At 65.9% G+C, this 56,885-nt stretch carries 48 protein-coding genes; 27 read left to right on the top strand and 21 right to left on the bottom strand.

Annotation, left to right across the window (positions count from 1 at the left end; translation table 11 throughout):
• Positions 1–651: 651 nt before the first annotated feature.
• A complete protein-coding gene (locus tag ACERLL_RS10545; protein WP_373656051.1) occupies positions 652–3,225 on the bottom strand; it encodes a right-handed parallel beta-helix repeat-containing protein in 2,574 nt (857 codons plus the stop codon).
• A gap of 558 nt (positions 3,226–3,783) precedes the next feature.
• Positions 3,784–5,016 (bottom strand): right-handed parallel beta-helix repeat-containing protein, encoded by a 1,233-nt coding sequence (locus ACERLL_RS10540; RefSeq protein WP_373656050.1) that lies wholly within the window; start codon positions 5,014–5,016, stop codon positions 3,784–3,786.
• 582 nt (positions 5,017–5,598) lie between these two features.
• Between ACERLL_RS10540 and ACERLL_RS10535 the strand changes: the two genes are divergently transcribed.
• Both ACERLL_RS10535 and def read left to right on the top strand, forming a co-directional pair.
• The gene (locus tag ACERLL_RS10535) at positions 5,599–6,003 is read left to right on the top strand and encodes an FAD-dependent oxidoreductase (protein ID WP_373656049.1); all 405 of its coding nucleotides are present in this window, start codon (positions 5,599–5,601) and stop codon (positions 6,001–6,003) included.
• 114 nt (positions 6,004–6,117) lie between these two features.
• A complete protein-coding gene (gene def / locus ACERLL_RS10530; RefSeq protein WP_373656048.1) occupies positions 6,118–6,660 on the top strand; it encodes a peptide deformylase in 543 nt (180 codons plus the stop codon).
• Between the two features lie 19 nt (positions 6,661–6,679).
• On the opposite strand, the gene ACERLL_RS10525 is transcribed toward def, so the two are convergent.
• Complete coding sequence (locus tag ACERLL_RS10525; protein ID WP_373656047.1) at positions 6,680–7,603, bottom strand: ankyrin repeat domain-containing protein; 924 nt, start codon at positions 7,601–7,603, stop codon at positions 6,680–6,682.
• Between the two features lie 234 nt (positions 7,604–7,837).
• Here ACERLL_RS10525 and ACERLL_RS10520 point away from each other — a divergent pair, with 234 nt between their 5' ends.
• The 3 genes from ACERLL_RS10520 to ACERLL_RS10510 all read left to right on the top strand — a co-directional run bounded on the left by ACERLL_RS10520 (position 7,838) and on the right by ACERLL_RS10510 (position 12,091).
• The gene (locus tag ACERLL_RS10520; protein WP_373656046.1) at positions 7,838–9,604 is read left to right on the top strand and encodes a VWA-like domain-containing protein; all 1,767 of its coding nucleotides are present in this window, start codon (positions 7,838–7,840) and stop codon (positions 9,602–9,604) included.
• A gap of 112 nt (positions 9,605–9,716) precedes the next feature.
• Positions 9,717–11,393, top strand: coding sequence for a hypothetical protein (locus ACERLL_RS10515; protein WP_373656045.1), 1,677 nt, complete (start codon positions 9,717–9,719; stop codon positions 11,391–11,393).
• Positions 11,390–12,091, top strand: a complete 702-nt coding sequence (locus ACERLL_RS10510; protein ID WP_373656044.1) for an ankyrin repeat domain-containing protein — start codon at positions 11,390–11,392, stop codon at positions 12,089–12,091. Before ACERLL_RS10515 ends, ACERLL_RS10510 begins: the two co-directional genes overlap by 4 nt.
• A gap of 293 nt (positions 12,092–12,384) precedes the next feature.
• On the opposite strand, the gene ACERLL_RS10505 is transcribed toward ACERLL_RS10510, so the two are convergent.
• On the bottom strand, positions 12,385–12,636 hold the full coding sequence (locus tag ACERLL_RS10505; protein WP_373656043.1) for a sulfurtransferase TusA family protein: 252 nt from the start codon (positions 12,634–12,636) through the stop codon (positions 12,385–12,387).
• 287 nt (positions 12,637–12,923) lie between these two features.
• Between ACERLL_RS10505 and ACERLL_RS10500 the strand changes: the two genes are divergently transcribed.
• Positions 12,924–14,096 (top strand): trans-sulfuration enzyme family protein, encoded by a 1,173-nt coding sequence (locus tag ACERLL_RS10500; RefSeq protein WP_373656042.1) that lies wholly within the window; start codon positions 12,924–12,926, stop codon positions 14,094–14,096.
• Between the two features lie 15 nt (positions 14,097–14,111).
• Here the strand turns inward: ACERLL_RS10500 and ACERLL_RS10495 are convergent, their stop codons facing one another.
• From ACERLL_RS10495 to ACERLL_RS10480, 4 genes are all read right to left on the bottom strand, one after another.
• Complete coding sequence (locus ACERLL_RS10495; protein ID WP_373656041.1) at positions 14,112–15,545, bottom strand: glutamate-cysteine ligase family protein; 1,434 nt, start codon at positions 15,543–15,545, stop codon at positions 14,112–14,114.
• A 153-nt stretch (positions 15,546–15,698) separates the two neighbouring features.
• On the bottom strand, positions 15,699–16,544 hold the full coding sequence (locus ACERLL_RS10490) for an ABC transporter substrate-binding protein (RefSeq protein ID WP_373656040.1): 846 nt from the start codon (positions 16,542–16,544) through the stop codon (positions 15,699–15,701).
• Positions 16,545–16,570: 26 nt separating this feature from the next.
• On the bottom strand, positions 16,571–17,329 hold the full coding sequence (locus ACERLL_RS10485) for an ATP-binding cassette domain-containing protein (RefSeq protein ID WP_373656039.1): 759 nt from the start codon (positions 17,327–17,329) through the stop codon (positions 16,571–16,573).
• 13 nt (positions 17,330–17,342) lie between these two features.
• Positions 17,343–18,047, bottom strand: coding sequence for an ABC transporter permease (locus ACERLL_RS10480; protein ID WP_373656038.1), 705 nt, complete (start codon positions 18,045–18,047; stop codon positions 17,343–17,345).
• Positions 18,048–18,308: 261 nt separating this feature from the next.
• Between ACERLL_RS10480 and ACERLL_RS10475 the strand changes: the two genes are divergently transcribed.
• The gene (locus ACERLL_RS10475) at positions 18,309–19,331 is read left to right on the top strand and encodes a substrate-binding domain-containing protein (RefSeq protein ID WP_373656037.1); all 1,023 of its coding nucleotides are present in this window, start codon (positions 18,309–18,311) and stop codon (positions 19,329–19,331) included.
• A gap of 4 nt (positions 19,332–19,335) precedes the next feature.
• Here the strand turns inward: ACERLL_RS10475 and sugE are convergent, their stop codons facing one another.
• Positions 19,336–19,656, bottom strand: coding sequence for a quaternary ammonium compound efflux SMR transporter SugE (gene sugE / locus ACERLL_RS10470; protein ID WP_373656036.1), 321 nt, complete (start codon positions 19,654–19,656; stop codon positions 19,336–19,338).
• 159 nt (positions 19,657–19,815) lie between these two features.
• Between sugE and ACERLL_RS10465 the strand changes: the two genes are divergently transcribed.
• Positions 19,816–20,274 (top strand): hypothetical protein, encoded by a 459-nt coding sequence (locus tag ACERLL_RS10465; RefSeq protein WP_373656035.1) that lies wholly within the window; start codon positions 19,816–19,818, stop codon positions 20,272–20,274.
• A gap of 20 nt (positions 20,275–20,294) precedes the next feature.
• Here the strand turns inward: ACERLL_RS10465 and ACERLL_RS10460 are convergent, their stop codons facing one another.
• On the bottom strand, positions 20,295–21,263 hold the full coding sequence (locus ACERLL_RS10460) for a DMT family transporter (RefSeq protein WP_373656034.1): 969 nt from the start codon (positions 21,261–21,263) through the stop codon (positions 20,295–20,297).
• A 286-nt stretch (positions 21,264–21,549) separates the two neighbouring features.
• Here ACERLL_RS10460 and ACERLL_RS10455 point away from each other — a divergent pair, with 286 nt between their 5' ends.
• Positions 21,550–22,269, top strand: a complete 720-nt coding sequence (locus tag ACERLL_RS10455; protein ID WP_373656033.1) for a type 1 glutamine amidotransferase — start codon at positions 21,550–21,552, stop codon at positions 22,267–22,269.
• A gap of 47 nt (positions 22,270–22,316) precedes the next feature.
• Here the strand turns inward: ACERLL_RS10455 and ACERLL_RS10450 are convergent, their stop codons facing one another.
• Entirely contained in the window at positions 22,317–23,741 is a 1,425-nt protein-coding gene (locus tag ACERLL_RS10450; RefSeq protein WP_373656032.1) for an aminotransferase-like domain-containing protein, read from the bottom strand.
• Between the two features lie 150 nt (positions 23,742–23,891).
• On the opposite strand from ACERLL_RS10450, the gene ACERLL_RS10445 reads away from it, so the two are divergent.
• Positions 23,892–25,241 (top strand): NAD(P)/FAD-dependent oxidoreductase, encoded by a 1,350-nt coding sequence (locus ACERLL_RS10445; protein ID WP_373656031.1) that lies wholly within the window; start codon positions 23,892–23,894, stop codon positions 25,239–25,241.
• 105 nt (positions 25,242–25,346) lie between these two features.
• Here ACERLL_RS10445 and ACERLL_RS10440 read toward each other — a convergent pair whose 3' ends face one another.
• Positions 25,347–25,802, bottom strand: coding sequence for a GFA family protein (locus ACERLL_RS10440; protein WP_373656030.1), 456 nt, complete (start codon positions 25,800–25,802; stop codon positions 25,347–25,349).
• A 178-nt stretch (positions 25,803–25,980) separates the two neighbouring features.
• Between ACERLL_RS10440 and yqeC the strand changes: the two genes are divergently transcribed.
• Entirely contained in the window at positions 25,981–26,739 is a 759-nt protein-coding gene (gene yqeC, locus ACERLL_RS10435) for a selenium cofactor biosynthesis protein YqeC (protein WP_373656029.1), read from the top strand.
• A 137-nt stretch (positions 26,740–26,876) separates the two neighbouring features.
• Here yqeC and folE2 read toward each other — a convergent pair whose 3' ends face one another.
• From folE2 to mobA, 5 genes are all read right to left on the bottom strand, one after another.
• Positions 26,877–27,746: a GTP cyclohydrolase FolE2 gene (gene folE2, locus ACERLL_RS10430; RefSeq protein WP_373656028.1), complete on the bottom strand. Its 870-nt coding sequence runs from the start codon at positions 27,744–27,746 to the stop codon at positions 26,877–26,879.
• Between the two features lie 63 nt (positions 27,747–27,809).
• Entirely contained in the window at positions 27,810–28,715 is a 906-nt protein-coding gene (locus tag ACERLL_RS10425; RefSeq protein ID WP_373656027.1) for a formate dehydrogenase accessory sulfurtransferase FdhD, read from the bottom strand.
• A gap of 67 nt (positions 28,716–28,782) precedes the next feature.
• Positions 28,783–30,738, bottom strand: coding sequence for a molybdopterin biosynthesis protein (locus ACERLL_RS10420; RefSeq protein ID WP_373656026.1), 1,956 nt, complete (start codon positions 30,736–30,738; stop codon positions 28,783–28,785).
• Positions 30,739–30,750: 12 nt separating this feature from the next.
• Positions 30,751–32,007: a molybdopterin molybdotransferase MoeA gene (locus ACERLL_RS10415; RefSeq protein WP_373656025.1), complete on the bottom strand. Its 1,257-nt coding sequence runs from the start codon at positions 32,005–32,007 to the stop codon at positions 30,751–30,753.
• Positions 32,008–32,028: 21 nt separating this feature from the next.
• Positions 32,029–32,658, bottom strand: coding sequence for a molybdenum cofactor guanylyltransferase MobA (mobA, locus tag ACERLL_RS10410; RefSeq protein ID WP_373656024.1), 630 nt, complete (start codon positions 32,656–32,658; stop codon positions 32,029–32,031).
• Positions 32,659–33,199: 541 nt separating this feature from the next.
• Between mobA and ACERLL_RS10405 the strand changes: the two genes are divergently transcribed.
• The 7 genes from ACERLL_RS10405 (at position 33,200) to ACERLL_RS10375 (ending at position 39,909) form a co-directional block, all read left to right on the top strand.
• The gene (locus ACERLL_RS10405) at positions 33,200–33,595 is read left to right on the top strand and encodes a universal stress protein (protein ID WP_373656023.1); all 396 of its coding nucleotides are present in this window, start codon (positions 33,200–33,202) and stop codon (positions 33,593–33,595) included.
• A gap of 626 nt (positions 33,596–34,221) precedes the next feature.
• Positions 34,222–35,502, top strand: a complete 1,281-nt coding sequence (locus ACERLL_RS10400; RefSeq protein ID WP_373656022.1) for an ABC transporter substrate-binding protein — start codon at positions 34,222–34,224, stop codon at positions 35,500–35,502.
• Positions 35,503–35,652: 150 nt separating this feature from the next.
• Positions 35,653–36,516 carry a branched-chain amino acid ABC transporter permease gene (locus ACERLL_RS10395; RefSeq protein ID WP_373656021.1) on the top strand — a complete coding sequence of 288 codons (864 nt, stop codon included), beginning with the start codon at positions 35,653–35,655 and terminating at the stop codon, positions 36,514–36,516.
• Positions 36,516–37,559, top strand: a complete 1,044-nt coding sequence (locus tag ACERLL_RS10390; RefSeq protein ID WP_373656020.1) for a branched-chain amino acid ABC transporter permease — start codon at positions 36,516–36,518, stop codon at positions 37,557–37,559. Before ACERLL_RS10395 ends, ACERLL_RS10390 begins: the two co-directional genes overlap by 1 nt.
• A 39-nt stretch (positions 37,560–37,598) precedes the next feature.
• On the top strand, positions 37,599–38,351 hold the full coding sequence (locus ACERLL_RS10385; protein ID WP_373656019.1) for an ABC transporter ATP-binding protein: 753 nt from the start codon (positions 37,599–37,601) through the stop codon (positions 38,349–38,351).
• Positions 38,351–39,058: an ABC transporter ATP-binding protein gene (locus tag ACERLL_RS10380; RefSeq protein ID WP_373656018.1), complete on the top strand. Its 708-nt coding sequence runs from the start codon at positions 38,351–38,353 to the stop codon at positions 39,056–39,058. The genes ACERLL_RS10385 and ACERLL_RS10380 overlap by 1 nt, the downstream gene beginning before the upstream one ends.
• Before the next feature lie 53 nt (positions 39,059–39,111).
• Positions 39,112–39,909 (top strand): tetratricopeptide repeat protein, encoded by a 798-nt coding sequence (locus ACERLL_RS10375; RefSeq protein ID WP_373656017.1) that lies wholly within the window; start codon positions 39,112–39,114, stop codon positions 39,907–39,909.
• A 48-nt stretch (positions 39,910–39,957) separates the two neighbouring features.
• On the opposite strand, the gene ACERLL_RS10370 is transcribed toward ACERLL_RS10375, so the two are convergent.
• The 4 genes from ACERLL_RS10370 to ACERLL_RS10355 all read right to left on the bottom strand — a co-directional run bounded on the left by ACERLL_RS10370 (position 39,958) and on the right by ACERLL_RS10355 (position 44,830).
• On the bottom strand, positions 39,958–40,365 hold the full coding sequence (locus ACERLL_RS10370; RefSeq protein WP_373656016.1) for an OsmC family protein: 408 nt from the start codon (positions 40,363–40,365) through the stop codon (positions 39,958–39,960).
• A 254-nt stretch (positions 40,366–40,619) separates the two neighbouring features.
• A complete protein-coding gene (locus ACERLL_RS10365; protein ID WP_373656015.1) occupies positions 40,620–42,728 on the bottom strand; it encodes a PAS domain-containing protein in 2,109 nt (702 codons plus the stop codon).
• Between the two features lie 165 nt (positions 42,729–42,893).
• Complete coding sequence (gene narL / locus ACERLL_RS10360) at positions 42,894–43,550, bottom strand: two-component system response regulator NarL (RefSeq protein ID WP_373656014.1); 657 nt, start codon at positions 43,548–43,550, stop codon at positions 42,894–42,896.
• Positions 43,547–44,830: a histidine kinase gene (locus ACERLL_RS10355; protein ID WP_373656013.1), complete on the bottom strand. Its 1,284-nt coding sequence runs from the start codon at positions 44,828–44,830 to the stop codon at positions 43,547–43,549. Before ACERLL_RS10355 ends, narL begins: the two co-directional genes overlap by 4 nt.
• 971 nt (positions 44,831–45,801) lie before the next feature.
• Between ACERLL_RS10355 and ACERLL_RS10350 the strand changes: the two genes are divergently transcribed.
• The 9 genes from ACERLL_RS10350 (at position 45,802) to ACERLL_RS10310 (ending at position 56,876) form a co-directional block, all read left to right on the top strand.
• Positions 45,802–46,092, top strand: a complete 291-nt coding sequence (locus ACERLL_RS10350; RefSeq protein WP_373656012.1) for a hypothetical protein — start codon at positions 45,802–45,804, stop codon at positions 46,090–46,092.
• 268 nt (positions 46,093–46,360) lie between these two features.
• Positions 46,361–47,110, top strand: coding sequence for a TorF family putative porin (locus ACERLL_RS10345; protein WP_373656011.1), 750 nt, complete (start codon positions 46,361–46,363; stop codon positions 47,108–47,110).
• Positions 47,111–47,194: 84 nt separating this feature from the next.
• The gene (locus ACERLL_RS10340; protein WP_373656010.1) at positions 47,195–48,325 is read left to right on the top strand and encodes an aminomethyl transferase family protein; all 1,131 of its coding nucleotides are present in this window, start codon (positions 47,195–47,197) and stop codon (positions 48,323–48,325) included.
• 43 nt (positions 48,326–48,368) lie between these two features.
• Positions 48,369–49,082 carry a ferredoxin reductase gene (locus ACERLL_RS10335; RefSeq protein WP_373656009.1) on the top strand — a complete coding sequence of 238 codons (714 nt, stop codon included), beginning with the start codon at positions 48,369–48,371 and terminating at the stop codon, positions 49,080–49,082.
• Positions 49,083–49,158: 76 nt separating this feature from the next.
• Complete coding sequence (locus ACERLL_RS10330) at positions 49,159–51,366, top strand: oxidoreductase (RefSeq protein WP_373656008.1); 2,208 nt, start codon at positions 49,159–49,161, stop codon at positions 51,364–51,366.
• Between the two features lie 104 nt (positions 51,367–51,470).
• Entirely contained in the window at positions 51,471–53,669 is a 2,199-nt protein-coding gene (locus ACERLL_RS10325; protein ID WP_373656007.1) for a heterodisulfide reductase-related iron-sulfur binding cluster, read from the top strand.
• A gap of 15 nt (positions 53,670–53,684) precedes the next feature.
• Complete coding sequence (locus tag ACERLL_RS10320) at positions 53,685–55,049, top strand: HEAT repeat domain-containing protein (protein ID WP_373656006.1); 1,365 nt, start codon at positions 53,685–53,687, stop codon at positions 55,047–55,049.
• 64 nt (positions 55,050–55,113) lie between these two features.
• Positions 55,114–55,917, top strand: a complete 804-nt coding sequence (locus ACERLL_RS10315) for an electron transfer flavoprotein subunit beta/FixA family protein (protein ID WP_373656005.1) — start codon at positions 55,114–55,116, stop codon at positions 55,915–55,917.
• A complete protein-coding gene (locus tag ACERLL_RS10310; protein WP_373656004.1) occupies positions 55,914–56,876 on the top strand; it encodes an electron transfer flavoprotein subunit alpha/FixB family protein in 963 nt (320 codons plus the stop codon). Before ACERLL_RS10315 ends, ACERLL_RS10310 begins: the two co-directional genes overlap by 4 nt.
• Positions 56,877–56,885 lie beyond the last annotated feature (9 nt).

Here is a 56,885-nt window from a genome sequence, read left to right as displayed (position 1 = left end):
TTCCCCAATACTTATTAGGGTTCCCCCTAGAGTGCGGAAATTTCTAGGAAATCAGTGGTCCGCAACGGGCTGGAGCAGGGAGGCGAAGGGGAGATCGGGCCCGGAATCGGGCCGGAGGACGCGGTCGGACGTATAGGAGGGAGAGGCTGGACGGGAACAGCAAATGCCCGGGCCGGGCCCAGCCTGTTGACGAAGATGGAGGCCCCCGAAGCGTTGCACGGACAGCTGACGGTGTTGAGCCTGTTTCGCGCGCCGCCGTAGTGGCGGCGGTCCAGTGTGGCGCCTTCTGGCCCCCGAGCGGGTGGGACCATAGAGTAGGCCCCTATGCAGGCATCCCTCTGCAGCGGCCCCGGAAGAGCGTACCGTCTACGAGGAAATCCTCGGCGCGGCCCCGTTTCACTAGGGCCCAGCTGCGCCGCAAGTCCCCGGAACTGTCCGCCGAATATCTTTTTTGTCCTTTGCAGCCTTGCGCAATTGTGGCTACCTCCACAGCGAAGAGTGCGGCCGCGGTTCATAGGGGATACGGCAAAAGGAGGCGGGGTTGATTCCGTTGCCTGTAATAGGGGAAAGGGCAATAGAAAAGGCCTGGGTTCTTGAACCCAGGCCTGGGAGGCCGCCGGCCGAAGTACGGTTCGGCCAGGAAGCGATGCCCTACTGGATAGCATAGGCCCCCATGGTGGAGGCATCCGAACGGGCCTCCGTGGAGGTAGGGTGGGCGTACTGCCGGTCGGGCTGATTCTGGGAGGAAACAGCCGCCGGTGCGGAATTCACGTGGAGGTACTGATCCACGTACTGCCCCTCGTTCATTGTCGCGTTCTTGCCGTTCCAGTCCCCCGGATACCAGTAGACGCCAGTGGTGGTCCCGTCCTTCACCAGCCGGGCATTGGTCGCCAGGTTGTTCTCGACCACCATGCTGTCCATCTCGTACACGTCCAGCAGCAGAGAGGACCACAACGTCTCACCCTTTTTCAGGAAGCTGTTGTAGGCCACCGTCAGGTTGGCGTGGTTCACCGGGCAGGGCTTCACGTCGCCGTAGCGCTTGCGCACGGTTACGTCCATGGCCTGCACCGCGCCGCTGGTGTTCTCCGAAACAATGGCGTTGCCGATTACTCGGTTGTTTCCGCAGCCCCAGATGTTGATGAGGTTGGCGGTGGTGCCGTGGGTGTCATGGAGAAAGTTGTTCTCGATGGTCACGTTGACCGACTTCGCCTTGATCAGGTGGCCGTTGCGGGCGCCGTGGAAGTAGGAGCCTCGGATGACGAGGTCCTTGACCTGACCGGCGTACACCAGGTGGCCGTTCTCCGTGGGGTCGTCGGTGTCGTAGAACTCCGAGTTGATGATTTCCAGCCGCTCCGAGTTGGTGGAGGCAAGGATGCCCATGCCGGCGTTGTGGACCTCCACGTTGCGGAGAATCAGCGTTCCCGCGCTGTCGTGGTGCCAGATCGCCTTCTCGGAGGGAACGTTGGAGAGCTCGAGACCTTCCAGCACCACCTTGCCGGTGGAGTAGTTGGTAACGATGCCCTTGCCGTCGCAGCGCTTTGAATGCAGGTGCGGACGGCCATCCAGGGCCTTGATGGAGACGCTCTTGGCGTTACGGATCACGAAGCACTGCTGGTAGGAGCCCGACTGAATGCCCACGGTGCCGCCATCAGGGGCATTGTCCACCGCCTGCTGGATGCTGGCGTACTGGAAGTCGCTTCCCACACAGGTGTCCGCGTTGCAGCCGCCGGTGCCGATATCTCCGGAGGAGTCGCCGCCGGTGCTCGAATCTCCGGAGCCGGAATCCGTGCCGCTGGAGGTCCCGGAGCCATCCCCCGGAGCGGTGTCGCCGGAGAGTCGGAAGGTCCAGGTCTGTGGCGTTTCGTAGGGGTTTTCGTCGTCCTTGGCAATGAGCACGTAGACGCCGGTTTTGGGATCCCGGGCAAGCGTGTCCCATTTGACGTGGGCGTTCACTGGACCGGTGCCCTTCAGGCTGAAATCGGACCAAGTATCGGACTCGGGGTCATAGGTATAAAGACTCATGACTCCGTTCGTATTATTGGCCACCAATACCTTGTCGAGCTCCGGTGCCCACTCGAGGGAAAAGGTCCCCAACCGGTCCACGCCAACCTTGTGTCGGAGCTGGGCCATGGGCTCCGCCGCTCCGGTAGCGAGGTCCACCTTTTGCCATTGTTGTCCGGCGTAGACTATGTGCTGTTTCGCGCCCGGATCATAAACGCTATACACGTCGCTCCACGAGCTGCTATCGCGACCAACGTAGCTGGCAACTGTGGTCCAGTTCCCGGAGTCGGGGTTGTATTTGTAAGCATTGCCAGTGCCGGTGCCTGTGAAGCTCACCACCGTATCCAGATCTGGATCATAAGTGAGATTCCAGGGGGCGATCCCGGCTATGTTGAAAGGAGGCTGACCTAAATCCGTCCAGGCACCATCGGCGTCCCCCATCTCCGGGTCATAGCACCAGAAGCGTTGCTTGAGCAGGCAATAGCCATGGCCAGGCCACCAAGCCATCTGGCCATAGGAATGCTTGGTCACGGGCCGGCCCCGAGGGCTGAGGAGATCCACCTCCCAGCCGCCACGCCGGCTGGCGTCCATCTCCTGCTTTTCCTGCTCCGTTAGGTGGTCCCACTCCCAGACGTTCTCCCAGTTCTCTTCCTCGGTGAGCTGGACCCAGCGGTCGTTGACGATGTCGTAGGCGTCCACATCGTTGCCGGGATGGGTCTTGTGGCCGCCGCCCCAGTAGTAGACGAAGCCGTTGCCGGCGGTGACCCCGGAGTAGGGGCGGTAGTCGGGCTCATCGGGATCCGTCTGGGCGGATTCCTGGCTCCAGGAGGAATCGGCGCTTCCGGAATCCGAGCCGGAATCGCCGCTGTCCTGGTCCCCGCTCCCGGAATCCGAGCCGGAATCGCCGCTGTCCTGGTCCCCGCTCCCGGAGTCCGAGCCGGAATCGCCGTCGTCCTGGTCCCCGCTCCCGGAATCCGAGCCGGAACCGCCGTCGTTCTGGTCTCCGCTCCCGGAATCCGAGCCGGAACCGCCGTCGTTCAGGTCCCCACTCCCGGAGCCATCGTTGTTCTGGTCCCCGGAGCCGGAATCCGTCTGCTGCGTGTCGTCGCCGACCTGCGTCCAGGTATCCGTTTCATCAGGTCCGTAACCGCATGAAGAGACCAGCAGAGCGGCCAGTGCCACGCTCCCCGGGCCTCGCAGGTTGCCCCCACTTTTTCTAAGCATGTGCATCCTTTCTTCGTACACTTTCGTTTCCCATGCCCCGTTCGGGCATGGCCATTCAGGGTTCTGGTCTGTCCGGGACGGCATGCCCGCTCGCGCCTCTTTGGCCGTTGATGGAGAAATCGAATAGCTCGTAAAAGCGCTCTTGAAGGCGATTCCGTCCGATTCCCGCGCAAGGGGTGCAAGGGAGACCGCGAACCGAGCCCGGGGCGTGGCCGGGCAGGCAGGGTGTGTCCGAAGAGTTGGTGCGGTTGTCGGTCATGATTCCTTGCAATCCGGGGAATCAACTGAAAGTGAGCAAATACTCTCATGGGTTTTTGGGGCCGTCTAGGGGTTTTCCCCAATACTTATTAGGATTTCCCCTAACAAGCGGATATTTCTGGGAAACTGAGTGGGTCGCAACGAGTTGGAGAAGGGAGCGAGGGGGACATCGGGCCGATGGAAACGGCCGCATGGATAAGAGGCGGGGCCGGGCTGAGACATGAAAAAGCCCGGGCGGGTACCCGGGCTGAGTAGTGGTTCACGAGCCAGCGCATGGGCCGGGTCGCTTCCCGGAAAGGCTCACTGGGAGATGGGGTAGGCTCCCATGGTGAAGGCTTCCTCCCGGACCGTCGTGGAGCTCGGGTGCGCGTACTGCCCGACGGGCTCGTTCTCGGAGGGAACGGCGGAGGGCGCGGAGTCCACGTGCAGGAAGCGGTCGATGTAGGCCTCCTCCTCCAGGGCCATGTTTTTGCCGTTCCAGTCCCCCGGATACCAGTAGACGCCGGTGGTGGTCCCGTCCTTCATGAGCCGGGCATTGGTCACCAGATTGTTCTCGATGACCATCTCGTCCATGTCGTAGACGTCCAGCAGCAGGGAGGAGTACAGGGTCTGGCCCTTCTTCAGGAAGCTGTTGTAGGCCACGGTCAGCTTGGCCTCGTCCACGGGGCAGGGCTGCACGTTGCCGTAGCGCTTGCGCGCCGTCACGTCCATGGCCTGGACCGCGCCGCTCTGGTTCTCGGATACGATGGCATTGCCGACCACCCGGTTGTTTCCGCACCCCCAGAGGTTGATGAGATTGGCGGTGGTGCGCTTGTCGTCGTGGAGATGGTTGTTCTCGATCACCACGTTGACCGACTTCGCCTTGATCAGGTGACCATTGCGGGCGCCGTGCAGGTAGGAGCCCCGCACTATCAGGTCCTTGACCTGCCCGGCGTAGATGAGGTGCCCGTTCTGGGTGGGCTCATCCATGTCCCAGATCTCGGAGTCGATCACCTCAAGGCGCTCCGACTCCGTGGAGGCGAGGATGCCCATGCCGGCGCCGTGGAGCTTCATGTCGCGCAGGATCAGGGCTCCGGCCTTATCGTGGTGCCAGACCAGCTTGTCGGTGCCGCCGTCGGAGACCTCCAGGCCTTCCAGCACCACCTTGCCGGTGGAATAGTTGACCACGTTGGCCTTCTGCTCGCACTGCTTGGTGTGCAGGTGCGGGCGGCCGTCCAGGGCCTTGATGGTGACGCTCTTGGGGTCCCGGATGACGACGCACTGCTTGTAGGAGCCCGACTGTATACCCACCACCCCACCGTCGGGGGCGTTATCCACGGCCTCCTGGATACTGTCGTACTGGAAGCTGCTGCCCGCGCAGGTATCCCCGGGGCACTCGGGCGAGCCGCTGACATCGAACTCGCCGGCCTTCCAGCCGCCGATGAGGGCTTCATCGGAGGAGCCGGTCTGCTCCGCCAGGGAGGCCGCCTGGGAAGCCGCATTCGGGCTGTCCCCGCAAGCCGTGATCAACAGGGTGGCCAATACCATTGCCATCTGGCCCCCGAGCTTCCCCCCACTTTTCCTAAGCATGTGCTTCCCTTCTTCGCTGTATAACAGTTTCCCGGGAGCGGACCTCCCGGATCCGAAAGCGTTTTTCTTTACGGGACGGCTTGCCCGGTAATCCCTGTGCCGTAGTCAGCTGCCTGTCCTTGAAAGGCCGATTCCGCTTGTGCGAATGGCTTGGAAATACGGGAGCGGCGTCCGGCGACGTTTCGGGGGCGCTGTTCCGGCGCCGGGACGCTGCACGGGATCCGGGGGGACGGGGTGATGGGGGGTACAGGGAATTCCCGAAGGGGGCCGCCAAGCGCTCGGGGTGCTGGGGAAGTCCTGCGCGGCGGTCCGTTGATCGGCCATTGCTACCTTCTTATCGGGGGTTTCCCTGAAAGTGAGCGCATACTCTCATGGGCTGCCCCTATCGTCTAGGGGATTTCCCCAAAATCGATTAGGGAATATCCAACGCCCTCAATTCCCCGAGGAAACCCGCGCAGGCGGCCGGCCGGTGCCGCTTCCCCGGATGCCCGCCCGCTGAAAGGGGCCTTAGGCTGTTCCCAGAGCAGGCATTAACGGGGCGTTCCCATGGCGGAGCGTTTCCGTGTGGTGGTGATCGGCGGTGGGGCGGTGGGTGAGAACGCGGCCGCCCGGGCGGTGGTCAACGGGCTATCGGCGGTCCTGGTGGAGCAGGAGCTGATGGGTGGGCAGTGCACCTACTGGGCGTGTATGCCCAGCAAGGCCCTCCGGGAGATCTCCGCCTGGGCGGACCACAGCGCGGTGCCCTTTGTCACCTTCACGGATCCCCAGGTGGCCGTGGTGGGGCTGAGCGAGGAGGCCGCCCGGAAGCGCGGACGAACCGGGCGCACCGTGGAGCACCCCTTCGGCGCGGTGGCCGGGGAGGTGCCCTTGGGGCGGCTGTGGCACGCCGTTCCCGCCTGCCCGACGGTGAGCGAGAACTGGCTGCGCCTGTTGGAGAACTACGGGCTTTGACCGGTGGCGCAGGGCGGTTCGGCCGCTGCTTGGCCGGGACTACACCCGAAGGAGGAGTGCCCGGCGATGCGCCGGGCGGCTAAGGTGGCGGAAAAGACCCAGGAAGGGATAGGCATGCCAGTGCGCGAAGTGATCCGGATGGGCGACCCCCGCCTGAACCGGAAGGCCGCGCCCGTGGAGGAGCTGGATACGCGGGCGCTTCACGATCTGGTGCAGGACCTCTGGGACACCATGGAGGCCTACCAGGGGATCGGCATCGCCGCACCGCAGATCGGGGTGGAGCAGCGGGTGATCGTGTTCGGCCTGGAGAAAAGCGCCCGGTATCCCGAGGCGGAGCCCGTGCCGCGTACCGTGCTGGTCAATCCGGAATACGAGGTGATCGGCGACGAGTACGAGGAGATCTGGGACGGGTGCCTGAGCGTGCCGGGGCTCCGGGGCGTGATCCCCCGTTACGTGCGGATCCGGTACTGGGGGTATTCCCCCGCCGGCGAGCTCATCGAGCGCACCGCCGAGCATACCCACGCCATGGTGGTCCAGCACGAATGCGACCACCTTGACGGCATCCTCTATCCTCTGCGGATCCGGGACCTCCGGCAATTCGGCTTCGAGCAGGAGCTGTTCGGGCGGTCGACGGATACCCGGCCGGACGCCACCTAGCCCGCCGCTGGGCAGCCGCCTACAGGGACGGGCCGCGCTCCGGGGAGCGGGACGTGCCCGCCCGGGAGCTGGAGCGGGCCGCTTCCCGGGCGGCCGCCCGGCGGACCTGTTCCGCCAGGTCCACGCCCCAGGCCGCCTGGATGAAGTTCAGGCGGTCGAGGACCGTGGTGCCCTGTTGGTCGGCAATGCCGGGGTCCGCTCCGTGCTGGACCAGCAGCTCGGTCACCCGGGGATGGTTGTTCAGGAGCCCCTGCAGGAGGGCGGTGCGCCCCTCTGCGTCGGTGCGGTTCGCGTCGGCCCCGTGATACAGCAGGGATTCCACCACCGGCTCGTTGCCGTTCCGGGCGGCCACCTGCAGGGGGGTGCGGCCGTTCGCGTCGGGTATATCCACATCCGCGCCCCGCTCCAGCAGCACCTCCAGCCACCCCACCAGGCCCGCCGGGTTGTACAGGCCCCGTTCGGCCTTGCGGTGCATGGGAACCGCGATCCAGTGCAGGGGGGTGGAGCCTTCCCGGTCCTTGATCCCGGGGTCGGCGTCGTGCATGGCCAGGGCGATCCCCGCCTGCCAGCTGCGGTTCAGGGCGCACAGGTGCAGGGCCGTGCCCCCGGTGCCCGGGTCCTCGGCATCCGGGTCGGCCCCCTTCTCCAGAAGCGCCTCCGCGATCAGGGCCTGACCCAGGATGGCGGTGCGGTGGAGCAGCGTGCGCCCCCAGGGGTCCCGGATCTCCAGATCCATATCCGCGCCGCCTTCCGCCAGGGCGGAAACGGCGGTGTCCTTGGCCCCCATGGTTATGAGCCGGTGCATGGGGGTAACGCCGTCCTCCCCGGGTACCAGAAGGATACGGGGATCGGCGCCAGCCTTGAAGGCCAGCCGCACGCCGTCCGGGTCCGCGTTGTTTGCCGATGCCACCAGAATCCGGTTGGCGCCCCGCATTTCCAGCATTCCAGCCTCCTGTCGCTGCCGCCTCCCCGCCAAACGACCAGCTAACGTCCTTCGACACCGTCCGGCAAGCAAGAATCGCTCCCCGTCAGGAAAGTCCCCCATCCTGTCAGGGGTGATCCCACTGGAAGACCGGGGCCCGGGCGGGCGGGGATAGGAGGGGGTGAATCCCCCGCCGTATCGCAAATCAAAGTGGGATAGGACGACCGGTAAAGTCCACCTCCCCGGGAGCGAGCCATGACCCAGATGAGCGCGCAGCGCATGGGGCAGCGGAGCCTGCTGTCCGCCGAGAATCACCCCTACCAGGAGGCCATGCACCGGGTGCGGGAGTTCGTGATGGGCAGCACCCGCGACACGAAATCGGGCATGACCCTGCCCCGGTTCGGCCAGTTCTCCCTCATGGCCCAGCGGGTGCCCGTCTATCTGTACGACCATCCCGACATCACGGCGCGTTTCCCCACGGCCTTCACCGACGGGCAGTACATCTTCTTCAACGTGGATTTCTTCCGGAGCATGCTCGCGGACGAGCGCGCCGGCGGGGGGGAGAGCGTCATCCCCGTGCTGCTTCACGAGATGATGCACATGATGCTGAACCACACGAAAGGCCGGCATGGCGGCCAGGCTTCGCCCCACATCGTGAACATGGCCCACGACGTGGTGATCAACGGCATGCTCCTGGACGCCTTCGAGCGCCGGATGACCTTCGGCACCTATTTCCTGGGCAACGGCGACGACATCCCCGGCGGGCTGGGCACTTCCGACCAGGAGCGCAGCAAGTACCGCGGCAAGACGGAGCTGCAGGTCCTGAAGGCGCTACTGGCGGACATGCCGGAGCCGCCATCGGGAAAGGGCGGCCAAACCGGCCGGCGCGCTCCCCGAGGCGGCGGACAGGGCACCGGGGGTGGCGGCTCCGGGGATAGCGAGCGGGAAGAGGCCGAATCGGGGGAAGGCGGAGCGGGCGAGGTCCCGGAGTCCTCGGGCGAAGAGGTCTCCGCCGAGGGCACGGGAAGCGGGGACCCTGAATCCCCGCAGCCCGGGGTGGGCCCGGACGGCTCCGAGGGCGGGGACCTCACCGATCCCCTGGAGCTGCGGCATACCCTGGAAAACGCCGGGCTGAAGGGCGTGGCCGACAAGGCGGGCCTGCCGCGGAATCCCCAGGAAGCGGAGGCGCAGGCCCAGGAGCTGGCCGCCAAGATGGCGCAGGAGGCGGCCAAGGCTCGGAATCTGGCCAAGGAGGCGGAACGCCAGGGCGGCCAGATGGCCGGCGCCCACATCTCCGATTATTTGGGCACCCGGGTGGATGTGCTCCACGAGCCCGTGATCGGCTGGCGGGACAGCCTTCAGGAAACGGTGCTCGGCGGAGAGGGGGGCACGGACTACACGGACGACCTCCCGGGGGACCTCTATTACGTGGAGCCCGGGGATATGGGAATGGCCGAGCCCGTATACGACGGCACGGTGGTCTCTCACTCGCCGGCCCGGGCCAGCCTGGTGGTTGTGGATACCTCCGGTTCCGTGGGCACCGCCATGCTCCGCGATTTCTTCAGCGAGGTGGCCGGCATGAGCCGCGAGATGGGCGAGGGCGGCCTGAACCGGGAGATCATCGTCCTCTCCGCCGATACGGTCATCCGGGGCGAAGCGCAGCGGATCCAGCCGGGGGATTTCGAAACGCTGCTGGAGGAGGGCATGGAGGCCTATGGGCGGGGCGGAACCAGCCTGGCGGACTGCATGAACATGGCGGTGGAGCTGGCCCGGCAGGAGGGCTGGCCCGTGGACGGCCTGGTCTATTTCACGGACTGGTGCGACCGGGTGCCGGAGCTGGGGCGGCTCCATCCCCGGCTTCCGCCCCGGGTCACCTTCATCGTCCCGGAGGGCCACAAGCACGAGCAGGGCATGAAGGCCGCCCGGCCCTATGCCGAGATCTGCGAGATCCGGCCCGGGGTGGAGGTGGACTTCGACCAGCCCACGGGCGACCGGGGGCGCCCGCCCGGCGCGGCGCCCTGATGAATCGCCGTATACCAAACGATCCCGTACGAGCGGACCCGGCGCCGGGTCCCGCCTATGGAAAAGTCCGGGCTACCAACGCGGGGCTCGGATCAAACGCAAGAGGCACGAAATGCCCACGCAGTTGAAGGATCAGGTTCCCTATCCCTTCGTCCATCCGGACGACCTCCTGGACGAGCTGAGCGAGTCCATGCTGCTCAGCGCCTACACCCACGGCCGGGAGCCCGACATCGACGCCCGCGTGGCGAGCGGCTACGAGCACCTGTTCGGAATCCCCTTCGATCCGGCCATCGTCACCTTCAGCCCGGAGCTCGACGACGATCCCATGCCGGGCGTCACCCTCCACGGCCCGCCCGGCCACGGCAAGAGCACCGTGATGAAGATGGCCGCCCGGCGGGCCGCCAAGGCCATGGGGATGTACTTCAAGGACATGGACGAGGAGGTGCACGAAGCGGTCACCAAGGAGGATTTCCTCTTCGCGATCCGGGAGATGGCCGGCCAGGTCTCCGCGGTCTCCTTCGCCGGCATCCCATCCAAGGCGGAGCGCAACCAGGGAGCGGGGTCCTCCGTTTCCTACATGGAGACTCTGCCCGAGCGGGTGTTCGCACTGATGCCCCATGCCGGGGTGGGCGTGCTGGTGCTGGAGGATCTGGGAAACGCGGACCAGCGGCTGATCCCGTCGGTGCTCGGGGTGGTGAACGATCGGCGCTACGGCCAGAACAAGCTCGGGGATCGCGCCTGGGTCGGCATCACCACCAATCTGGGCCGCGCCGACGGCGCCGTGGCCATCAGCCGCATGGGGACGGCGCTCGACAACCGGGTGGAGCATTACTACGTGGAGGACAACCTCGATCACTGGGTGCAGCGTTACCAGCGCTGGCTGGCCCGGAGCCCGGCGGGCCGCATCGGCGACGTGGGCTTCGTGGGCTTCCTGCGCCAGCACGAGGACATCTTCTACTCCATGCCGCCCAAGGACGGCGGTCCGTTCCCCTCCCCCCGAAGCCTGGAGAAGCTCGCCAAGCGTCTGCCGTCCCTGGTCTACCGGGCCACCGGCGGGCGGGTGGAGGGCGCCCTGGACGGGGGCGAGCTCAGCCTCGTCCAGCTCCAGACCAAGGCGAGCGGGCTGATCGGCAGCGACGCCGGCTTCAAGCTGGCGAGCTACCTCCACGCGTATCTCACCCACGCCGCGCCCCTGGCCACCAAGCTGGTTCGGAGCTACGACACCCTGTCCGCGGAGGAGGTGGAAGCCACCCACGCCCGCATCCGGGAGCGCTACGGCACGGGAACGGGGGCCCGGGAGAGCGAGTTCGGCCTGCAGCTCTGCCTGGCCGCCGCCGACCAGGCCGCCACCGCCATCATACGGACCCTGCCGTCCGACGGTGCCGGGGAAAGGAGTCCGGAAGTCGTGGAGGCCATCCGCATCTATACCGGCCGGATCGGCGAGGCCACCCAGGCCATTCACCGGACGCAGCTCTGGGCGGCGCTCCGTCATTTCGTGGATCGCCTGAGCGACCAGCTCCCCGCGCCCTATCTGGACTCCCGGGTCGTCGTTCCCGAGGTGGCACGGGCCATGCGCGACGGCTTCGCGCCCTATTTCCGCGGCGATCAGGACGAGTTCGCTGACGTGATCAGCACCTGCGCCGATTACCGGGCGGGGTACCACGATCAAATTCAGGATGTGCTGAACGAGCTCGAGGCCGAAGCGGAGGCGACCGGGCAGGGCCATGGCGCGGGGGACGGCCGAGGCCGATCCGGCGGGGGTGCGCATTCCACGGGAGGAGGTTCTTGAGCGGCCATACGGAGATCCTGGACGATCGCGCCCACCGGCGGGCTTGGGCCCTTGCCCGCGATCCCTTCCAGCAGGCCCTGATCGAGGGCCGGGAGAGCTGGATGGGCATTCCCGAGGAATTGCCCAACCTTAACGTGGGATCGGCGGACCAGGAGCGCAATGCCCTGCTGAGCCGCCTCCGGGCCGAGGTGGTTGCCCATCATTTCGCCCGCCGGCCGCGGGGCAGGAAGGTCCTGCGTCTGGGCGGGCGTTGGGTGGGGGACGATTTCTTCTATTGTCCGGGCGGGCTTCCGCCCGACGAGGGGGACCCCAACTACGAGAACTTCCGCGGCGAGACTCCGCTGCACTGGGCCGCCCGTCTGGGGGAGCGGGGCCTGCAATACGTCCGGGTGCTTCTGGAGCGCGGCGCGCGTCCCGACACCCGCAATATCCTCGGGCAGACCCCTCTGCACGACGCCCTGATGGGCTCGGAAACGGTCATCGCGGTGCTGCTGGAGAATGGCGCGGATCCCCGGATCCCTGATCACCTGGGCTCCACCCCGCTCATGCGGGCGAGACGGCGGCTCAAGGGCGAGAACGGCGGCCGGGTGATCGAGGTGCTGGAAGGGGCCGCCGCCCGCCTGGAGGCGCGCGACGCGGCTCGTGCGGGGTCCAGTTCCCAGCGCCCGGGACGCTCCGGAAGGGGGCCGGCGCTTTAAGGCTCGTGCCACGCCGTACCGGTTGCGGTGTCCGGAATAGAAAAGGCCGGCCCCAAGGGGCCGGCCTTGGCCTGTACAAGGGGAGTACAGGAAAAGGGCCGGAGGATGGCCACTTTGCGCACGAGCAAACCAACCCAAAGTCCGCATGCCCGCTTGAGCATTAACGGAACCTCTAAGGCGATAAGCTATATTGATGTATTAGCCCGAAAAATACCCCTTTGGGGGTAGCTTCGGCTTTCGCTGGGGGGCGCTCCCGGCTGCCGCGGTTCAGTGCTCGGTAGGAAGAGGCGGGGTCAGCTCGCGGGCTGGGACTGCGGGTCCTGCTTTTTCGCCACGAAGATCCGGATTCCTTCCTCCCCCCGGGTGCTGCCGAGGAATTCGTGTCCCGTCCGTTGCAGCCAGGTCCGGACGTCGTCCAGCACCGTCGGATCGCCGGTAAGCAGCTCCACGGTCTCCCCGGGCGCCAATTCCCGGAGCTTGGCCACCAGGAACTTGATGTGGGTGGGGCAGCTGGTATTCCGGACATCCACGAGATGGGTATTCAAGCCATCCTCCTTGAGGGCGTTCTCCACCGGTCCCATCGGGCGCGGCGGAGTATAAGGCATGCACGGCGGAAAGTTTATTAGCGAACGGGACGTACCTCCTTTGAGCCCGGTCAAGGGAAATGGTTTCGTCGCATTGTCCGGTAGGCCGTTTTCGACAAGCTGATAACGAGGCGGACGACGGGCATAATGGGCCGGGCCCGTCATCGGCCGTCGGCCGCGACGGACGGCATTCCACCCATCCGGAGCCGAGCTCGGGCCGGTACCGGATCCGACCAGGAGCGGGAAGTATGGGCAAACGCCAGGGGCTGGCCACACGCTGCGTGCACGCCGGGGATCGGTCCGACGCCTTCGGAAGCCCGCACACGCCGGTCTATAACACCACCACCTTCCGCTATCCTTCCACGGATGCCCTGCTCGATGTGGTGGAGGGGCGCGCGGAGGGGGCCCTGTACACCCGCTTCGGCGCCAACCCCAGCGTGCGCAGCCTGGAGGCCAAGCTGGCCGCCCTGGAGGACGCGGAGGCCGCCCTGGCGTTCACCGCCGGCATGGGCGCCGAGTCGTCCCTGTTCTTCGCCCATGGCCGGGAGGGGATTGTCTGTATCGGCGACGCTTACGGCGGGACCCTGGAGCTGCTTACGGACCAGCTCCCCCGGCTGGGTATGGACACCCATCTACTCTGGGAAACGGAGCCCGTTGCGCTGCGGGCGCAACTGGAGGAACGGCTGGCGGCTGGAGCGCGTCTGGTGTTCCTGGAGACCCCCACCAATCCCTCTCTGGAAGTCTACGATATTGCCGAGATCAGCGAGGTGGCCCATGCGTACGGGGCCCTGGTGGCGGTGGACAATACCTTCGCCACCCCCGTCAATCAGAATCCCCTGGGGCTGGGAGCCGACCTCGTCATGCACAGCGCCACCAAGTACCTGGGTGGCCACAGCGACCTGACCGCCGGCGCCGTCATGGGCCCCGCGGCGCTTTTGGAGCCCGTCGCCGCCTGGCGCAAGAGCCTCGGCCAGGTCCCCGCCCCGGAGACGGCGACGCTCCTATCCCGCAGCCTTGCCACCCTGCCGCTCCGGGTGGAGCGGCAGAACGCCACGGCCGGTGTCCTGGCCCGTTCCCTGGCGGAGCACCCCCGCGTGGCGCGGGCCCTGTATCCAGGGCTGGCGCAATTCCCCGGCCATTCCCTGGCGGCCCGGCAGATGACCGGCTTTGGCGGCATGGTCACCTTCGAGGTGGCGGATGCGGACGCCGCGGCGGTGGTGGACCGGCTGCGCCTGTTCGCCATCGCGCCGAGCCTGGGCGGGGTGGAAAGCCTGGCGACCCAGCCGGTTACCACCACGCACCACGGGCTGTCGGGGGAATCCCAGCGGCGCCTGGGCATAACACCCGCCATGGTGCGGCTTTCGGTGGGCCTGGAGGATCCGGAGGATCTGCTGGCGGATCTGGAGCAGGCCCTGGAATAGGCACGGGGAACGGCTTCAGGGTGGCCAGTCGTGGACCGGCCGTCCGGACTCCTGGCGCTCCCGGTAGGCGGCGACCAGGTCGCCGAAATGCCGGCCATGGGCCTCCGCGTGGGCCACTTGCCAGAACGCTCCCGTCTGTCCGGTTCGGACCCGGTCGCGGAGGATCCCGAGGTAGCGATCAGTCTCGCCGGGCCCGCAGTCCAGGGCGCGCAACCCCTGCCGGGCCTGGGGCAGGAGGGTCTCGGTAAGCAGCGTGCGCGCGGGACCGGTCCGCCCGTCGAGCCAGGTGACCCGGGCTTCCAGTCCGGAGCGTGCCGCCGCGTAGAAGTTGTCCCGGGCGGTTGCGAAGGGGAGGCGCGCCTCCGGGGGCTCCTCCGACTCCGCCAGCTGGCGCATCAGCCCCTGGAACAGGGCCGCGTTGGCGACCATGTCCGGGACGGTGGGGCCGGCAGGGACCGGGCGGTGCTCGATGCGCAGGTGGGGCGTGCCGTCCGGATCGAAGCCCACCAGGGGGCGGTTCCAGCGCCATATGGTGCCGTTGTGGAGCCGGAGGTGGAAAAAGGAGGCCGATTCGGACTCCGCCGTGACCGGCAGCAGCACGGGGTAGCGCTCCAGGTTCTCCCGGAAGAGCGCCATCAGGCTCCCGCGCAGGTAGCCGTCGCCGAAGGTCACGCGCTGCAGGCGCGGTTCTTCCGGGGGCCCGAGGATCCCCCCGGCTACCGTCTGCTCGTACAGCGGGATCCGGGTCTCCTGCCACAGGCGGTGCCCGAAGAGGAACGGCGAGTTGGCGGAGACGGCCACCAGAGGGGCGGCCAGGATCTGCGCGGCGTTGTAGTACCGCACCGCCCGTCTGGGGTCCAGCTGGAGGTGGATCTGCAGGGAGGTGGTGGCCGCCTCCGTCATGACGTCCAGGTGGCTGGTGCAAAGCCGCTCGGCGCCCCGGATGTCCAGCTGGATGGGCCGGCCGCGGCGCAGCCGGATCAGCTGTTCGTTGAGCGCATGGAACCGGTCCTGGCGCGACATGTTGGCGGGAGCGAGCATGTCCTCCGTGACCGTGGGCAGGATGCCGATCATTACCGGATCGAGCCCGAGCGTTCGGGCCACCCCACGGCTCCGGTTCCAGCCCCCGGCCAGGTCCTCGGCGAAGCGCTCCAGCGCGCCCGCTTCCAGGGGGTGCGGGATGGTGTTGAGCTCGAAATTGAAGCGGGAAAGCTCCGGGGAGACCAGGGCGCCCTCCATCCCCGCCAGGAAGGCCTCGTTGGCGGGCACCGGGATCCCCTCGGCGTCCACGAGCCAGGCCTCCAGCTCGAACCCGGCGGTGCCGTGGCGGAGGGAGAAGCCTTCCTCTTCGAAGAGGCGTGCCAGGGCCGCCGTCTCCTCGCGGAGATGGCGCTGGAAGCGGCTGAAATGGCAATGGCGGTAATGGCTGCCGTGAACCTTCTCACCCATGGGGCCTTCCCGGTACGTTATCCGGTTCAGCAGGGCCGGTCGTGCCGCTTCCGAGGCTGCGAACCGAGCACGAGTCCATGATGGGTCAAAGGGGGGGTATGAAAAAGGGCGGACCGGAGTCCGCCCTGGGGAGAGGCGTGTGCGGGCTATCGCTCAGCGCGCGTTGGGGAAGAAGGCCTGCTCGCCCTTGAGGCGATACTCGGCGATGGCCTGCTGCCCTTCGGCGGAAACCAGCCAGTCGATGAAGGCCTGCCCCATCTGGTCCTTCACGTGGGGATATTTCTCGGGGCTGATGAGCATCACGCCGTACTGGTTGTAGAGCCGGGGATCCCCCTCCACCAGGATCTCGAAGCTGCCCTTGTTCTTGAAGTTCAGCCAGGTGGCGCGGTCGCTCAGGGTGTAGGCGCCCATGGAGACGGCGGTATTGAGCGTGGCGCCCATGCCGGAGCCGGTCTCCCGGTACCAGGTCCCGCTGGCCTGCTTGGGCTTCGCCGGCGTCTGTGCCCACAGCCCCAGCTCTTTCTTGTTGGTGCCGCTGTCGTCGCCGCGGGAGGCGAAGGGGGCCTCGGCCTCGGCGATCTTGCGCATGGCCTTGGTCACGTCTTCCATGCCGGCGACTCCGGCCGGATCGTCCTTCGGGCCCACGAGGATGAAGTCGTTATACATGACGTCGAAGCGGCGAACGCCGTACCCCTGGGCGATGAACTTGAATTCGGAGGGGGTGTGGTGGACGAACAGCACGTCGCCGTCGCCGTTCTTGGCGTTGCGGATGGCCTGTCCGGTGCCCACGGCCACCACCCGCACGTCGATGCCGGTCATCTTCTCGAATTTGGGCAGCAGGTACTCGAAGAGCCCGGAGGCCTCGGTGGAGGTGGTGGACTGAACTACGATATAGGGATCTTCCTCCGCCGGGGCCGAGGAAATACCGGCCATGCCCAGCAGCAGCGTCGCCAGCAGGAAAGCCGAGGCCTTGCCGGCCAGAAAACGCATTGACGTCATAGATTGCGGTCCTTCTGTTGGTGCGCTCAAACTACCAGGCCTCCCTGGAGGAAGGCCCGGGCTTCCTGACTTTCCGGTGCGCCGAAGAAGGTATCGGCGTCGGCCTGGTCCAGCAGGCGTCCCCGATGGAGGAACAGGATCTCGTCGCCAAGGCGGCGGGCCTGCCCCATGTCGTGGGTGGTCATGAGGATCTTGGTGCCGCGCTGGTGGATGGTGTCGATCATGCCTTCCACCGCCAGGGCCGCCCCGGGGTCCAGATTCGAGGTGGGCTCGTCGAGGAACAGCACCTCCGGGCGCAGCGCCCAGGCGCGGGCGATGGCGAGGCGCTGCTGCTCGCCGCCGGACAGCACCCGGGCGGAGCGATTGCCGAGCGCTTCCAGGCCGGCCTGCGCCAGCACTTCGTCGATCCGCTCGCGCCGTTGGGCGCGGCCCATGCCGTGAATCCGCAGCACGTAGTCGATGTTGGCCCGGACCGTGCGGCGCAGTAGCACGGGCCGCTGGAAGACCATGGCCTGCCGGGTGCGCAGGTGCCGGTCGGGAGGCAGGCCGTCCCAGCGGATGGTCCCGGAAGAGGGCCGAATCAGGCCGTGGAGCAGCCGCAGGGTCAGGCTCTTCCCGGAGCCGTTGGGCCCGATGAGCAGGGTCCGGGGGCCGTGCCGCAGCTCGAGGTTCAGGTGATCGAGCAGCAGCGTGCCTCCGACCTGGAAGCACAGCTCCCGGACCTGCAGGGGAAGGATGGTGGATGGGCCCGCGGGGCTCTGGCCGGGAAAGGGGATTACGTTCATGCCGCTGCCTTTTCTACCAGTTGGCCCGCGCTGCCGCGCCCCGCAGGGAGAGGACGCTGGCGTTCACCAGGACCGCCAGGGTGACGAGGATGATGCCGAGGCCCAGGGCCAGCTCCAGGTTTCCCTTGGAGGTCTCCAGGGCGATGGTGGTGGTCATGACGCGCGTAACGTGGTTGATGTTGCCGCCGACGATGATGACCGCGCCCACCTCGGCGATGGCCCGCCCGAAGCCGGCCAGCAGGGCCGTCATCAGGCTGTAGCGGCCGTCCCAGAGCAGGGTCCGCACCATCTGGTCCGCGCGCAGGCCCAGTGAGCGCATCTGCTCCTTGTACTCCTGGTGAAGGTCCTCCACGGTCTGCCGGGTAAGGGCGGCTATGATGGGCGTTACCAGCACCGCCTGGGCGATGATCATGGCGGTGGGGGTGAACAGCAGACCCAGCTCGCCCAGGGGGCCGGCCCGCGACAGGAGCAGGTAGATGCCCAGGCCGGCGACCACGGGCGGCAGGCCCATGAGCGCGTTGAGCAGGACGATCACCGCCTGCCTTCCCGGAAACCGCAGGACCCCGATCAGGGCGCCGAGGGGCAGCCCGATCAGGGCGGCGACAGCCACCGCGGCCAGGCTGACCCGCAGGGACAGTGCCACGATCTCCAGCAGCTCCGGATCCAGGTCGAGCAGGAGCCGCAGGGCGGCGGCGAAGGCAGCGGCGAAGTTGTCCATGACGGTTGAACAATCCGATTAAATCCGTTCCGGGGTCCTGAAGCCCTTGCCCCGAACGGAAATATGTTTTTAAATGCATATTTTGGGTCCGGGAAGCCGGACCGAGCCTGGAAATTTTTCCATAACCCGGCTTCATTTCAAAGGAAAACCGACCCGGTCACTGTGTCTGTCCGCCAAGGAATCGGTACCCGAGCACATATGAAAACGGCCAAACCGTCTCTGGAAATCGCCTGGATGTCGGGGGAGGACGCCTCCAAACGGATGGATCGCGATCTCTTCCCCCTGCTGGAAGCTATCCGCGGCGAGGGCAAGCTCACCGCCGCCGCCGCGCAGGTGGGAATTCCCTATCGGCAGGCCTGGCAGCGTATCCAGACCTGGGAGGAGGAGCTGGGGGCGCCGCTCGTGCAGAAGGAGCGGGGGCGCGGGACCAGGCTGACGTCCCTGGGTGAACGGCTGGTGGATCTGCAGATCCGGGTGAACGCCCTCCTCGAGCCGCACCTGCAGCGCGCCTCCAGCGAGATCGGCCAGGAGCTGCAGGCCCTGCTGCTGGGCGGCAAGGCCTCCCTGTCCATGGTGGCCAGCCACGATCTGGCCCTGAACAAGCTCATCGACTACCTGCACACGCGATCGGGGACCACCCTGGAGGTCCGCTTCGCCGGCAGCCTGCAGAGCCTCATGTCGCTGGCCCGCGGCGACTGCGAGCTGGGCGGCATCCACCTGCCCGAGGGGCCGCTCGGGGCGCCCATCGGGGAGATCTATCGTCCTTGGCTGGATTCGCGCAGCCAGCGCCTGATCCACTTCGTTATGCGCAGCCAGGGGCTCATCGTGCCGCCCGGCAATCCCCTGGGGCTGCAGGATGTGGTCGACATCGCCGGGAAAGGGGCGCGCTTCGTCAATCGGCAGCCGGGCTCGGGAACCCGCCTGGCCCTGGACCAGATGCTCGAGCGCGTGGGGCTGGACAGCGAGCAGATCACCGGCTATCACGCCGAGGAATACACCCACTTGGCGGTGGCCGCGGCCGTGGCGGGGGGCATGGCCGACGTGGGGCTGGGGGAAGAGGCCGCCGCCCGGATGCTGGAGCTGGACTTCGTTCCCCTCTACCGGGAGGTCTACTACCTGGTTGTGGGGGCCCGGGCCCTCGATCAGCAGCGCTTCTCCGAGCTGCTATCGGTCCTGCGCGGGGACGACTTCCAGGACCTGCTTCATCCCCTGAGCGGCTACGACGGTGCCGGAGCCGGGGAGATCCTCAGCCCGGATGTCCTGTTCGCCAAGGAAGGGGTGTAGATTCTCAGTCGGGGCTGACCACCTTGAGTCCGATGATTCCCGTGATGATGGCCATGATGCACAGGATTCTGGGCAGGTCGGAGGGCTCGTTGAACAGCACGATTCCCAAGGCGACGGTGCCGGCCGCCCCGATCCCCGTCCACACGGCATAGGCCGTTCCCACCGGCAGGTTCTTCACGGCCATCCCCAGCAGCAGCACGCTCACCACCATGGCCGCCAGCGTCGCCACGCTGGGCACCAGGCGCGTGAATCCGTCCGTGTATTTCAGGCCGATGGCCCAGGCAACCTCGAACAGGCCGGCAATGAAAAGCGTCCACCACGCCATGGGTCGGTGCCCTTCCTTGGGAATAACGGGGGTCCCAGCCTACCCAAAAAGCGGGGGCTGAAAATCCGCCGAGAGGGTTATTCCTTCGAGGGGGTGGCCGGGAAATAATGGGGCCGGTACCGCAGGCCATCCAGGCGTTCACCGGAAAGGACGGTAATCATGGATCCAACCTTCGGGGAGGCCCCCCGGGAGTTCTCCTATGCGGAGTTCCGCGCCTATGTGGACAGCTATTCCCGGATCCGGGAGAAAACCATCCAGTCGCTCGGTGAGCGGGAGGAGGGCAACCTCGCCTCCTCGCCGGGCATGCCGTGGCAGTTCGGCCAGGACCTGAAGGGGGACGAGAAGGCGGAACGGCTGATCCGCCAGGAATTCGAGAACCAGGATGACTTCGACCACTTCATGACCCGCTATCTGGCACTCCAGCTCACCGTCTTCTACCAGGACGGCGCCCTGGACCGGTGGCTCCGCTACGGCGAGGAGTACTGGGACGTGACCATCGGGGAAGCCCTCATCGACGTGGCCGCCTGGCATCCCGTGGACACCACGGCCATGCTCTTCCCGCTGGCCGACTTCGCCGATGCGGTGGCCCGCTCCCGATTCGCCGGCGAGGAGCTCTGACCGCAGGAGGGGGGAGCAGGCTATCCCCGCCCGCCCTTGCTGAAACGTCTGGACGGTGGCCCGGTCCGATCCCCCCGGGGCTCGGACCTCGCCAACGCCGCATCCCCGTCCCCTGATTCCAGGCGCTCCTTGCCGCCGCTCTCCCGGCCCTGGATGGCCAGGATGCCGGCCCCGCAGATGAGGACCGCCCCCACCAGCGACAGGGGGTCCAGCCATTCGCCCCAGAGCACCCAGCCGAGGCCCGCCGAGAAGACCACCACCAGGTAGGTGAAAGGGCCGACCCGGGCGGCGGGGGCCAGGGCGTAAGCCTGGGTCAGGAAGAGCTGTCCTCCGGTGGCCGCGGCCCCCATGGCCACCAGCAGGAGCCACAGCCGGGGCTCCGGCGTCTCCCATACCCAGGGCAAGGGCAGGGCGGACAGCAGGGTGGCGATGGCGGCAAAGTAGAACACCACGCGGGAGGTAGGCTCCGTCTCCCGCAGGCGACGCACCACCACGTAGGAGGCCGCCGCCAGCACGGCCCCGCCGATACCGGCGAAGGCGGCGGGGTTCAGCGGTGCCATGCCCGGTTTCAGGATCAGGGCCACGCCCACGAAGCCCACGGGGATGGCGATCCAGACGCTGGCCGGCGAGCGCTCGCCCAGCAGCAGCACGGCGAACAGGGGGATGAACAGGGGGGCGGTATTGTTGAACAGGACCGCCGTGGCAAGCTCCAGGTTGGAGAGGGCGTAGAAGAACCCGAAGATGGTGCCGAGCCCGGCGACGCCCCGGACCAGATGGAGACCCGGGCGCCGGGTACGCAGGCTGCCCAGGCCCCGGTGGAGCAGCCAGGGGAGCAGGAAAACCAGGCCCAGGGCGCTGCGGAAGAACACCATTTCCAGGTAGGGCAGGTGCCCGGAGACCGCCTTTACCGTGGCCCCGGTGAGCGCGAACATCAGGGCCGACGCGGTGGCGGTGGCGGCGGCCAAATAGGGCCGGGGCTCCGGTCTCAAGGTGCGGTCCTCTTCCTGCGGTGGCGGATCTCCTCGTTCCGGGGTGTACGCCCTGGTCCCGATGCCTCGCCATACCCCGGAGTACATGCCCAATTCGGCTTATGCGGCAGCATAGCAGGCACGGCCGGGGCATGGACTAATGGGTACAGATTACGCCAATAGTTGGGGTACACCGCCGCATAATTGCGAAGCTGTGCCCCTTCATTGATCGGTTCCTGGACCTTACCACTCTGGGCGAAGCCCCTTATCTTGCCCGGAACTGGATCACCGAATGGAGGAGCGGAAAATGAAACCGGTCCTGATTGTTCGTCACGAGGATTGGATCGAATCCGGGCACCTGGCCGAGACCCTGGAAGCAGAGGGGCTGCCCTATGAGCTGTGCGCCATAGATCAGGGCGACCGGGTCCCCGAGGACCCGGAGGCCTATGCCGGGCTGACCTTCATGGGCGGGACCATGAGCGTCAATGACGGCTATTCCTGGATCGACGACGAGGTGGCGCTGATTCAACGGGCCGTGGAGCGGGACCTGCCCGTGCTCGGCCATTGCTTCGGGTCGCAGCTCTGCGCCAAGGCGCTGGGCGCCAAGGTGGCCCCCATGTCGGCCAAGGAGATCGGCTGGCATCACGTGGTCCGGAACGGGGATCCGGAGGTGGATGCGTGGCTGGGCGACGCCCCCCGGGAATTCCGGGTGCTGGCCTGGCACCACGATGCCTTCGAGCTGCCCGAAGGGGCCACGCCGCTGTATTCCTCCAGCTTCTGTCCCCACCAGGCCTATGTCCGGGGCAACCTGGCCGCCACCGTGGCCCATGTGGAGGTGACCCCCGAGCTTCTGGAGCGCTGGGTTTCCATCTACGGCTACGATATGGATCCCATCTCGGAAACCGTGCACAGCCCAGAATCGGTCCTGGAGGATCGCGAGGCCAAGGTGGAAGCCATGCAAGCGGCGGTAACCGACCCCCTGTATCGACGTTGGCTGGGTCCGGTGCGGGAGCGGGCCCGCACGTAGCCCGGTTGGCGGCTGTCCCCGGGCTTCGCCGCCCGGGGACAGCCGGCTCAGGAAGCACCGGACCGCAGCAAGGCGCCGATGCGCTCCAGGGCGGGCTCCAGGATGTCCTCCCACGGTTGGGCACAGTTGAGCCGCAGGCAGTTCCGGAATTTCTGGGAGGGCGAGAAGATCGGTCCCGGGGCGATGCTCACCCCCTGCCCCAGGGCCGTTTCATGGAGCTGCAGGGCGTCCACGTCCTCGGGAAGCTCCACCCAGATGACGAAGCCGCCCCGGGGCTGGCTGACCCGGACCTCGGCGGGGAAGCGGCGGCGTATGGCCTCGATGGCCCGGGCCACGTGGGTCTGATAGCGCCCCCGGATGCCGCGCAGGTAGCGCTCCAGCTGGCCTTCGGCCAGGAAGTGCGCCAGGGCCCGTTGGGGATAGGAGGGCGCCGCCTGGTTGGTGGCGAACTTCCCGAAATTGAGCAGGTCCAGGTTCCGGCCCGGCACGGCCCAGCCGATCCGCAGCCCGGGCGCGACGGTCTTGGAGAAGGATGAGCAGTAGATGACGCTGCCCTGCTCGTCGTAGGCCTTGGCTGCGGTAGGCCGCTCCCCCTCGTAGCCCAGCTCCCCGTAGATATCGTCCTCGATCAGCACCGCGCCGCGCTCCGCCAGGAGCCGGACCAGCCTTTTCTTGCGGTCCGCGGGAATGGTGCCTCCCAGCGGATTGCTGAAGTTGGTCACGGCGGCTACCGCCTTGATGGGCCATTGCTCCACGGCGAGCTGCAGCGCTTCCAGGCTGATCCCCGTTTCCGGGTCCCCCGGTATCTCCAGGGCCTGGAGGCCCTGGGCCTCGATCCCCTGCAGGAGCCCGTAGAAGGCCGGGGATTCGATGGCCACGATGTCCCCGGGCTCGGTCACCGCGTCCAGGGCCAGCATGATGGCCTCCTGGCAGCCGCTGGTGATCACCACCTCGTCGGGATCCACGGGACAGCCGGCATCCATCATGCGGCGGGCGATATGGCGGCGGAGCTCGAAGTGGCCGGGCGGGAACTCGTAGGTCTGAAGACCCGCGCCGCCGCGGCGGCGGGCCGCGCCGTGGGCCTGCTCGATGGCCTCCACGGGCAGGAAGCTGGGGTGGGGGACGGCCGTTCCGAGCTGGGCGATGCCCGGCCGGCTGGCGGCCCAGGCCAGCCGCAGTACCAGCTCCTGGCCGGTCACCGCCTGGGGGTGGCCCTGCGTTTCGGTGGAGCGGGGCTCCCGGATCGGCGTGGTGGCGGCCTTCACGTAGAAGCCGGCCCGCGGCCGCGCCGTCAGCCGGCCTTCCCCCTCCAGCTGCTCCAGGGCGTGCAGGGTGGTGTTCACGCTCACGCCGAACTGCCGGGCCAGCCGCCGCACCCCCGGGAGCTTCTCGCCGGGCTGGTAGACCCCCTGCTCGATCTGGTGGCCCAGCTCCAGGGCAACCTGCTGATAGCGTGTCTCTTTCTGGGGCATGGGGTACAGAACCCTTACTCTATTATGGGCACAGTGGCTACAGTCTTTGTAGCTGTAACCATAAACTTCTTGTTGTTCTGCCGCTAGGTTCCATTAATGTTAGGGAGTACGTTGGTCCCGCATTCATAGATTTCCCTTGAGGAGACAACCATGGCGCTTCCCACGCATTGCAAGTACGTCATTATCGGGGCCGGTATCCACGGCCTGAGCACGGCCTGGAATCTGGCCAAGGAGCTCAAGGCCCGGGGCAAGGGCGATGGCAGCGATATCGCCATCCTGGACAAGAGCGGCATCGCCTCCGGGGCCTCCGGCATTGCTTGCGGGGTGATCCGGAACAACTATTTCCAGCCCGCCATGCGCAAGCTCATGGCGCACAGCGTGGACGTCTGGGATAGCGACCCGGAGGCCTTCAGCTACCATCCCGTGGGCTACATGCAGATCAGCTCGGAAGTGATGCGGGAAGACGTCGGCACCATTTACGAGCAGCAGAAAGAGATCGGCTACGAGTCCGAGTTCATCGAAGGGGCCAAGGACGCCAACGACTACATGAAGTCCTACTTCGATGACTGGCAGGCCCAGGGCATCACCTCCGTGCTGCACGAGAAGCGCGGCGGCTACGCCAACAACACCAAGAGCATGTACGGACTGGCCAAGAAGGCCGAGGCCGAGGGCGTGACCATCCACTCCGGGGTCAAGGTCACCGATCTGAAGCTGGACGCCAGCGGCTCCTCGGTGGAGGCGGTGGAGACCGACAAGGGCACTATCGGCTGCGACTACGTGGTGGTCGGCGGTGGTCCCTGGGCGCCCCACTTCTGGGACATGCTGGAGCTGCCCACCCAGATTACCCTCAAGCAGCTCGACGGCACGGTGCACAACAACGTGCCCATGTGGACCTACTTCTGCCTCCAGGAAGGCACGGTGGCCATGGACCCCGACGCCTTCAAGACCAATGACGGCAACTTCCCGCCCGTGCTCCACGTGGATACCGATGCCCCGCTGTATTCCGACATGGACGGCGGCCTGATCAACGAAGACGGCGAAATGTGGGGCATCTACTACAAGCCCGACTTCGGCTTCGGCGGCATCCAGGGCGGCACCTCGCCGTACAAGGTGGAGAAGCCCTACGATCAGGTGAAAGTCGATCCCTACGGAACCGAATCCAAGGAATACGTGGTGACGGACGCCTTCGTGGACATGTGGACCTCCGCGCTGGCCCATTGCCACAAGCGTTTCGAGGGGTGCCACAAGCAGTACAAGCGGGAGCCCTCCGGCGGGCTCGGCGCCTTCACCCCGGACAGCTTCCCGGTGTTCGATACCTTCCGGGACAACTGCTACTTCATCGCCGATGCCAACCACGGCTACAAGATGATCGGCGTTGGCGCCCTAGTGGCCCAGGAGATCTGCGGACAGGAGAGCGAGCTGCTGAAGCCGTTCCGGTTCGACCGCTATGAGAAGGGCGAGCTGCATCCCACTTCCCATAGCCCGTTCCCCTGGAGCTGAGTCGAAGTCAAGGTATGGGCAATGCCTTGCGCTTGGGGCCCGGACGGATTCCGTCCGGGCCCTTTTTTTATCCGGGAAACGGGCCATGGGGAGTAGGACGTTGGGCTACTCCTCAGGGGGTGGCGGTACGCCGTGGTCCCGCCCCGCATCCTTGTGGAGATCGTCGCTCAGCTCGTAGTAGTCCCCGGCATCCGCGGTGAAGATGTGCGCGGCCAGCCGCAGGCCGGTGGGCGCGTCCAGGCTGCCCGCGGCGATGCCCATATAGGGGCGCTCCTGGTTGTCCCAGAACAGCGTGGAGCCGCACTGGCCACAGAATCCCCGGCGTATGCCCGGGGAGGATTCATACCAGCGCAGTCCTTCCTCCCGATCCATGCGGAGATTGGAGCGATGCGTGGCCGTGTTGGCCGCGTAGTGCCCCGTCTGCCGGCGGCACTGGCCGCAGTGGCAGGCCACCGGGTCCCTTATCGGTCCCATCACCCGAAAGCGCACGGCCCCGCACAGGCAGCCGCCCCGGGCCCGTTCCGGGCCGGACGAACCTTCCCCTTGCACCTCGGTTACCATGGGTGTCTCCTACTGGGCGTGGATGACTTGGCGATTGGCCCTCCGGGCGCAACGTTCTCATGTTGAAGGAGGGGCGGCGGGGTGGGGAACATGAAAGAAGGGGTACGCCATTCCGGCAGGGTCTTGCGCGACCCGACCGGGAACGGCCCAGCCGGCCGTTGAAAGGAGCAGCGCAGTCATGGAGCGTCAGAATATCCTGGACCTGCTGGGCGCCCGTTCCGGCATAGTGGCCTTCGTGGGCGCGGGCGGCAAGAAGACGACGATCTACCGTCTGGCTGATCTGCACCCCGGGAGGGTGGGAGTTACAACCACGGTTCGGATAACGGAATTCCCAGCGGATTTCGAGGCGGAACGGGTGATCGGCGAAGTGGCGGATCTGGCGGTCGGCGTGCCCCGGGCCGCGGGAAACAGCCAGCGTGTGGCCTACGCCCTGCCGCCGGAGCAGCCCGGGCGGCTGGACGGGACCCCGCCGGAATTGGTCCGCCGTCTACACGGGGAGGGGGGCTTCGATGCCACCTTCGTCAAGGCCGACGGGGCCCGGATGCGCTGGGTCAAGTGCCCGCGCCCGGGAGAGCCGGTGCTGCCGTCGGGCACAACTACCCTGGTGCCCATCGTCTCGGCCCGCGGATTCGGTCGGCCGCTGGACGATCGGATCGCCCACCGCCCCGAGCGCTGCGCTGAGCTTCTGGGAATGGCGGCGGGAGAGACCTTGCGGCCCGAGCAGCTCGCCGGGCTGCTCGGGCCCTATATGGCCTGCCGGGAGAACCGGGAGGATCTGACGGTGGTGCCCTTGATCAACATGGTGGACGACGCGGACCTGGAGGAGGCGGCCCGCACCGCGGCGCGGGCGGTTCTGGATCGCTACCCCTTCGTTCCCCGGGTGGTTCTGGGCCGGATGCGGAGCGCCGAACCGCTGCGGGCAGTGGTTACCCGCTAGGTCCCGGTGCCGCGGCGGACCGGGAGGTGCCCGGCGGGCGCGGTCCCGCCGGACTGGTGCTCGGGAGGGAGCCCGATTGGCGCGGCCGGAGGGCGTTTCCGTAACGGCCCGATAGAGCCGGCCCCGGCCTTGACTGATCAGGTCTCGGGCAGGGGCTCCGCCTTGTCCCGCTCGATCCAGGCGTAGGCCGAGTGGTTGTGGATGGACTCGAAGTTCTCCGCACCCACGGAATACCAGAGGATCCGGCCGTCGTCCTCCAGCCGACGGGCGATGTCCCGGACCATGTCCTCCACGAACTTGGGATTGTCGTAGGCACGCTCGGTGACGTATTTCTCGTCGGGCCGCTTGAGCACGCCGTAGAGGTCGCAGGAGGCCTCCGACTCCACCAGCTCCACCAGATCCTCCACCCAGACGAAATCCTCGGCGCGCACCTTCAGGTTCACGTTGGAGCGCTGGTTGTGGGCGCCGTACCGGGAGATGGACTTGGAGCAGGGGCAAAGGCTGGTGACGGGAACGTTCACCTCGATGATGATGCCGTAGTCGTCGCTGCTCAGGTTGCCGTGGAAGGTGACCTCGTAGTCCATCAGGCTCTGCACGCCGGTGGCCGGCGCCGATTTCATGACGAACAGGGGAAAGGTCATCTCCAGGTGCGCTTCCTCGGCCTCCAGGCGGTCGCGCATCTCCTCGAGGATGTTCCGGAAGGACAGCACCGAGATCTCCCGCTCGTGCTGATTGAGGATCTCCACGAACCGCGACATGTGGGTCCCCTTGAAGTGGTGGGGGAGCCCGACGAAGGCGTTGAATCGGGCGATGGTGTGCTGCTCGCCCTGGCTGCGGTCCATGACCCGCACCGGATGCTGGATGTCCTTGATGCCCACCTTGTCGATGGCGATCCGCCGCTTATCCGGCAGGCCCTGGGTATCCGGAATCTCGCTGGCGCAGTCGGGCAGGTCCTCCCCGTAGGAGAGGGGGGTCTCCGACTGCGTATCGTGGTTCTTGATTGCCATGAGTCGATCCTATTGTCGGAAGCCAGGCAAAGCCCGCCTTGCCAGTTTGCAGGCCGCCACCCGCTATCCCTCCTGCGAGGCCGAATCCGCCCGGGCCTTATCCCCGCGGTCGTGCTTCGGGTAGGGGGTGGGCTCGTCGTCGAAGACGACCTGGTCGGCCCCATTATAGACCTGGAACCGGGTACCCTTGGCCCGGGCGATCAGGGTGATGCCCAGACGTCGGCCCAGATCGAGCCCCATTTCCGTGATCCCGGAGCGGGAAAGGAGGGTGGGAATGCCCATCTGCGCCACCTTCATGACCATTTCCGAGGTTAGGCGACCGGTGGTGTAGAAGATCCTGCTGCGGCCCGGCATGCCTTCGAGCCACATGTGGCCGGCGATGGCGTCCACCGCGTTGTGCCGGCCCACATCCTCGACGAACATCTCGATGTCCTGGTCTCGGCAGAGGGCGCAGCCGTGCACGGCCCCCGCCCTCCGGTACACCTCGTTGTACTGGTTGATGGCGTCCAGGGTGCCATAGATCTCCGACTGCCGAACCTCCACGGGCTCCTTCAGGGCGGAGCGCTCCAGATGGTCCATGAGCTTGCCGAAGACCGTTCCCTGGCCGCAGCCCGTGGTCACGGTGCGGGTGCCGAGCTTCTCGTCGAGCTCCGAAACGCCCGCGCGGGTCACCACCACCGCCGATTCCGTCTCCCAGTCCACCTGGACCTCGGCCACCTCCTCGGGGTCCGAGAGGATGCCCTGGTTGCGCAGGTAGCCGAGCACCAGCAGCTCGGGATGGCTGCCGAGGGTCATGAGGGTGACGATCTCCCGCTTGTCCAGGTACAGGGTCAGGGGGCGCTCGCCGGCGATCTCCCGCTCCTGGACCTTGCCGTGCTCGTCCACGGCCTCCACCCGCCGGCAAGGGTCCAGTCCGGCCTGGGTCAGCCTGGGCCGGTAACGCTCCTGCGATCGGGGTGGGGATTGCATGACACGCTCCTGTCTCTATGCGCGGCGCGGGGCGCGCCCTTCGGTCGGGAACGCGCCCCGGCGCGGATTATTCCCGGGGCCGAAAGCCGAGGGCCTGGAGCCGCTCGCGGATCTCCGGCTCGTCAAGCAGCGCCCGGAACTGACGTACCGGCTCCCGGTCCAGCCGGGTGCGCGGCACCACGAAGTCGTAATGCTCCTCCTGCATGGGCAGGAAGCCGAGCCCGTAGTCGGTGGCCACCGTCTCGATGGCCACGCCCCAATCGGCCCGCCCCTGCGCCACCGCCGCCGCCACGGCGTTGTGCGACTTGGTCTGCACGCCGTAGCCCGCGGGCTCCCGGCCGGCGAGCAGCCGGTCGGTGAGGATGCGGGTGCCGCTGCCGGGATTGCGGTTGACCATGGCGCATTCCGGATCCTCGGCCACGTCGGCAACGGCCTGTTCGGCGTCCTTTCCCGTGAACCGCCGATCCCCGGCGCGGAACACGATCCCCTGCATGCGGCGGTAGCCCGGCACCAGCTCCAGGTCCTCGTCGAGGAACGGGCGGTTGTAGGTGCCGGATTCCGGGTCCAGCAGGTGCACGCCGGCAATGTCGCACTCGCCGCGCCGGGCGGCGGCCAGGCCGCCCATGCTGCCCACGTGCAGGGCCTTGGTGCTGATCCCGCGGCCCTGTAGCTCGCCGAGCAGGACATCGAGGCCCACGCAGTGGCTGCCGATGGCCACCAGGTCGGCCGGTGCCAGCTGCTCGCCCATGAGCTGGACGATCACCTCCGTCCCCGCATCCAGCAGCTCGGTGTGGCGGGGGATGGCGATGAACCCGTCGGCGTAGGTGAAGGCCGTGACCGAGCCCGAGCCCTTGCCCATGGGGTAGGCGCTGAGCACCTCCGTTCCTTGGACCAGACTGACCAGCAGGTATTCCTGACGGCCCCGCTCGGAGTTCACCCGCAGCGGCAGCCGGGCAGTGACCGTGTCCCGCTCCTGCGGCCCGCGGCCCGCGTAGGAGCGGATCACCGGGGCCAGGAACTCGTGGAAGGTGAAGATGGCGGAGGTGGGGAATCCCGGGAGCACCACCACCGGTTTTGGGCCGCTGGCGGCCAGACAGATGGGCTTGCCGGGCTTGAGGGCCACCCCGTGGGCGATGATCCCGGGCGGGTCCAGGCGCTCGGCGACCCGGTACGAGAGGTCGCCGGCCCCCTTGGAGGTGCCTCCGGAGAGCACCACCACGTCGTATTCCAGGGCCTTGCTCAGCGCCTCGGCCAGGGCTTCCTCGTCGTCGGGGATCACGCCCATGAAGGTCGGCTCGCCGCCGAGCTCCTGGACTGCGGCCGTCAGCAGGGCGCCGTTGGCGTCGTAGACCGACCCCAGGGGGAGGGGCTCCCCCTGGGGCACCACCTCGTTGCCCGTGGAGAGGACGGCCACCCTCGGGCGGCGGTAGACGGTGACCTCCGCCCGGCCGAGCGCGCCCAGCACGCCGATCTCCCGGGAAGTGAGGAGCTGGCCGCGGCGCAGCACGGTCTCGCCGAGGCCGATATCGGTGCCGGCGAAGGCGACGTTCTGGCCCGGAGCCACGGAGGTGCGGACCTCCAGGGTGCCTTCCCCGCCGGGGAGGAGCTCGGTGCGCTCCACCAGCACCACCGCGTCGGCGCCGCGGGGCAGGATCGCGCCGGTGGCCACCGGGGTCGCGGTGCCGGGCGTGACGGCCACCTCGGGAACCATGCCCGGCTCCAGGGTCTCGGCATTGAGCCGAAGCTGGACGGAGCTCTCCTCCATGGCGCCGAAGGTGTCGTCGGCGCGGACTGCGAAGCCGTCCACGTTGGCGCGGTCGAAGCCCGGCACATCGAGCTCGGCGGCCACCGGCTCGGCGAGGACGCGCTCCAGGGCCTCGGCGAGGGGCAGGGTCTCGATGCCCAGGGGCTCCGGCTGGAGGTGGGCGAGGAAGCGGGCCTCGGCCTCGTTCCGGTCCATGACCTCCAGGAACTGGCCCTGGCTGGTGCCGCGCTGATTCGGCGAAGAAGAGGAGTTTGTCATGGCGCGCCTATCCTAGTCCCCGGGCTCGTACAGGTGCACGGTAACCGCCGTTCCCGGCGCGTAGCCCTCGCTGTCCGCGGGGATGATCACGAAGCCGTCGGCGCGGGTGGTGGAAGAAAGGATGGAGGCCCCGCTGAGGGCGAGGGGCTCCACGCCCTCGTCGCCGAGGGCCACCCGGCAGTAGTCCATGCGGCCGATCTCGGAGCTGATCTTTCGGGCCAGGGTCGCCGACACGGTGGGGTGCGGCCAGTGGCTGGGGCGGCCTCCCAGGCGCCGGACGGCCCGCCCGGCGAAGAAGTCGTAGCCGGCGAGGCAGGAAACCGGATTGCCCGGCAGCAGGAAGGCCAAAGTATCCGCGCCCAGTCGTCCCATCCCGGTGGGCGCCGAGGGGCGCATGGCCACGCCGTGGAAAGCCAGCTCCCCGGCTTCCGAAAGCACGCGGGGCGCATGATCCTCGGCGCCGACGCTCGATCCTCCGGTGACGATCAGCACGTCCGGGGAGCCCTCGGTGAAATGCTCGGTGATCACGTCCGCATCGTCGCCCACCCGGTAGGTGCCTTCGACGGTGCCGCCGTCGCGTTCCACGAGGGCGGCGAGCATGTCCGTATTGGCGTCGTAGATCTGGGCGTTGCCGCGGGGCTGGTCCGAGGGGACAAGCTCGTTGCCGGTCACCAGGATCCGCACCCGTGGCCGTGCCACCACCGTAACGCTGGTGCGTCCCACCGAGGCCAGGAGCCCGAGGTCCTGGGGCCGGAGCTTGCGTCCCGGTCGCAGCAGGACCTCGCCCTCCTGGATGTCCTCGCCGATCTGGCCCACGTGCTTCCAGGGTGGAATGGCGTTGGTGACCTCCACCCGTTCGCCCACCTCCTGGGCGTATTCCGCGGGCAGGACGGCGTCGGCCCCCTCGGGAACGGGGGCGCCGGTCATGATGCGCACGGCGGCCCCCGGCGGCAGCGGCTGGTCGTGGGCCGCTCCGGGCATGGATTGGCCGACCAGCCGGAAGGAAAGCGGATTGTAGGCCCCGGCCCCCACCGTCTCGCTGCCGCGCAGGGCGTAACCATCCATGGCGGAGCGCGGGAAGGGCGGAACCGATTCAGGGGCCGTCACTTCCTCGGCGAGGATGCGCCGGTGGGCCTCCCGGGGATGGAGGGTCTCTCCGGGAAGCGGACGCGCCGTCTCTTCCAGCCATTGCCAGACGGTTTCAACCGGGGCGCGGTGGCTGAACCCGCGCATGCGCACGTCCGGTTGGGTGCTTCGACCTTGGGGCAAGTGTCGGACCCTCCTTCGCGCCTAGCGGCGGGTGGACCGCGCTTCTTCCGGGGGGGCGGGCAGCTCCGACTCTGCGGTGGCCCGCTGCTCCGGGGTATTGATATTGGTAAAGGCTTCCGGGCAGTCGGAGAAGTCCGCCAGGGCCGTGAGGTGGCGGGCGAACCACCGGTCGATCTTGCGGCCTCCCCCTTGCAGGTAAGTCAGCAGACTGTCCAGGAGGCTCCGGTGCAGCAGGGCGAACACCGGCTGGAGCCCCTCGCCCGTCTCCACCGTGGCCAGCTCGCTGTTGAGGTTCCGGCGGGCGAGCTGGAGGCGGGTGGCCAGGTCCAGCGGCAGCCAGGGACAGTCGCAGGGGACGGTCAGGATGTACTCGGTTTCCGCCGCGCGGAGGGCGGCGGCCATTCCGGCAAGAGGTCCTGGATAATCGGCCATCTCATCGGGGACCACCGGGAAGCCGTAGGCGGCGTAGGTGCCCCGGTTGCGGTTGGCGTTGATCACCAGGCGATCCACCTGCGGCTGGAGGCGCTCAATAGCGTACTCCAGGGCGGGTCGCCCGGCCATCTCCAGGAGGCCCTTGTCCGCTCCGCCCATGCGCTTGGCGCGTCCGCCGGCGAGGATTACACCGGTGATCTGCTGGGGATTGGCTGCCATTTATGTACCTGTACAGGAGTGCGCGGAAAATAACGTTGGCGCTTCCTACCATCTGGAGAAGCGTCCAACCGGCCAGCCCGGCCGGGCGCGGTTCGCCGGCCATTGTCCGGCGGCTGTCCGTCAATGGGATGGGGCCCCATTCCTGAGCCCGTCCCGATCATTCCATTTACGAAAGGCCGGAAACCTGCGAGTGCCCGCCCGGGCCGGAGCCCGGGCGGGCACTGGATAAACGCGCGGTCTGCAATTGTACTTGTCGCGGATCGCCGTGGGAATGCGGATGCTTGCCCATGGGTACCGCTCCCGTTCTTCCTTTCCTTGGACCGGGGAACGCCCCATTGGTGCGGCGCCGGATATTTCCCGGACAGCCGCGCCGCGCCGGAAAACGGTTTCGGTGCGAGGTACGGTAATGGCGGGTAATCCGGCCTCTAACAGCAACGAGGTATTCCTTCAGGGGCAAGACGCCGGAGTATAACTCCTTTTCAATAGGAAAATATCCGGATTCCAGCCAATCCGCCGTTGGCCCCAAGTACGGAGGGTGGGAATGTACAAGGTCCTGGTCCCCATCGACCACGATAAGGGCCGCGCTTCCGCGCAGGCCCAAGCCATCATCGATCTTCCGGATGGCCAGAAAGAGGTGCAGGCCATTCTCTTCCACGTTTTCGGGGACAATCCCGAGGGGGCGTCCGTCGCCCAGGTGGCTTCCGTGCATACGGTGATGGATGCCCTCAAGAAGGCCGGAATCGCCTACGACCTTCAGGAAGCCAGCGGGGACCCGGCCACCGCCGTTCTCGACGCCTGTCGGAGCCAGGAGGTGAACCTGATCTGCATGAGTGGACGCAAGCGCAACCAACTGGATGAAATGCTGTTCGGGAGCGTGGCCCACGAGGTGGTTCATCGGTCGGATATACCCGTGATGGTCTGCGGCCCGACCACCTGACGCCGCGCCGCTGGGCGGGCGGTACAGCTCGCGGCTTCCCCGCGCCCGGCCTATTCCGCTTGGCTATCCCCGAAAGCCGCTCTGCACTTATGTAGAGCGGTCGAACATAGTTTGTTTCATTTAAAAGCGCCTTCCTCTACTGTTTCACCTCCGTTTTGCGCCGCGGCTGCACTAGTGTAACCCCGCCGGACCGCTTTCCTGTCGCTCTATTTCTCCGATTCGTATCGGCTCATTCCTGATGTTTTGTTTTGGTGCCCGGTTTTCCGATTATCTGGGTACGCTCATGGGAGTACGTCTAAAAGATGTTTGCAGACAAGGAACTTTTGCGTATCTCATACCGAAAAAGGGTTGCCCGTTTGGGTAGCTCCTGATTCCCGGAGGAACGCTGTCCCCCATAACTGCTTTGGACAGGCGTGAAAATTCTAGGGGTGCCCGCTTCGAGGGAAGAGACCGAAAGGTTTCCGTCCCCGAATTGCAATTCGCCCGAGGGCGTACCTCTTGCCGACGGGAGGCCGAGGACCAAGACCGGTCTTCAGCCAAGGAGGACCCACTTTTCGGGGGCTGCATTTCTTCCCGCGGGGAGTCTCCGGCACCACCAACGCCGTACGCCCAAAAGGAGGCGGCTTATGAGCATTTCCCGCAGAGACGTATTGAAAGCCACTGCAGCCGGGGCGGTACTCACCGGTGTAGGGCTTCCGGTGAATCCGGTACGGGCGCAGGACAAAACGGTTCGAATCGGCTTCAACGCCCCGCTAACCGGACCAGTGGCCGGCTGGGGATTGCCGGGGCTTCACGGCTGCAAGATCTGGGCGGAGCAGATCAACGACAACGGCGGCATTCAGGTCGGGGGTCAGAGCTACAACGTTGAATTCGTTGCGTTCGACAACGAATACTCCCCGAGCAAGGCGCTACAGGGCTGGCGCCGACAGGTTCTGGAGCAGGACGTCAAGATGATCATGATGCTGGGCGGCGATACTTGGCCCGGCGTTCAGCGCTTCGCGAACCAGGCCAAAATGCTGGCCTCCACGCTGCTCCCCAGCGATCTCAACCCTGAAGCTCCCTACCTGGTCGCTCCCAGCGAAACCCATCCCATCTACAACGTGACCGGCGTTCAGTGGCTGAAGGATAACCATCCCAACGCCAAGAGCGTGGCCATCTGCGCCCAGAACGACTCCCTGGGCAAGCCGTCCGTGGCCACCTATCTGGCGGCGTTCAAGGCGGCCGGGATCGAGGTCAAGGACGTCAACTTCTTCGATATGGGCACCACGGACTTCGCGCCCATCGTGACGTCCATGATGGACAAGAACCCCGACATCCTGTGCTGGGATACGGCCTATCCGGACTTCGTCAAGCTGCTGACCCAGCAGGCTTACTCCCAGGGCTACGACGGGAAGATCATCTCCTGCACGCTCGATAACTACGAGCAGATCGTCGAGAAGACGAGCAAGGAGTTCATGGAGGGCACGGTCTTCCAGTTCCCGGACTTCGATGACCCCGCTTTGAAGCAGGACTTCATCAACTTCACCGATCCAGCCGAGTTCTACCGCAAGTACACCGAGCGGCATCCCGGCGAGTGGACCGCGGTGTCCTGGGAGTACGCGGCCATCGGGCAGCTGTGGAAACAGGCCGTGGAAAAGGGCGGCAGCACCGAGCCCACGGCGGTGTTCGAGCAGCTCAAGAAGGGCAACAAGGCGCCCCACGTGTTCGGGGAGTCCACCTGGTGGGGCAAGGAGCTCTGGGGGCAGCCGAACGCCCTGGTGGGCAACTGGCCCGTGGTTACCATCAACGACGGCAAGGCGCAGATTCAGGGCTTCTACGACATCCGCGACTGGATGAACCAGGGAGACAATCTGGACCTGCTGATCAAGGAGATGGAGAAGCAGAACCTCATGTACTACCAGTCCTAGCGGAGGTTTTCCGGGTCGGGACCGCTCCCTGCCGGGCGGTCCCCGTGGGACCGGGCGGGCGCGGCTGGCGTCCGTCCCTTCCCGGGACCCGGAGCCAGCCGCTCTGGAAAACCCACGCAGACCACCCAGCGAGAAGAGGTGGAGAGCGCCGTGGAAACCTTCCTACAGACAATCGCCAACTCCCTGATGGCCAGCGGCTCCTACGCGCTGATGGCCGTCGGGCTGGTCCTCATATTCGGTGTGATGGGCATCATCAACCTCGCCCACGGCGAGCTGTACATGGTGGGGGCCTATACCGTTTGGTACACCTACACCGTCCAGGGGTGGGGCTTCCTCTGGGCCGTGCTCGCAGCGGTCTTTCTGGTGGCCGCCCTGGGCCTGCTCATGGAGCGCGCCCTGTTCCGACCCATGCTGGACAATCCCCTGGGCGGGCTCATCAACTCCATCGGGGTGCTGTTCATCCTCCAGGTCCTGGCGGTGAAGTTCGGTGGACTGGGCTCCATGAAGTACGTGCCCATTTCCGTTTCCGGCAACGTGAGCCTCTTCGGTGGGGCCAGCATTTCCGCCCAGCGGGCCGCCGTGATCGTGGTGACGGTCCTGATGCTGGGCTTGATCTGGTTCCTGTTGATGCGGACCAAGTACGGCTGGGCCCTGCGGGCCGTGGCCGAGGACCGGGAGGCCGCTGCCCTGCAGGGGATCAGCATCAATAAGACCTCCATGATGGCCATGGGACTGGGCTCGGCGGCGGCCGGATTGGCCGGCGCCATGATGGCGCCCATCGTCCGGGTCCATCCGTACATGGGCCACGAGGTAATCATCACCGCCCTTATCGTCACCATCGTGGGCGGCATGGGAAGCCTTTCGGGGGCCGTCATTGCCGCCGTGCTGTACGCTTTCTTCAGCACCTTCATGACCACCTACGTCGGGGGCACCATCGCGCAGATCGCCGGCCTGGCACTGATGCTCGTGGTGCTGGTCATTAAACCCACGGGAATCATGGGGCGGAGCGCATAATGGCGGAATACAGTTCTCGTATCGGCTGGGGGCTGCTGCTGGCGGTCGCGGTGGTGGTGCCCTTCTTCCTCAGCTATTCCCAGATGGACATCGCCATCGCCCTGGTGGTGAATGTGCTCCTGGTGTCCAGCTACCGGTGGCTGACCCTGACCGGGGAGTTCTCCCTGGCCCACGCGGTGCTTATGGGCGTGGGGGCCTATGGAAGTGGCCTGCTGGCCAAGGATCTGGGATGGCCCTTCTGGTTCAGCCTGCCGGCGGCGGGTCTGATCACCGCCTTCGTGGCCTTCCTGCTGAGCTTCCCGCTGTTCCGGATGAAGCTGTTCTATTTCCTGATCGGCTCCTTCGCCGCGGGCGAGGCCATCCGGCTCTCATGGAACTATTTCGACAACCCCTTCGGCGGGCCGGGGGGGCTGACCATGATCCCCACGCCGCAGCTGTGGGTGCCGACGATGGGCGTGATCGACATCGGCCTGCTGTACCCCATCCGCTATTACTTCCTGGCCCTGGCGATCGTGACCCTGTGCCTGTGGATCCTCCACCGGCTGGAGCGCTCCCGCATCGGCCTCACCCTGCACGCCCTGCACTGGCGGGACGAGCTTGCCGAATCGGTGGGCGTCCACGCGTGGTACTACCGGATGCTGGCCTTCGTCACCTCGGCCTTTTTCGCCGGCGTGGCCGGTTCCCTGCACGCGCACTACATCGGCACGGTGACGCCGCCCATCTTCGGTCTGCATCTCATGGTGCTGATCCTGGTCTGGCTGATCGTCGGGGGCAGTCGCACCTTTGCCGGTCCCATCGTCGGCGTGATCGCCCTGACCATGTTCAACGAGTTCTTCCGCTTCGCGGAGGAGGTGCGGCCGGCCTTTTACGGCGTGATGCTGATCCTGGCCACGCTGTTCCTCCCGGACGGTCTGGAGAGCATTCCGGGCAAGATCCGCGGCTGGTGGCAGGGACGAAAAGGCACCTCCGGAGGCGGCCAGCCCGTGCGGGACCAGCGGGACGCCCCCCGTTCCGAAACCACGACCACCACGTCTTCCACCTGAAGGGCCTCTTACGTCCTCTGGAGCCGCGAGGAGCAAGACATGTCTTTTCTGACGGCGAAGAACATCAGCAAGCGATTCGGAGGTCTGACCGCCCTGGACCAGGTGAGCCTGGACGTGGAGGAGGGCGAGATCCGCGGGCTGATCGGGCCCAACGGGGCCGGTAAGTCCACCATGTTCAAGGTGATCAGCGGCGCCTATTTCCCGAGCGCCGGCTCCATCCTTTTCCAGGGCGAGGACGTGACGCGACAGCCCTGGCACAAGCGGGCGGAGGAAGGGATTATCCGCACTTTCCAGGAAACCACCCTGTTCGAGGAGTTCACCGCCTGGGAGAACGTCCTGGTGGGTTGCCATATGCAGGCCCATACCGGCCTGTTCCGAGCCATCTTCGGCCGGGACAAGGCCCGCGAGCGCGAGGCCGAGCGGAAGGTGCAGGAGGTCATGGAGTTCATGGGCGTGGCCGACCGCAAGGACGAGATGGCCTCCGACCTGCCGCTGGGGTTCCAGCGCGCCCTCGGCATGGCCATCGCCCTGGCCTCCGGACCCAGGGTCCTCCTGCTGGATGAGCCCTTCGCGGGAATGAACCCCGAGGAGACCAACACCATGATGGATCTGGTCCGGAAGGTCCGGGATTCTGGAATTACCGTGATCCTCGTGGAGCACGACATGAAAGCCATCATGGGCCTGTGCGACCGGATCAGCGTCCTGAACTTCGGGCAGCTCCTGGCGGAAGGGGCCCCGGAGGAGATCCGCAACAACAAGGACGTCATCGAAGCCTACTTGGGGGCCGCCTGATGCTCCTGGAAATCAAGAACCTGACCGTGAAGTACGGACCGGTGGTCGCCCTGCGCGAGGCCTCCTTCCAGGTGGAGGAGAAGGACATGATCACCCTCGTGGGGGCCAATGGGGCGGGCAAGAGCACCACCCTGCGGACCATTTCGGGTCTGGAGAAGCCGGCGGGGGGAGAGATCTGGTACGACGGCCATCGCATCGACGGCATGCCGGCGGAGAAGATCCTGCCCCTGGGCATCAGCCAGGTGCCCGAGGGACGCCGGGTGTTCCCCGGCCTGTCGGTGGCCGAGAACCTGCATACCGGGGCCTACACCCGGAAGGACAAGGCGGAGGTGCAGCGCGACCTGGAATGGATCTACGAGATCTTTCCCCGCCTGCGGGAGCGGCACACCCAGGCGGCGCGCACGCTGAGCGGCGGTGAACAGCAGATGCTCGCCATCGGCCGGGCGCTCATGGCCCGTCCCCACCTCCTGCTTCTGGACGAGCCTTCCCTGGGGCTGGCGCCCAAGATCGTCCAGGAGATCGCCCATACGCTGCAGGAGATCCAGCGGCAGGGCGTATCCGTGATCCTGGTGGAGCAGAACGCCGAGCTGGCGCTGGAGCTGGCGCAGTACGGATACGTGCTCGAAACGGGGCAGATCTCTCTGGAGGGCCCCACTTCCGAGCTCCGCGACAACGAAACGGTCCGCGAGGCCTATCTCGGCGTCTGAACCGTAACTCCCGGGCGTTGCGGTGGGCCACGCCTATGGACGGAGGCCGCGAGTTGGAGAACGAAAAACCGACGGTGGACTACTCCGGGGAGCCGGTCCTGGAGGAGGAAGAGCAGGAAACGGCCCTCGCCGATCTGCTATGGGCGTTTCTCGCGGAGCAGGGCGCCCTGGCCCTCCACCAGGGGCTGGAGGAAACGGCGCGCCAGCTCTGGAGCCGGGCCAGTGATCCGGTGGAGGGGTTCGCCCAGGGCGATCCCAGGCGTGCCGCCGCGCTCAATAACCGCGGCGTGGGACAGCGTCTGGCGGGGCGTCTGCCGGAGGCCGAATCGCTGTTCCGCAAGGCGCAAGCGGCCTGGCAGGAGGCTGAGGGCTGGGTGGCGGACATGGAGCACCCGCCCCGGGCGGCGAGCTCGGTGTTCCATATCAAGCTGGAGATCAAGCACGGCCGGGACCAGTACGAGCCGGTGGCCCGGCAGGAGGCGCAGCGGGATCTCGCGGCCGCCCGGTCCTTTACGCTCGGCAATCTGGCGGAAACGGTCTTCCACCGGGGAGATGCGGAAAAGGCCCGGCGGCTATTCGGGCAGGCCGTGGATCTCAGGGAGCGGGGAGCCGGTCCCCGGGATCGGGGCCTGGAGCTGCTCAAGGCGAATCGGATCTATCTGGAGGGCGGTAGCCCGGAGACGCCCCGGGGCCACCACACGGGACGGAGCAACGAGCCCGTACCGGACCAATGGTATCCCTGGGATCTTGTCCGGATGCGGGCATTCAACGATGAGGAGGTGCTCCGGGCCGCCCTGCGGCTGACGGTGCTTGCCGGTGCGCAAGCCCTGGGCGGGCGGGAAAGCGGATAGGGAACGGCGCCGAACGGCTGCAGGCGGCGGGACCCGGCCCGGACCGGGTCAGTCCGCCTCGCTGGCGATGTGAAGCTCCACCGGCGTCCAGACGTCCAGCGCCTTGTGGATGGGGCACTGCTTCAGAAAGCGGATCAGGAGGTTGCGGTCCTCCTCGGACAGCGGAATGTCCATGGTGAGGTCCGCCTGGATCTGCTCGATCTCGCAGCGCTTCTGGTCCACGGCGCAGGTTACGACGATGCGCGTACTGGCCGACCGCTGTCGCCGCTCCAGGAAATTCTGGGCGAAATGCAGGAGGCACGAGCCCAGGCCCACCGCCAGGTGGTCCATGGGCGTGCCGTCCTCGGAGTCGGTTTTCGGTCCGGTCCGTATGGACGGTCCGATCCCGGAGGGCCTGGAACAGGTGATCTCTCCCTGGGGGGTGCAGAGCACCTCCACCTCGTAGCTTCTTCCCATTCCCGGGTACATCCTTCCTGTTGAAATCCGTTGTCGTCCCGCGGCTCCGGCTTCGCGAACGGGCAGGGCCGCTCCCCGCACGGAGCCTACCCGGGCTTACGCCCTAAGATGCCCGGCATGTCCCCCCGTGTCGAGTGATTTTGCCTCGCGCTTCCGGGTGGGCGGCACGGTTCGGGAAGGCGGGCGCTGTCCAGCTATCGGGCCCATGCCCGGGGAGTAAGGCGGGGGGAGGGGTAGGACCCGGGTGGCGGCCTTCAGGCCTCGGCCGCGCTGTCGCAGAGGGTGCCCTCATGGAAATCGCAGGAGAGCGATTTCAGGCGCTGCGCTTCCTTGGGGTCGGTGATCTCGGGGGCGATGATCTGCAGCCCGAAGGCCTCGGCACCCTTGCAGATGCCCTGCACCACCGTTTCCCGGTCCTTGTTCGCGTGAACCCAGTGGGGGGCCAGACGCACCATTTCCACGGCCTCCAGATGGGCCAGGTGCCCGAAGTCCCCCGTGAACTCGTCCAGAACCATCCGCAGGTTCCGCTGGTGCAGGTGCTCGCGGAAGGCGTCGGCTCCCTCGGCCTGTCTCCCTTCCTGGAAGAATGCGGCCGGTACGGCGGGAAGCACCGGGTTGTCGGCCCCGGCGAGCTCCCGGGTAAGGGTCTGAATGCGGTCCAGGAGGTCCGGGTCCAGAAGCTCGGGCGCGTCCAAACGCAGCAGGAGCCGGTGTGTGGACTCCCGAAGGAAGGCGCCGGCCCATTCGTCCAGATGGTAGGCCAGCTCCTCGCAGAGGTGGTCCTTGAGCTCCGGAACCAGGCCGCGGTTGACCGCGGCCGGCAGGAATTCCGCGAGAGGGATGGCGGCCTTGCGCTTTTGCGGCCAAACCAGGCGGCCATACCAGGCGGTGGGACTGCCGTCGGGCTGCGGAAAGATGGGCTGGAAATCCAGCACGATCTCCCGCTTCTGCAGGGCCTCCTGGAAGGCCTGGGCCATACGGTTGAAGCCGATCATCTCCCCGCGGAGCCCCTGGTCGGTGACCATTTCGCGCGTACCGCCGATGGCGCCGGCCTGAACCATGGCCTGATCGGCGTTCTCCAGCACCTCTTCGCTGCTTCGCCATCCGGACTGGCTCATGGCGATGCCGATATTGAGATCCAGGTCGATGCGCTTGCCGCCCACCAGATAGGTGTTCTGGCAGCGCAGGCGGATCCGGTCCACGAGGGCGCCCACCTCCCACGGGGCATGGCGCTCGGGGAGCAGGACTCCGATGCGGAGGTGGTTGAGAACGGCCAGGGAGGCGGTCTCCCCCAGGTTATCCCGGAGACGCTGCAGGAACTGGTGGCGGAGCTCCTTGAGTCGGGCGTTGCCCATATGGGCGAGGAGGTCGTCGCCGTTGGCCATGCCGAGAAGCAGGAAGACGAACCCGGAGTGGCCGTCCCAATCGGCGGTGCGGATGATGAAGTCCAGCCGGTCGAGGAGCAAACTCTGGGTGGGCTGGCCATGGAAATCGTCGTAGAGGCGCGCCTGCTCCGCCCGGTCCGTGAAGCGCTTGAGCCGCTGCGGGGCCTCCGTGATGAACCCCTCGATGCCGAGCAGGTCCTCTCCCGTGGAGAAAACCCCCTGGCCCCGCTCCCAGACCAGCTTCTCATGCCCCTGGGCGGTCACGATGCGGTAGAGGATCTCGAAGCTGCGGCGCTCGCGAAGGGCGGCCTGCACTTCGTTCCAGACTTTGTCCTGGTCCTCGGGATGGATCAGCGAGCCGTAGGTGATGGCCCGGTTGTTGACGAGCTCCTGGGGCGAGAAGCCGGTGAGCTTGTAGGCCCCCTCGCTGACGAAGTACATGGTCCAGTCGCGGTTGTTTCGGCCGCGGTAGAGCATGGCGGGGAGCCGGTGCACCAGCCCCACCAGGTTCTGGTATTCCGCTTCGCGGAGATCGTCCGCCTGAACCTCGTCGGTAACGTCGGTGAGGCTGCCGAGGATATGCTCCTGGCCACCCTGCTCGTGGAGCCGAGCCCGCACCTCCACCCAGCGGTATTTGCCTTCCTGGGTGAGCAGCCGCAGGCGCACGGAACTGGGGGCATGGGCCTCGTGGCCGGCATGCTTGACGTGCTCGTCCCAGTGCGAGCGATCCTGGGGGTGTATGAATTGAGCAACCGGGGTGCCCACGCTGTGGGAGGGGAGCCAGCCCGTGACCTCCTTCCATTCCCCGCTCAGGAAGGTCCAGCGGTTCTGGCCGTCGAGCTGGAAAATCACGAAGGGGAGCTGGTCGAGCCAGTTCCTCCGCTTACTTTTCCGGCCCGCGGGCCCTTCGGCGGTGCCTTCCCGCCGGGTGCCCAGGAGGCTCCTTATCGGTCCTGCAAGACGTGCTGGAATAGACAAACTCTTTGCCCGGCTTGTGGGGAAGGCTGTTCGTGCCGCATGGCCCCCTGCCTTCAGGTATCGCGAAGGGCCCCATGATCCTACCTTTACTTTAGGTAAGGATGCACGCGTTGAGGACTCCCCTGCCGGAGTACCCGTTAAGGTGTAGTTTACTTCTTAGAAAACCTAGGTTTGCGCTTTCTGTTCCAGGAACCAGACGGCCGCCTCCAGGCGGGAGCGCAGGTTGAGCTTGCTAAGCAGATGGCGCACATGGACCTTGACGGTGCCGTCGCTGATTTCAAGCTCGCGGGCGATCAGCTTGTTGCTGAGGCCTTCGGCAATGAGGGCGAGGATCTGCCTTTCCCGTTCGGTGAGGGTGGAGTCGTCGGGGACCGCCCGGTCCTTTTCCCGGTCATTGCGCAGGGAGCAGGTCAGCAGCTCGGTTAGGTGGTCCGTGAGAATCACCTGGCCGGAGGACACGTTGTGGAGCTTGCCCACCAGATCCTCCGGCTCCATATCCTTGAGGAGATAGCCGTCGGCACCCCACCGAATGGCGGTTACCAGATCATCCTCGGAATCGGAAACCGTGAGCATCACCACGAGGATGTCCGGATGCTTCTGTTTGAGGCTCTTGAGGACTTCCAGGCCGGTGATCTCCTTCATATTCAGGTCCAAGAGGACCAGGTCGGGCTGAATCTCCTCCACCTTGTCCATTCCCTCGCGGCCGGAGCTGGCTTCACCCACCACGGAGAATCCGGGCTCGCCGTCGATCAGCTGGGACAGGCCGCTGAGGAACAGGGGGTGGTCGTCGATGAGCAGTATGCGATGGGTATCTTCCGTCATGCCTGTTTCTCTTTCTCCGGATGCGTGTGAGGAGACTCCTGGGAGGGGGCGTGGTGGGAGAGCCGGGCCGGCAGGAAGGAGAGGCGGACCTGCGTTCCGCCCTCCGAGCGGGGCTCGACGGTGAGACCTCCCTCCAGGGCCTTGGCACGCTCTTGCATATTGTTTAAGCCGTGGCTCCCGTCCCAGGACGAGCTGTCCGACAGTCCGACGCCATCATCCTCCACGGTCACGTGGATCTTCTGCTCTTCCCCTTGAAAAACGGAGATCCAGCCCTGCCGCGCATGGGAGTGTCGAACGAGGTTGGAGAGCGCTTCCCGGACGATCAGGAAAGCCTGCACCTCCTCGTTGGCCGTGAGCTGGTCCCCGGGGATCCGGTAATCCAAGCTGAAGGCGATGCCGCTCAGCTTTTCGTACTCCTCGATGGTGTTGCTGATTTCCTGCTCGAGGTTGGGCGCTTCAAGGGTCAGCCGGAAGGTGTTGATGATTTCGCGAAGCTGCCGGTAGGAGACGTTGAGGTTGGTCCGGAGATCCTGCAGCACGCTTTCCAGCTTGGACCGGTCATTCTCCTCGGATATGTCGCAGTTCGTATCCTCCAGCTTGGCCTGCAGCCGGCTCGTCTGGATCATCAGATAGGACAGCGATTGCGCCAGGGAGTCGTGGAGCTCCCGGGCGATGGCCGCCCGCTCCTCGTAGAGGGCGAGCCGGCGCTTGAGCTTGGCACGCCGGGTACTGATCATCACCGGGCCGAGCCGTCCCGCGAGGGTCTTCAGGAATTGGTATTCCTGGGGCGAGAAGGGCTTGGGAGTGGGGGTCCGGAGGATGAGGTAGCCGTGGTTCTGCGAGGGGTCCGAGATCTGGACCTGGAGCAGGTTGTGCTCAACCTCGCCGGGATAGGTTACCCGGATGATCCCGGGATAGGGCTCCGGGCCGAGTAGGGGCAGGCTCCCCTGCGAGGCGAGATTCTGCCAGCGCTCCTGCGGCTCGGTGGCGGCCAGGATCTCCGGGTGGCCGTCCGTTTCGTTCCCCTCCAGGAGCAGGATACTGGCCTCGGCCCCCGTGCATTCCTCGATCTGATTAAGGATCAGGAGGAAAGGCTCCTTGGCGTCCGGCTCTTCGAGTAGCTGGAAGAGCGCATTGTCGAGGGTGCTCTGACATTGCGCATAGGCGGATGTCTGGTGGGTGGAGAGGGGCTGTATTAAAGGAGCCGATGCCTTGGAGCTGTGAAAGATCCCCCGCCAGAATCTTTCCTTGATCCATCCGAGTCCGCCGAGGAAGGCCATTTGGAAGCGTCCTTTCCCGTTCCCATTCCTTGGGTAGAGGGGGCTGCGATGGTGATCGCTTGGCATGCAAGGGGTCCGGGATTGCGGTTGGGTTTACTCTATACGCTCAGGAGCGAATCCAGTCAACCGGATGGGCCGTTAGGTGCACCATCCGGGCCTTTCGCTCCGGGGAAGGCCCGGGTGTCGTCCGTATGGACCCGCGACGCGAGGATAAGATCCGTGCCCGGTTCGTTTCGGCATGGCGGGTCTGCCTCTTAATGGATAACCCCTAGGAGCGGGGAAGCGGCCAACCCCTTCGTGCGAAAGGATTAAAATATAACTAAAAAGAGTATCCTAGCCCTGTTTTGGTAGTACTAGTTAGGGAGTACTCCTAAGGGAAAGCCCTGAATTCTGGCTGGTCCCTCCTGCCCGCTACCTCCTTCCAAAATGTCAATTTTTCCTCTTTATTTTCAGTCCTTTCACGCCTAAAACCCATGCGCGGACTAGAAGTGTAAACCGTTAAGAATCCAGAGGTATCCCCATATGGGTACCTCTTTTTTACGCTTTTCACGTTTTTTTCGGATTAATTATAAATTCTTAGTAGGTAAGTCTCCACCCACCCCCGATCTTGCCGAGTCTGCGATTACCCCCATGAGGGTACTAAGGGAGATCAATTGCCGGTTCATTCCTCGCCGCAGAGACTACCGCAACCGGCTGGGGATTCGGTCCCTTGAAGATCTCTACATTCAAGCCCCGGACCCGGGAAGGCGTTGGAAGCTGCCCGTTTCCTCATGAACATCGACGAAATCTCAGAGGGGGTGGATGCGGGCTCTTGGAAGGGCGGAAGAACGGCCGGGCGCTCTTTTGGATGCTGCTTGCCGGTGGCTCCGCCATGCTCGCCGGCCTGGCGCCGTGGAAGTGGTGCGCTCCCTGGAATAAGGACGAGGGCAAGGGCCCGAAACCGAGGCTTCGAAGTAAGGAGAGTCCGGAAAATGGCGAAACTGCATTTGAAGGGCTACATCCTTTACCTGCTCAGCACCCAGGCCTCCGGGCTGTGGGACCACCAGATCGCCGAGCGGGTCATGAAGGAATACGGGGTGAGTGGCTTGTACTGGCACGGGACGGTGCGCCTGACCCTGACGGACCTGTACGCCAGCGGCCTGATCGAGGTGGTCGAGGAAAAGCTGGACGACGGTACGTATTTCGGCAAAGACAAGATCCTTATCTGCTATGCCCTCTCGGATTTTGGTCGGGAACGGTTGAGTGAGGCCCTGATCGCTTAACCGGGCTTCGCCTTCAAATTCAACGCAGGTAGTAACAGGAGGGGTTCGACCACGTGACTTCTTTCTGGGGTTTTCGGGGGCTCACATCCTGGCGGTTTTGCTGACTCCGGCTGTGAGCCTTTTTGCTCTCAACCAAGCCCGGACTTTCGTACGTCGCCTGTAAAAGGCTGATACCGGGCGGGGTTTCAAGAAAAAGGGAGGTGGGGCCCCGGAAACAGGCCCGCGGCGCTTGCCCGGGGAAGCTCTATCTCCCGAAAGGGGACTGACCATGAAGAAGATCGTTACTGCTTCCGTATGCACCGGCCTGCTGGCCATGAGCGGAGCGGCCACCGCTGGAATGAGCTCCACGGTGACCTTCGCCACGGACTACATGTTCCGCGGCGGCTCGCAGACCGGCAACAAGCCGGCGCTCCAGGGCGGGCTGACCTATTCCCATGCCAGCGGTGCTTACGTCGGAATCTGGGCCTCCAGCGTGAACTTCGACAGAGTAGCTTCCGGCGGCGACGGTTTCCGGATGCGGGAGGAAACCTCCACCGAGGCCGATTGGTACGTGGGCTATGCCAATAGCTATGAGGGCCTCGGTTTCAACATCATGTACTACTCCTTCAACTATCCGGGCTGGGAGGACCTAGGCTTCGATGAGGTGTGGGGCAACGTCAACTACACCTTCGGTCCCGTGAACGCCAAGGCCGCGGTGCGCCAGAGCACCAATGATTTCTTCGGGTTCCCATCGTACGGCGAAGCCACGGCCTATGAAGGAATCCTCTCCGGGGACCTTGGCGCCGGCTTCTCCGCCTCGGCGACCTACGGCGTACAGGAGTTCGACGGCTCCGTTGAGGACTATAACTATTACGACGTCGGCGTTTCCAAGGACTTCATCGGCCTGACCTGGGACGTGCGGTACCACGACACCGACATCAGCGATGACGATGCCGCGCCCGCTTATCAGGAAAAGAACGCCGATGGCCGGTTCGTGTTTAGCGTGACCCGCAGCAGTAACTGGGATGTGCCCTTCTAAAAGTTGGGTATCCCAGCAGACGACAATCCGGTTCCCCCATGGGGGGGGACCGGGTGTTTTTCCCCACCAAAAGGAGGACGAAATATGGCGGAAGAAGGTCTACGGGATGACGTCCTGTTCGACCGCCATCGGCAATTAGGGGCGGATCTGGAGGACGTGATCTGGAATATGCAGATCCCGGCCGTCTACGGGGATCAGGATCCGCACGACGAGGTGGTCGCGGTCCGTACCGCCGTGGGCCTGTTCGACATCTCCGCACTGAACATAATCCATGTGGAAGGGCCGGATGCCGCCGAAGCCCTGAACTGGATGGTCAGCATCAAGGTGCCGGAGCTCAAGGAGAACCGGGCCCGCCTCGGCATGGAGCTTACCGAGCAGGGTGGCATCCGCGACGACATCATGATCCTGCGTGATGGCCCCGAGAAGTTCCGTATCTCCCACGGCGGCGGCGATACGCCCAAGGTTCTGGAGCAGGCCGTTCAAGGCAAGAACGTCAAGACCTGGAAGGACACCGACGTTCACATCCTGTCGGTTCAGGGACCGAACGCGCTTCCCTTCCTGAACCCCAACTGCGACGACGACCTGGCCCGCCTCAAGTACTTCGAGCATACCTTCACCAAGCTGTTCGGCATGGACGTAACCATCGCCCGGTGCGGGTACTCCGGGGAGTACGGCTTCGAGGTGCACGTCTCCTCGCAGAACGCCGTGAACCTCTGGGACACCCTGCTCGACAAGGGCAAGGCCCACGGAATCCTTCCCTGCTCCTGGACCACCATCGACCTCATGCGGGTCGAGGGCGCCCTGCTGTTCTATCCCTTCGATATGCCCTGGGAGAACACCACCCCGTGGGAGATCGACTGGGATTGGGCCGTGGACGAGGACAAGGAAGAGGACTGGCTCGGCAAGGAAGCCTGCCTGGCGTCCAAAGGCAAGGAGCGGTCCAAGATCGTCGGCCTCAGCATCGACCATCCCGAGGATGTCGAGGAAGAGGCCAAGGTGCTGAAAGACGGCCAGGAAACCGGCGTGGTCACCATGCCCGGCTTCAGCCGTTATCTGATGCGCAACATTGCCCTGGCTCACGTGAAACCGGAGCACACCGCCATTGGCACGCAGCTGGAGGTGAAGGACGGCAAGGGCACCTACAAGGCCCATGTGATGCAGACGCCGTTCTATGACCCGATGCGGATGCGCTCGGTTCCCGAGCAATTCAAGTAGATCCCGGCGGGATCGGGTTCGGCTCCCGACCAGGAGACGCCCAATGCAGGCCGTGATTTCTGAAACGGAGTGGGTTTCCTCGAACGCGAAGGCGATTCGCTTCATCGAGCCAAGCGGCGGGGTCTTCTCGCCGGCCCCTCCCGGCAGCCACATCAAGGTGGCCCTGTCGGCGGAGGAGAAGGGGTCGCCCTTCTCGCTCACCAGTCCACCCGCCGGCGAGCCCGGTTACGAGGTGGTGGTGACGCAGGGAGCCGGAGCGGGCGCCGTATCCCGCTGGCTGCTCGAGGAAGCGGGCCCCGGAAAGGCCGTGGAGATCACCCGGCCGCGGTGCGGACTGCCGCGGGCCCAGGAGGCCGACCACCACGTGCTGGTGGCCGGCGGCATGGGAGTTACCGCGTTCCTGGCCCACATGGCGGCTTTCCGCACGGCGGGCGCTTCCTACGAGCTGCATTACGCCGTGCGCAGCCGGAGCGAAGCCATCCGTCTGCGCGAGCTCCAGTCGGCCCATCCCGGTCGGGTGCAGTGCTATCCGGCCGACGAGGGCTTCCGGCTGCGGGTAGCCGAGCGGGTCCGCCGGGCTCCGGCGGGGAGCCATTTCTACGTCTGTGGCCCGCCCCGCCTGACGCAAGAAGTTGTCGATGCTGCATTCGAAGTCGGTTGGCCTTCCGAGTCGGTCCATTGGGATCGGTTCGGTTGGCAGCCGGAGGAACCAAGGTCCGGCCTTGCGGAGGGATGGGCCCGGCCCGTGGAGGCCTGAGGCCCCCTCCAGATCCTGGTGGGTGGGTGCAGGCCCACCTCTCTACAAGGGATTGTTACACCAAGGAGAGTAAAAGATGGCACGCGATCCCAAGCTCGACATTCTCTTCGAGCCGATCGATGTCGGCCCGAAGACGCTGAAGAACCGCTTCTATCAGGTTCCCCACTGTATCGGTGCCGGCTCCGACAAGCCGGGCTTCCAGATGGCCCACCGCGGCGTCAAGGCCGAGGGCGGCTGGGGCGCTCTGAACACCGAGTACTGCTCCATCCATCCCGAGTCCGATGACACCATGCGGATCTCCGCCCGGCTCTGGGACGAGGGCGACGTCCGCAACCTGAAGGCCATGACGGACTATGTGCACCAGTACGGGGCGCTGGCCGGCGTTGAGCTGTGGTACGGCTCCTCCCACTCCCCCAACATGGAAAGCCGCGCCACCCCGCTGGGCGTGAGCCAGTTCGCTTCCGAGTTCGAGACCCAGACCTTCTGTCGGGGCGCGGACAAGGACCAGATCCAGCGGCTGCAGAACCACTACGTCGATGCGGCCAAGCGGGCCCGCGACGCCGGCTTCGACATCGTCTACGTCTACGGCGCCCACAGCTACCTGCCCCTGCAGTTCCTGTCCCCGTACTACAACAAGCGCACCGACGAGTACGGCGGCTCCTTCGAGAACCGGGCCCGCTTCTGGGTCGAGACCCTCGAGAAGGTCAAGAAGGCCGTGGGCCACGAGTGCGCCATCGCCACCCGCTTCGCTGTCGACACCCTCTACGGTCCCGACAGCATCGAGGTCGAGGACGAGGGCGTGAAGTTCATCGAGATGGCCGATCCCTATCTGGACCTGTGGGACGTCAACATCGGCGACATCGCGGAATGGGGCGAGGACGCCGGACCTTCCCGGTTCTACCGGATGGGCCACCAGCAGCCCTGGACGCGCTTCGTCAAGCAGCACAGCAACAAGCCCGTGCTGGGCGTGGGCCGGTTCACCGACTCCGCCAAGATGGCCGAGGTGATCAACTCCGGCGAGCTCGACATCATCGGCGCGGCGCGGCCGTCCATCGCCGATCCCTTCCTGCCGAACAAGATCGAGGAAGGCCGCGAGGACGACATCCGCACCTGCATCGGCTGCAACGTCTGCATCTCCCGCTGGGAGATCGGCGGCCCGCCCATGATCTGCACTCAGAACCCCACCGCCGGCGAGGAATTCCGCCGCGGCTGGCACCCCGAGAAGACCCAGAAGGCGGCCAGCGACGACGCCATCCTGGTGGTGGGCGCAGGCCCCTCCGGTGCCGAGTGCGCCCGCACCCTCATGGACCGCGGCCACGTGGTGCACCTCTATGACAAGGCCGAGAAGGTGGGCGGCTACGTGAACGATGTGGCCACCCTGCCGGGCCTGGCCGAGTGGAGCTACCACCGCGATTACCGCGAGGTGCAGCTTCAGAAGCTGGTTAAGAAGAACAAGGAGAGCCAGCTGGCCCTGGGTGCCAAGGAAATGACCGTTCAGGACGCGCTGGACTACGGCGCCGACAAGATCGTGATCGCCACCGGCGCCACCTGGAACACCGACGGCACCAACCCGCTGGACCACGGTCCCATCCCGGGCATCGACGCCGAGAACAAAGACAACATGCTGACGCCGGATCAGATCTTTGCCGGCAAGAAGCCCGTGGGCAAGAAGGTCACCATCCTCAACGGCGACCCCTATTACATGGCGCCCAGCCTCGCCGAGAAGCTGGCCACCGAGGGGTACGAGGTGACCGTGGTGGACGGCGTGGGTCTGGGTACCTACATGGAGTTCACCCTGGAGCTGCCCAACATGGAGCGGCGCCTGCACGAGCTGGGTGTCGAGGTGATCGGCGACCACTGGGCCTCCCGCGCCGAGGACAACCGCCTGGAGATCTTCAACCTGTACGGCGACAGCTCCAAGCGCGTCTACAAGGGCCCCGGCGAGCTCCCGCGCGAGAAGGCGAACGACACGCACCAATGGCACGAGTTCGACAGCCTCGTGGTGGTGACCGGTCGCTCCTCCAATTGCGAGCTCTACGACGGCCTCAAGGCCCGCAAGGACGAGTGGGAGGAGAACGGCATCAAGGACGTCTACCTCATCGGTGACGCCCTGGCGCCCAAGATCATCGCCGACGCCACCTTCGACGGTCACCGGATGGCCCGGGAGATCGAGGACGAGGAAGCCCAGTACCACCGTCCGTACAAGCGGGAAAAGGCGGTATTCGGTGCCCCGTACGTGCCTGGTCACTCCTACAACCTGGAGTTCCTGCACGACAAGGACTGAGTACTCAGTGTGGGCGCCCGTCCCCAGGGGCGGGCGCCCCTTCTTTTCCGGCCAAGCGGGAGTACTGCCGCAAGGCATTGATTCTCATTAATGGGGTTCTACCCATGACTTCGACGACGAATTCCGATACGGAAGCGATCACCCGCATTCTGTTTCGCGATTTCGCCCCATGGCAGACGATCACGTTCTACATCGTCGCCATTGCCGCGATAGCCGTCTTTTTCTTTGGCTGTTTTCTCTTGATCCGGAAGTACCGGCGGGGCGCTCCGCTGGAGGCCACCGGGGTCGGCGCGCGTCTGTGGGCCATGGTCAAGGATGTGGCCACCCATAGGCCGGTAAAGCGCCGGGCCGAGAAAACGGGGCGGTCTCACGCCTCGATTTTCTACGGCTTCCTGCTGCTGTTCATCGGCACTTCTACCATTACTTTGAACTACGACATTACCAGGCCCCTTTTCGGGATCAATTTCTGGCAAGGGGATTTCTATCTCTGGTTTTCTCTGGTGATGGACGTGGCCGGCGTAGCGCTCATCGCCGGGCTGATCTACATGATGTATCGGCGCAAGATCATCGCCCCCAAGCCCCGGCTGGATTACACCCGTCCGGACCGTTCTCCGGAAGACTCGGACTACGACCGGAGCTACTACCGCTGGGAGGACTGGGCGTTCCTTTGGCTGCTGATCCTGATCGGCATCACCGGGTTCGTGCTGGAAGGCGCGCGTCTGGTCTGGCTCAGCAACGACCCGATGGTCTGGGATTACCGCTGGTGGTCCCCGGTGGGAGCAGTTGTCGCCCACGTGATGCAGGGCGTCGGCATGTCCCCGGAAGTCGGCGGCGCCATGCGGATGAACAGCTGGTGGATCCACGGACTCATGGCTCTGGCCTTTATCGGCCTGATTCCCTACACCAAGGCCAAGCACATCTTCACCGTGCTCGGGTCCATGACCATGCGCGACCCCAAGCCCGTGCAGCGGCTGCCCATGGGGGACATGGAAGCGGAGAAGCTCGGCTACTCCAAGATCACGGACCTCTCCTGGAAGGACCTGCTGAACGTGGACGCCTGCACCAAGTGCGGCAAGTGCCACGAGGCCTGCCCGGCGCGTGCCACCGGCTATCCGCTGTCGCCGCGTGACGTGGTGCTCACCCTTCGGGAGCACAGCCACAACAGCCTGGAGGGCTGGACGGTCCCCGAGGACGAGGAGCAGCTCGCCATCATCGGCGAGGGCGAGAACCAGGTGCGCCCCGAGACCCTGTGGTCCTGCCGCGCCTGCGGCGCCTGCACCGAGATCTGCCCGGTCTCCATCGAGCACGTGCCCATGATCATGCAGATGCGCCGTGCCCTGGTGGAGGAGGGGGAGATGGATTCCATGATCCAGACCACCCTCCAGAACGTGCAGAAGCGGGGCAACTCCCTGGGCGAGACCAAGCGCAAGCGCCCCGCCTGGACCAAGAAGCTGGACTTCAAGATCAAGGACGCCAGCAAGGAACCGGTGGACGTGCTCTGGTTCGTGGGCGATTTCGCCTCCTTCGATCCCCGCTACCAGCAGGTCTCGCAGTCCTTCGCCCGGATCCTCCACGAGTGCGGGGTGGATTTCGGCATCCTCTACGAGAAGGAGATGACGGCCGGCAACGATATCCGGCGCGTGGGCGAGGAAGGCCTCTACCAGCACCTGGCGGAGACCAACATCGAGACCCTCGAGGAGTGCGATTTCAAGCGGATCGTCACCACCGATCCCCACTCCTACAACACCATCCGGAACGAGTACCCGGAGTTCGGCGGGAATTACGAGATCGAGCACGCCAGCGCCATGATCAACCGGATGCTGAGCAACGGCGATATTCCGCTGAAGAAGCGCCTGGATTATCGCGTGACCTTCCACGATCCCTGCCACCTGGGCCGCTTCAACAAGGGCTTCGATCCCCCGCGGGAGGCCGTTCAGTCCCTCGGCGCGGAGCTGGTGGAAATGGAGCGCTCCCGGGACAACTCCTTCTGCTGCGGGGCCGGGGGAGGCCGGATCTGGATCCCCGATCCGCCGGATCAGCCCAAGATCAACGAGAACCGGGTGCGGGAAGCCGGCGGCATCGAAGGTCTCGACGTGCTGATGGTGAGCTGCCCCAAGTGCATGAACATGCTCGAGGACGGCCGCAAGACCGCGGGCTTCGAGGACCAGTTCGAGGTGAAAGAGCTTATCGAGCTGGTGGAAGAGAGCATGGATCTCGGGGTGGACGAGGAAGATGCCGATCAGGGCTCGGATTCCGGCTCGGGCGAGAGCCCCGAGGCGACCAAGGAATCCCCGGCGCCTTGAGGGCAGGTGATCTCCATGCCTGAAGCGCCGACGCTAGCGGACCTGATCCGCCGGGGAGCGGAAAGCGGGGACCCTTATCTGGCCCTCGCTTTCCACCCGTACGCGGAGGGCTCCACGCGGGAGGAGCTGGAAAAGGTGCTGTTCGCCAGCCGGCGGCAGCGCATCCAGTTCGCCGGGGCGCCGTACACGCCGCCTTCGGTCCTCGGGGCCCTGGCCCGGCTCGACGAGCCGAAGATCCGGGCACGGCTCGCCCGGAATCCCAGGACGCCCCCGGAGGCCCTGGAATACCTTTTCCATGAGGCGGACGGGGAGGGGCTCGCGGTGGCTTTGGCGGCACACGGCAACGCCACGCCGGAGCTGATCGAGGAGCTGCCGTTCCGCTCCGATCCGGAGGTCCGCAAGGCGGTATGCGGGAATCCGAGCCTTCCCCGGAGCATCCTGAAGTACGTGTTCGCTGCCGGGGCGCCACTGGAGTGCAAGGCCGTCGCCTCCAATCCCAACTGCGACGTGGACCTGCTGATCCGGCTCTGGCGGCTGCAGGACTTGTACGTGCAGGCGGAGGTGGCCGCCCATCCCCGCTGTCCGGAGCACCTCCGGCATCAGGCGTTGCATCACCCCGAGGCGGTGATCCGGCGCAAACTGGCCGAAAACCCCGCGCTGACCCAGGACGAGGTGGTTCGGCTGCTCCTGGACCCCGACCCCGGGGTCCGGGCGGCCGCCGCCAAGGGATCCACGCTGACGGACGAGGAGCACCGGCAGCTCGCCGAGGATCCGTCGCGCTCCGTGCGTCGGGCCGAGGCCCAGCGCAAGGGCCTGGATCCCCAGATCATGGAACGCTTCTCGCGGGATGAGGATTCTTGGGTGCGCAGGTGGATCGCCCGGAATCCGGAGGCCGCCCGGGAAATCCTGGAGCGCCTCGCCCGGGATTCGGAGCTGGAGGTTCGGCGGGCCGTCACGCGCAACAGCGCATGCCCGGGCGATCTGCTCGCGGAGCTGGCCCGGGATCCGGAATCCTGGGTGCGCGCCGGAGTGGCCTTCCGCACGGACCTCCCGGAGGAGCTGGTGGAGGCACTGGGCCAGGACTCGGACATCGACGTGATCTCCGGGGTGGGGCGCAACCCCCATACCCCGGAAGCGCTGCTGGAGCGAATCGCCCGGCATGCCGACAGCGATGTCCGCCGGGCCGTGATCCTGAACAAGGGAGCGCCGCCGCGGATCCTCGGGCTGCTCAAGGAGGATCCCTATCCCATCAACCGGGCCACCCTCGTGCAGCACCCCGCCCTGGAACGGGCGGATCTGCTCGAGCTCCTGGAGGATCCGGAGCCCCAGGTCCGGTTCATTGCGGCCAACCGCCTGGCCAGGGAGGTCCAGGCCTCCTGAACGGTCCCGCAGAGTGAATGGCGTTTATTTGGATTGAGAAATACGACCAATGAGGACTTAAGTCATGAAGATTCTTGTCCCTGTGAAGCAGGTGGCAACGCTCGACGAGGAATTCGAGCTGCAGGAGGACGAGCTGGATGTCGACCACGATTTCTGTGAGTACGACATAAACGAGTGGGACGATTATTCCCTCGAGGAGGCCCTCCAGATCAAGGAGGCCAACGAGGGGCAGGAAGTGGAGGTCATCGCCCTGACCGTGGGAGACGATGACGCCGAAGACGCCCTCCGCACCTGCATGGCCAAGGGCGCTGACCGCGCCGTGCGGATCTGGGACGACGCCATGGAAGGTGCCGACCCCATGGCCATCGCCCGGGCCATCGCCAAGTTCGTGGAGCAGGAAAAGCCCGATCTGGTATTCGCCGGCGTGCAGTCCTCGGACCAGGCCTTCGCCCAGACCGGCATGCAGGTGGCGGCGCTGCTCGGCTGGCCGCACGCGGCGGTGGTGAACAACCTGGACTACACCCCGGGCGCCGGCACCGCAACGGTGCGCCGCGAGCTGGAAGGCGGCCTGGAGGAAGAGGTGGAGGTCCAGGTGCCCGCCGTCATGACCATTCAGCTGGGTATCAACGATCCTCGGTACGCCTCCCTGAAGGGGATCAAACAGGCGAAGAGCCGGCCTATCGATGAATACTCCCCTGCGGATCTGGGCCTTTCCGAGGATGAAATGGGCGCCAGCGGGTCCCTTTCCCAAGTCCGGAAGGTCTACGTGCCGGAGAAGGGTCAGGCCGAGATGATCGAAGGAACCCCGGCCGAGCAGGCCGCCCGGTTGGCCGAAATTATCAAGGAATTCAAAGGAGCCGCATCGTGAGTGGGATTCTCGTGGTTGCCGAGCACCGGCAAGGAGAGCTGAGCGATTCCGTGCCGGAGCTCGTGGGATTGGCGAACGGGCTCAAGGAGGGGCTGGGTGGCCCCCTGATGGTGGCGGTGATCGCCCAGGACCCGAGCGCCTTTTCGGACCAGGTCAATCTGGCCGGCGTGGACGAGATCGTCCAGGTCCCGGTTTCCGTTGCCGAATTCCAGCCGGATGTCTGGGAGGCCGCCCTCCAGAAGCTGGTGGCGGAAAAGGGCGCTTCCGTGGTGATGACGCCCCATTCCGTGGACGGCTGGGGCTACGCGCCCACCCTGGCGGCCGCTAATGGCTACGGCTTCGCCAGCGACGTGCTAGAGACCAAGGTGGACGGCGGTGAAGTGGTCGCCGTGCGCCCGGGCTACGGCGAGAAGGTGCACATGGAAGTGGGCTTCCCCGGCAAGGACGCGGTGGTCCTGACCGTCCGCTCCGGTGAGCATCCGGTGGTGGAGGAATCCGGTAGCGCCGAGGTGACCACGGCGGAGGCCCCCGACGTGACGCCGCGCTCCGAGCACAAGCGCTTCATCGAGCCGGAGTCCGGCGGCGGCGTGGACCTGAGCCAGGAAGAATTCATCATGTCCATCGGCCGGGGCATCTCCGACGAGGAGAACGTGGAGCAGTTCTCCGAGCTGGCGGAGGAGATCGGCGCGGCCCTCGGCTGCTCCCGTCCCATCGCCGACAACGGCTGGCTGCCGAAGGCCCACCAGGTGGGGCAGTCCGGAACCACCGCCAGCAACTGCAAGTTCTACCTGGCGCTGGGCATCTCCGGCTCCGTGCAGCACCAGGCCGGCATGAAGCATGTGGACAGCATCGTGGCCGTCAATACGGACCCCGAGGCGCCCATCTTCAGCGTGGCCAAGTACGGGGTGGTCGCCGATATCTTCGATATCGCCGAGGAGCTCCGGCCGCATTTCGAGTAGTGAGATGCC

The sequence above is a fragment of the Thiohalorhabdus sp. Cl-TMA genome (assembly GCF_041821045.1).
In the GTDB taxonomy this organism is placed as follows: Bacteria; Pseudomonadota; Gammaproteobacteria; order Thiohalorhabdales; family Thiohalorhabdaceae; genus Thiohalorhabdus; species Thiohalorhabdus methylotropha.
Note: the sequence above shows the minus strand (reverse complement) of the source record. Positions and strands in the feature narration are given on the sequence as shown.

Excerpts from the sequence above, each read along its gene's own strand:
- ACERLL_RS10545 (WP_373656051.1), bottom strand. The coding sequence starts at position 3,225 with ATGCTTAGAAAAAGTGGGGGCAACCTGCGAGGCCCGGGGAGCGTGGCA.
- ACERLL_RS10540 (WP_373656050.1), bottom strand. The coding sequence starts at position 5,016 with ATGGCAATGGTATTGGCCACCCTGTTGATCACGGCTTGCGGGGACAGC.
- ACERLL_RS10535 (WP_373656049.1), top strand. The coding sequence starts at position 5,599 with ATGGCGGAGCGTTTCCGTGTGGTGGTGATCGGCGGTGGGGCGGTGGGT.
- def (WP_373656048.1), top strand. The coding sequence starts at position 6,118 with ATGCCAGTGCGCGAAGTGATCCGGATGGGCGACCCCCGCCTGAACCGG.
- ACERLL_RS10525 (WP_373656047.1), bottom strand. The coding sequence starts at position 7,603 with ATGCTGGAAATGCGGGGCGCCAACCGGATTCTGGTGGCATCGGCAAAC.
- ACERLL_RS10520 (WP_373656046.1), top strand. The coding sequence starts at position 7,838 with ATGACCCAGATGAGCGCGCAGCGCATGGGGCAGCGGAGCCTGCTGTCC.
- ACERLL_RS10515 (WP_373656045.1), top strand. The coding sequence starts at position 9,717 with ATGCCCACGCAGTTGAAGGATCAGGTTCCCTATCCCTTCGTCCATCCG.
- ACERLL_RS10500 (WP_373656042.1), top strand. The coding sequence starts at position 12,924 with ATGGGCAAACGCCAGGGGCTGGCCACACGCTGCGTGCACGCCGGGGAT.
- ACERLL_RS10495 (WP_373656041.1), bottom strand. The coding sequence starts at position 15,545 with ATGGGTGAGAAGGTTCACGGCAGCCATTACCGCCATTGCCATTTCAGC.
- ACERLL_RS10490 (WP_373656040.1), bottom strand. The coding sequence starts at position 16,544 with ATGACGTCAATGCGTTTTCTGGCCGGCAAGGCCTCGGCTTTCCTGCTG.
- ACERLL_RS10485 (WP_373656039.1), bottom strand. The coding sequence starts at position 17,329 with ATGAACGTAATCCCCTTTCCCGGCCAGAGCCCCGCGGGCCCATCCACC.
- ACERLL_RS10480 (WP_373656038.1), bottom strand. The coding sequence starts at position 18,047 with ATGGACAACTTCGCCGCTGCCTTCGCCGCCGCCCTGCGGCTCCTGCTC.
- ACERLL_RS10475 (WP_373656037.1), top strand. The coding sequence starts at position 18,309 with ATGGATCGCGATCTCTTCCCCCTGCTGGAAGCTATCCGCGGCGAGGGC.
- sugE (WP_373656036.1), bottom strand. The coding sequence starts at position 19,656 with ATGGCGTGGTGGACGCTTTTCATTGCCGGCCTGTTCGAGGTTGCCTGG.
- ACERLL_RS10465 (WP_373656035.1), top strand. The coding sequence starts at position 19,816 with ATGGATCCAACCTTCGGGGAGGCCCCCCGGGAGTTCTCCTATGCGGAG.
- ACERLL_RS10455 (WP_373656033.1), top strand. The coding sequence starts at position 21,550 with ATGAAACCGGTCCTGATTGTTCGTCACGAGGATTGGATCGAATCCGGG.
- ACERLL_RS10450 (WP_373656032.1), bottom strand. The coding sequence starts at position 23,741 with ATGCCCCAGAAAGAGACACGCTATCAGCAGGTTGCCCTGGAGCTGGGC.
- ACERLL_RS10445 (WP_373656031.1), top strand. The coding sequence starts at position 23,892 with ATGGCGCTTCCCACGCATTGCAAGTACGTCATTATCGGGGCCGGTATC.
- ACERLL_RS10440 (WP_373656030.1), bottom strand. The coding sequence starts at position 25,802 with ATGGTAACCGAGGTGCAAGGGGAAGGTTCGTCCGGCCCGGAACGGGCC.
- yqeC (WP_373656029.1), top strand. The coding sequence starts at position 25,981 with ATGGAGCGTCAGAATATCCTGGACCTGCTGGGCGCCCGTTCCGGCATA.
- folE2 (WP_373656028.1), bottom strand. The coding sequence starts at position 27,746 with ATGGCAATCAAGAACCACGATACGCAGTCGGAGACCCCCCTCTCCTAC.
- ACERLL_RS10425 (WP_373656027.1), bottom strand. The coding sequence starts at position 28,715 with ATGCAATCCCCACCCCGATCGCAGGAGCGTTACCGGCCCAGGCTGACC.
- ACERLL_RS10420 (WP_373656026.1), bottom strand. The coding sequence starts at position 30,738 with ATGACAAACTCCTCTTCTTCGCCGAATCAGCGCGGCACCAGCCAGGGC.
- mobA (WP_373656024.1), bottom strand. The coding sequence starts at position 32,658 with ATGGCAGCCAATCCCCAGCAGATCACCGGTGTAATCCTCGCCGGCGGA.
- ACERLL_RS10405 (WP_373656023.1), top strand. The coding sequence starts at position 33,200 with ATGTACAAGGTCCTGGTCCCCATCGACCACGATAAGGGCCGCGCTTCC.
- ACERLL_RS10400 (WP_373656022.1), top strand. The coding sequence starts at position 34,222 with ATGAGCATTTCCCGCAGAGACGTATTGAAAGCCACTGCAGCCGGGGCG.
- ACERLL_RS10390 (WP_373656020.1), top strand. The coding sequence starts at position 36,516 with ATGGCGGAATACAGTTCTCGTATCGGCTGGGGGCTGCTGCTGGCGGTC.
- ACERLL_RS10385 (WP_373656019.1), top strand. The coding sequence starts at position 37,599 with ATGTCTTTTCTGACGGCGAAGAACATCAGCAAGCGATTCGGAGGTCTG.
- ACERLL_RS10380 (WP_373656018.1), top strand. The coding sequence starts at position 38,351 with ATGCTCCTGGAAATCAAGAACCTGACCGTGAAGTACGGACCGGTGGTC.
- ACERLL_RS10370 (WP_373656016.1), bottom strand. The coding sequence starts at position 40,365 with ATGGGAAGAAGCTACGAGGTGGAGGTGCTCTGCACCCCCCAGGGAGAG.
- narL (WP_373656014.1), bottom strand. The coding sequence starts at position 43,550 with ATGACGGAAGATACCCATCGCATACTGCTCATCGACGACCACCCCCTG.
- ACERLL_RS10355 (WP_373656013.1), bottom strand. The coding sequence starts at position 44,830 with ATGGCCTTCCTCGGCGGACTCGGATGGATCAAGGAAAGATTCTGGCGG.
- ACERLL_RS10350 (WP_373656012.1), top strand. The coding sequence starts at position 45,802 with ATGGCGAAACTGCATTTGAAGGGCTACATCCTTTACCTGCTCAGCACC.
- ACERLL_RS10345 (WP_373656011.1), top strand. The coding sequence starts at position 46,361 with ATGAAGAAGATCGTTACTGCTTCCGTATGCACCGGCCTGCTGGCCATG.
- ACERLL_RS10340 (WP_373656010.1), top strand. The coding sequence starts at position 47,195 with ATGGCGGAAGAAGGTCTACGGGATGACGTCCTGTTCGACCGCCATCGG.
- ACERLL_RS10335 (WP_373656009.1), top strand. The coding sequence starts at position 48,369 with ATGCAGGCCGTGATTTCTGAAACGGAGTGGGTTTCCTCGAACGCGAAG.
- ACERLL_RS10330 (WP_373656008.1), top strand. The coding sequence starts at position 49,159 with ATGGCACGCGATCCCAAGCTCGACATTCTCTTCGAGCCGATCGATGTC.
- ACERLL_RS10325 (WP_373656007.1), top strand. The coding sequence starts at position 51,471 with ATGACTTCGACGACGAATTCCGATACGGAAGCGATCACCCGCATTCTG.
- ACERLL_RS10320 (WP_373656006.1), top strand. The coding sequence starts at position 53,685 with ATGCCTGAAGCGCCGACGCTAGCGGACCTGATCCGCCGGGGAGCGGAA.
- ACERLL_RS10315 (WP_373656005.1), top strand. The coding sequence starts at position 55,114 with ATGAAGATTCTTGTCCCTGTGAAGCAGGTGGCAACGCTCGACGAGGAA.